This is a genomic window from Streptosporangium sp. H16 (assembly GCF_051918855.1).
Taxonomy (GTDB): Bacteria; Actinomycetota; Actinomycetes; order Streptosporangiales; family Streptosporangiaceae; genus Streptosporangium.
Genome location: NZ_JBPXMD010000046.1, coordinates 1 through 44,090 on the forward strand (window position 1 = coordinate 1; position 44,090 = coordinate 44,090).

General features: G+C 71.7%; 42 protein-coding genes, 1 tRNA gene and 3 pseudogenes. 32 read left to right on the forward strand and 14 right to left on the reverse strand.

Going from position 1 to position 44,090, the window contains the following annotated elements:
- On the forward strand, window positions 1-1,443 hold a 1,443-nt coding region (locus ACTOQ2_RS39565), incomplete at its 5' end, for an ISL3 family transposase (protein ID WP_440106481.1).
- A gap of 314 nt (window positions 1,444-1,757) precedes the next feature.
- On the opposite strand, the gene ACTOQ2_RS39570 is transcribed toward ACTOQ2_RS39565, so the two are convergent.
- On the reverse strand, window positions 1,758-2,600 hold the full coding sequence (locus ACTOQ2_RS39570) for a helix-turn-helix transcriptional regulator (RefSeq protein ID WP_440106483.1): 843 nt from the start codon (window positions 2,598-2,600) through the stop codon (window positions 1,758-1,760).
- Window positions 2,601-2,745: 145 nt separating this feature from the next.
- Here ACTOQ2_RS39570 and ACTOQ2_RS39575 point away from each other — a divergent pair, with 145 nt between their 5' ends.
- Window positions 2,746-3,525: an NAD(P)H-dependent oxidoreductase gene (locus tag ACTOQ2_RS39575; protein WP_435295370.1), complete on the forward strand. Its 780-nt coding sequence runs from the start codon at window positions 2,746-2,748 to the stop codon at window positions 3,523-3,525.
- A gap of 82 nt (window positions 3,526-3,607) precedes the next feature.
- Here the strand turns inward: ACTOQ2_RS39575 and ACTOQ2_RS39580 are convergent, their stop codons facing one another.
- Window positions 3,608-4,324, reverse strand: coding sequence for a DUF998 domain-containing protein (locus ACTOQ2_RS39580; protein ID WP_440106485.1), 717 nt, complete (start codon window positions 4,322-4,324; stop codon window positions 3,608-3,610).
- 78 nt (window positions 4,325-4,402) lie between these two features.
- Between ACTOQ2_RS39580 and ACTOQ2_RS39585 the strand changes: the two genes are divergently transcribed.
- Window positions 4,403-5,338 (forward strand): DUF4158 domain-containing protein, encoded by a 936-nt coding sequence (locus ACTOQ2_RS39585; protein ID WP_440106487.1) that lies wholly within the window; start codon window positions 4,403-4,405, stop codon window positions 5,336-5,338.
- Window positions 5,339-5,632: 294 nt separating this feature from the next.
- Window positions 5,633-6,157 carry a hypothetical protein gene (locus ACTOQ2_RS39590; protein WP_440106489.1) on the forward strand — a complete coding sequence of 175 codons (525 nt, stop codon included), beginning with the start codon at window positions 5,633-5,635 and terminating at the stop codon, window positions 6,155-6,157.
- A 134-nt stretch (window positions 6,158-6,291) separates the two neighbouring features.
- Here ACTOQ2_RS39590 and ACTOQ2_RS39595 read toward each other — a convergent pair whose 3' ends face one another.
- The 3 genes from ACTOQ2_RS39595 to ACTOQ2_RS39605 all read right to left on the reverse strand — a co-directional run bounded on the left by ACTOQ2_RS39595 (window position 6,292) and on the right by ACTOQ2_RS39605 (window position 8,367).
- On the reverse strand, window positions 6,292-6,675 hold the full coding sequence (locus tag ACTOQ2_RS39595) for a hypothetical protein (RefSeq protein ID WP_440106490.1): 384 nt from the start codon (window positions 6,673-6,675) through the stop codon (window positions 6,292-6,294).
- Window positions 6,669-7,244, reverse strand: a complete 576-nt coding sequence (locus ACTOQ2_RS39600) for an IS1634 family transposase (RefSeq protein ID WP_440106492.1) — start codon at window positions 7,242-7,244, stop codon at window positions 6,669-6,671. Before ACTOQ2_RS39600 ends, ACTOQ2_RS39595 begins: the two co-directional genes overlap by 7 nt.
- A 136-nt stretch (window positions 7,245-7,380) precedes the next feature.
- Entirely contained in the window at window positions 7,381-8,367 is a 987-nt protein-coding gene (locus ACTOQ2_RS39605) for a sigma-70 family RNA polymerase sigma factor (RefSeq protein WP_440106494.1), read from the reverse strand.
- A 136-nt stretch (window positions 8,368-8,503) separates the two neighbouring features.
- Between ACTOQ2_RS39605 and ACTOQ2_RS39610 the strand changes: the two genes are divergently transcribed.
- The 4 genes from ACTOQ2_RS39610 (at window position 8,504) to ACTOQ2_RS39625 (ending at window position 11,465) form a co-directional block, all read left to right on the forward strand.
- On the forward strand, window positions 8,504-9,316 hold the full coding sequence (locus tag ACTOQ2_RS39610; protein ID WP_435290568.1) for an SDR family NAD(P)-dependent oxidoreductase: 813 nt from the start codon (window positions 8,504-8,506) through the stop codon (window positions 9,314-9,316).
- 18 nt (window positions 9,317-9,334) lie between these two features.
- Complete coding sequence (locus tag ACTOQ2_RS39615) at window positions 9,335-9,754, forward strand: organic hydroperoxide resistance protein (protein ID WP_440106496.1); 420 nt, start codon at window positions 9,335-9,337, stop codon at window positions 9,752-9,754.
- 292 nt (window positions 9,755-10,046) lie between these two features.
- A complete protein-coding gene (locus ACTOQ2_RS39620) occupies window positions 10,047-10,847 on the forward strand; it encodes an SDR family oxidoreductase (protein ID WP_440106498.1) in 801 nt (266 codons plus the stop codon).
- Window positions 10,848-10,871: 24 nt separating this feature from the next.
- Complete coding sequence (locus tag ACTOQ2_RS39625) at window positions 10,872-11,465, forward strand: dihydrofolate reductase family protein (protein ID WP_435290565.1); 594 nt, start codon at window positions 10,872-10,874, stop codon at window positions 11,463-11,465.
- A gap of 196 nt (window positions 11,466-11,661) precedes the next feature.
- Here ACTOQ2_RS39625 and ACTOQ2_RS39630 read toward each other — a convergent pair.
- Window positions 11,662-11,793: pseudogene (locus ACTOQ2_RS39630) on the reverse strand (transposase); the annotation flags it as partial.
- 590 nt (window positions 11,794-12,383) lie between these two features.
- Between ACTOQ2_RS39630 and ACTOQ2_RS39635 the strand changes: the two are divergent.
- From ACTOQ2_RS39635 to ACTOQ2_RS39645, 3 genes and pseudogenes are all read left to right on the forward strand, one after another.
- A pseudogene (locus ACTOQ2_RS39635) lies at window positions 12,384-12,712 on the forward strand (transposase); the annotation flags it as partial.
- 68 nt (window positions 12,713-12,780) lie between these two features.
- Window positions 12,781-13,188, forward strand: a pseudogene (locus tag ACTOQ2_RS39640) (ISAzo13-like element transposase-related protein); the annotation flags it as partial.
- A gap of 356 nt (window positions 13,189-13,544) precedes the next feature.
- A complete protein-coding gene (locus ACTOQ2_RS39645; RefSeq protein WP_440106500.1) occupies window positions 13,545-13,889 on the forward strand; it encodes a tetratricopeptide repeat protein in 345 nt (114 codons plus the stop codon).
- Window positions 13,890-13,933: 44 nt separating this feature from the next.
- On the opposite strand, the gene ACTOQ2_RS39650 is transcribed toward ACTOQ2_RS39645, so the two are convergent.
- Window positions 13,934-14,533, reverse strand: coding sequence for a hypothetical protein (locus tag ACTOQ2_RS39650; RefSeq protein WP_440106502.1), 600 nt, complete (start codon window positions 14,531-14,533; stop codon window positions 13,934-13,936).
- 634 nt (window positions 14,534-15,167) lie between these two features.
- On the opposite strand from ACTOQ2_RS39650, the gene ACTOQ2_RS39655 reads away from it, so the two are divergent.
- The 9 genes from ACTOQ2_RS39655 to ACTOQ2_RS39695 all read left to right on the forward strand — a co-directional run bounded on the left by ACTOQ2_RS39655 (window position 15,168) and on the right by ACTOQ2_RS39695 (window position 25,210).
- Window positions 15,168-15,347 (forward strand): hypothetical protein, encoded by a 180-nt coding sequence (locus ACTOQ2_RS39655; protein ID WP_440106504.1) that lies wholly within the window; start codon window positions 15,168-15,170, stop codon window positions 15,345-15,347.
- Window positions 15,348-15,803: 456 nt separating this feature from the next.
- Window positions 15,804-17,027: a styrene monooxygenase/indole monooxygenase family protein gene (locus ACTOQ2_RS39660; protein ID WP_440106506.1), complete on the forward strand. Its 1,224-nt coding sequence runs from the start codon at window positions 15,804-15,806 to the stop codon at window positions 17,025-17,027.
- Between the two features lie 9 nt (window positions 17,028-17,036).
- Complete coding sequence (locus ACTOQ2_RS39665) at window positions 17,037-17,537, forward strand: flavin reductase family protein (protein ID WP_440106508.1); 501 nt, start codon at window positions 17,037-17,039, stop codon at window positions 17,535-17,537.
- Window positions 17,538-17,618: 81 nt separating this feature from the next.
- Window positions 17,619-20,786: a formate dehydrogenase gene (gene fdh, locus ACTOQ2_RS39670; RefSeq protein WP_440106554.1), complete on the forward strand. Its 3,168-nt coding sequence runs from the start codon at window positions 17,619-17,621 to the stop codon at window positions 20,784-20,786.
- The gene (locus ACTOQ2_RS39675; protein WP_440106510.1) at window positions 20,779-21,570 is read left to right on the forward strand and encodes a 4Fe-4S dicluster domain-containing protein; all 792 of its coding nucleotides are present in this window, start codon (window positions 20,779-20,781) and stop codon (window positions 21,568-21,570) included. The genes fdh and ACTOQ2_RS39675 overlap by 8 nt, the downstream gene beginning before the upstream one ends.
- 118 nt (window positions 21,571-21,688) lie before the next feature.
- Window positions 21,689-22,690, forward strand: coding sequence for an NrfD/PsrC family molybdoenzyme membrane anchor subunit (gene nrfD / locus ACTOQ2_RS39680; protein ID WP_440106512.1), 1,002 nt, complete (start codon window positions 21,689-21,691; stop codon window positions 22,688-22,690).
- A 101-nt stretch (window positions 22,691-22,791) separates the two neighbouring features.
- Window positions 22,792-23,106: a YciI family protein gene (locus ACTOQ2_RS39685; protein ID WP_440106556.1), complete on the forward strand. Its 315-nt coding sequence runs from the start codon at window positions 22,792-22,794 to the stop codon at window positions 23,104-23,106.
- Window positions 23,107-23,162: 56 nt separating this feature from the next.
- Window positions 23,163-24,401 (forward strand): RNA polymerase sigma factor, encoded by a 1,239-nt coding sequence (locus ACTOQ2_RS39690; protein ID WP_440106514.1) that lies wholly within the window; start codon window positions 23,163-23,165, stop codon window positions 24,399-24,401.
- A 173-nt stretch (window positions 24,402-24,574) separates the two neighbouring features.
- A complete protein-coding gene (locus tag ACTOQ2_RS39695; RefSeq protein ID WP_440106516.1) occupies window positions 24,575-25,210 on the forward strand; it encodes a maleylpyruvate isomerase family mycothiol-dependent enzyme in 636 nt (211 codons plus the stop codon).
- Window positions 25,211-25,371: 161 nt separating this feature from the next.
- Here the strand turns inward: ACTOQ2_RS39695 and selD are convergent, their stop codons facing one another.
- Window positions 25,372-26,385, reverse strand: a complete 1,014-nt coding sequence (selD, locus tag ACTOQ2_RS39700) for a selenide, water dikinase SelD (RefSeq protein WP_440106518.1) — start codon at window positions 26,383-26,385, stop codon at window positions 25,372-25,374.
- Window positions 26,386-26,470: 85 nt separating this feature from the next.
- On the opposite strand from selD, the gene ACTOQ2_RS39705 reads away from it, so the two are divergent.
- From ACTOQ2_RS39705 to fdhA, 5 genes are all read left to right on the forward strand, one after another.
- Window positions 26,471-26,564: transfer RNA gene (locus ACTOQ2_RS39705), tRNA-Sec, on the forward strand.
- A gap of 13 nt (window positions 26,565-26,577) precedes the next feature.
- A complete protein-coding gene (locus ACTOQ2_RS39710) occupies window positions 26,578-27,024 on the forward strand; it encodes a hypothetical protein (RefSeq protein WP_440106520.1) in 447 nt (148 codons plus the stop codon).
- A complete protein-coding gene (locus ACTOQ2_RS39715) occupies window positions 27,017-27,145 on the forward strand; it encodes a hypothetical protein (protein ID WP_440106522.1) in 129 nt (42 codons plus the stop codon). Before ACTOQ2_RS39710 ends, ACTOQ2_RS39715 begins: the two co-directional genes overlap by 8 nt.
- The gene (locus ACTOQ2_RS39720) at window positions 27,145-29,058 is read left to right on the forward strand and encodes a SelB domain-containing protein (RefSeq protein WP_440106524.1); all 1,914 of its coding nucleotides are present in this window, start codon (window positions 27,145-27,147) and stop codon (window positions 29,056-29,058) included. The genes ACTOQ2_RS39715 and ACTOQ2_RS39720 overlap by 1 nt, the downstream gene beginning before the upstream one ends.
- Before the next feature lie 223 nt (window positions 29,059-29,281).
- The gene (gene fdhA, locus ACTOQ2_RS39725) at window positions 29,282-30,499 is read left to right on the forward strand and encodes a formaldehyde dehydrogenase, glutathione-independent (RefSeq protein WP_440106526.1); all 1,218 of its coding nucleotides are present in this window, start codon (window positions 29,282-29,284) and stop codon (window positions 30,497-30,499) included.
- A 104-nt stretch (window positions 30,500-30,603) separates the two neighbouring features.
- On the opposite strand, the gene ACTOQ2_RS39730 is transcribed toward fdhA, so the two are convergent.
- Window positions 30,604-31,116: a ribosomal protein L7/L12 gene (locus tag ACTOQ2_RS39730; RefSeq protein WP_440106528.1), complete on the reverse strand. Its 513-nt coding sequence runs from the start codon at window positions 31,114-31,116 to the stop codon at window positions 30,604-30,606.
- A 268-nt stretch (window positions 31,117-31,384) separates the two neighbouring features.
- On the opposite strand from ACTOQ2_RS39730, the gene ACTOQ2_RS39735 reads away from it, so the two are divergent.
- The 5 genes from ACTOQ2_RS39735 to ACTOQ2_RS39755 all read left to right on the forward strand — a co-directional run bounded on the left by ACTOQ2_RS39735 (window position 31,385) and on the right by ACTOQ2_RS39755 (window position 36,803).
- A complete protein-coding gene (locus ACTOQ2_RS39735) occupies window positions 31,385-32,494 on the forward strand; it encodes a BMP family ABC transporter substrate-binding protein (RefSeq protein ID WP_440071947.1) in 1,110 nt (369 codons plus the stop codon).
- Window position 32,495: 1 nt separating this feature from the next.
- Window positions 32,496-34,169 (forward strand): ABC transporter ATP-binding protein, encoded by a 1,674-nt coding sequence (locus ACTOQ2_RS39740; RefSeq protein WP_440106530.1) that lies wholly within the window; start codon window positions 32,496-32,498, stop codon window positions 34,167-34,169.
- Window positions 34,166-35,365 carry an ABC transporter permease gene (locus ACTOQ2_RS39745; protein ID WP_440106532.1) on the forward strand — a complete coding sequence of 400 codons (1,200 nt, stop codon included), beginning with the start codon at window positions 34,166-34,168 and terminating at the stop codon, window positions 35,363-35,365. The genes ACTOQ2_RS39740 and ACTOQ2_RS39745 overlap by 4 nt, the downstream gene beginning before the upstream one ends.
- Complete coding sequence (locus tag ACTOQ2_RS39750; protein ID WP_440106534.1) at window positions 35,362-36,276, forward strand: ABC transporter permease; 915 nt, start codon at window positions 35,362-35,364, stop codon at window positions 36,274-36,276. Before ACTOQ2_RS39745 ends, ACTOQ2_RS39750 begins: the two co-directional genes overlap by 4 nt.
- 74 nt (window positions 36,277-36,350) lie before the next feature.
- Window positions 36,351-36,803: a VOC family protein gene (locus ACTOQ2_RS39755; RefSeq protein WP_440106537.1), complete on the forward strand. Its 453-nt coding sequence runs from the start codon at window positions 36,351-36,353 to the stop codon at window positions 36,801-36,803.
- 142 nt (window positions 36,804-36,945) lie between these two features.
- Here the strand turns inward: ACTOQ2_RS39755 and ACTOQ2_RS39760 are convergent, their stop codons facing one another.
- Window positions 36,946-37,329, reverse strand: a complete 384-nt coding sequence (locus ACTOQ2_RS39760; RefSeq protein ID WP_440106540.1) for an ArsR/SmtB family transcription factor — start codon at window positions 37,327-37,329, stop codon at window positions 36,946-36,948.
- 111 nt (window positions 37,330-37,440) lie between these two features.
- Here ACTOQ2_RS39760 and ACTOQ2_RS39765 point away from each other — a divergent pair, with 111 nt between their 5' ends.
- The gene (locus ACTOQ2_RS39765; RefSeq protein WP_440106542.1) at window positions 37,441-37,698 is read left to right on the forward strand and encodes a DUF1918 domain-containing protein; all 258 of its coding nucleotides are present in this window, start codon (window positions 37,441-37,443) and stop codon (window positions 37,696-37,698) included.
- Window positions 37,699-37,785: 87 nt separating this feature from the next.
- Window positions 37,786-38,763 (forward strand): aldo/keto reductase, encoded by a 978-nt coding sequence (locus ACTOQ2_RS39770; protein ID WP_440106544.1) that lies wholly within the window; start codon window positions 37,786-37,788, stop codon window positions 38,761-38,763.
- Between the two features lie 115 nt (window positions 38,764-38,878).
- On the opposite strand, the gene ACTOQ2_RS39775 is transcribed toward ACTOQ2_RS39770, so the two are convergent.
- The 4 genes from ACTOQ2_RS39775 to ACTOQ2_RS39790 form a co-directional block, all read right to left on the reverse strand.
- Window positions 38,879-42,253, reverse strand: coding sequence for a BTAD domain-containing putative transcriptional regulator (locus ACTOQ2_RS39775; RefSeq protein ID WP_440106546.1), 3,375 nt, complete (start codon window positions 42,251-42,253; stop codon window positions 38,879-38,881).
- A 164-nt stretch (window positions 42,254-42,417) separates the two neighbouring features.
- Window positions 42,418-42,699 (reverse strand): hypothetical protein, encoded by a 282-nt coding sequence (locus ACTOQ2_RS39780; RefSeq protein ID WP_440106548.1) that lies wholly within the window; start codon window positions 42,697-42,699, stop codon window positions 42,418-42,420.
- A 163-nt stretch (window positions 42,700-42,862) separates the two neighbouring features.
- Window positions 42,863-43,384 (reverse strand): hypothetical protein, encoded by a 522-nt coding sequence (locus ACTOQ2_RS39785; protein ID WP_440106550.1) that lies wholly within the window; start codon window positions 43,382-43,384, stop codon window positions 42,863-42,865.
- Entirely contained in the window at window positions 43,381-43,746 is a 366-nt protein-coding gene (locus ACTOQ2_RS39790) for a hypothetical protein (RefSeq protein WP_440106552.1), read from the reverse strand. The genes ACTOQ2_RS39785 and ACTOQ2_RS39790 overlap by 4 nt, the downstream gene beginning before the upstream one ends.
- Window positions 43,747-44,090 lie beyond the last annotated feature (344 nt).

A 44,090-nucleotide genomic window follows, 5' to 3' on the forward strand; every position in this document is an offset into this window, starting at 1 on the left:
CGGGTGCGGGCGCGGACCCCGGACCGATCAGTCGCGTGCCCGCGCTGTGGAGCCGAGACCGCCCGGGTGCATGGCTACCACGAGCGGAGCGTTGCCGATGTCCCGGTCGATGCACGCCACGTGCTCGTGGCGGTGCGGATCCGCCGCCTGGTATGCCCGACGCGCGGCTGCCATCAGACGTTTCGCGAACAGTTGCCCGGCGTGCTGAAACGCTACCAGCGGCGCACTCCCCGCCTTGTCGGCCAGATCGGCGCGGTGGTCCGTGAGTTGGCCGGACGTGCCGGCGCGCGTACCTTATCCGCCCTGGCCGTGCACGTGTCGCGGCATACCGCCTTGCGCATCTTGCTCCGCCTGCCTCTGCCACGGCTTCAGGTGCCCCGCGTCCTGGGGGTGGACGACTTCGCCCTGCGCCGACGTCACCGCTACGCCACCGTGCTCATCAACGCCGAGACCCGCCAGCGCATCGACGTCTTGCCCGACCGCACCGCCGACACCCTCGAAGCCTGGCTGCGCACCCATCCCCAAGTGCAGGTCGTGTGCCGAGACGGCTCCGGCACCTACGCCGAGGCGATCCGCCGCGCCCTCCCGCAAGCGATCCAGGCCGGCGATCGGTGGCACCTGTGGCACGGCCTCGGCCAGGCCGTCATGAAAGAGGTCACCGCGCACAGCGCCTGCTGGGCCAAAGCCGGCCCGCCCCCACAGGACGGCCCCCGAGCACAAAGCACCCTGCAGCGCTGGCACCAGGTCCACGACCTGCTCGGCAAGGGCATCGGCCTGCTGGAGTGCGCGCGCCGCTTGAACCTGTCGCTCAATACCGTCAAGCGCTACGCACGCGTGTCCGAACCCGGACGGCTGCGACGCGCCCCGCAGTACCGGCCCACCCTGGTCGACCCCTACCGTGACCACCTGCGGCGCCGCCGCGCCGACGACCCCGCCGTCCCCGTCCTGCACCTGTTCAACGAAATCAAGACCCTCGGCTACCCGGGCAGCTTCAACCTCCTGTATCGCTACATCACCCAGGGCCGCGCCGAAGGCGACCGCCCGCCCATCTCACCGCGCCACCTGGCCCGGCTCCTGCTCACCCGGCCCGGTAACCTCACCGCCAAGCAGCAGAGGTTGCGTGACGAGCTCACCGCCGCCTGCCCCGAGATGATCGACCTGGCCGGGCTCGTGCGCGCCTTCGCCGACCTGCTCCGGCCGCACGAGGGCAACGCCGACCGTCTCGACACGTGGATCACCGCCGCCCGCGCCGCCGACCTCCCCCACCTGCACGCCTTCACCCGCGGCCTCGACCAGGACCGCGATGCCGTCCGCGCGGCCGTCACCTTGCCCCACCACAACGGCGGCACCGAAGGCGTGAACACCAAGACCAAGCGCATCATGCGCCAGATGCACGGCCGAGCCGGCTTCGCTCTGCTTCGCCACCGCATTCTCTTAGGCTGACGCTCCGTCACCACCGAAAGAGAGACAGAGCCGTTTGATTGACAGTCCCTGTCTAGGAAGCGGTTGTTCGAGCGGGAGGTGGCAAGTCGTTCTTCCAAGCTCCGATTAGTCTGGATGAGGTCACAGATCTTGCGGTTGAGAACGCTGTTTTGTGCGGCGATTCGTTGTGCGGCGTCTTCGGCGTAGTCGGTTTCGAGGTCGCGGATCTGGCCAAGAAGCAAGCCGACCTCGGCCACTACGCCTCGGCGCAGACACAGCCGAACGCATCACTCGCGAAGACGACCCGCCGACCGCCGCTGCTGACCGCAACGGGCTTATTTCGTTACCGGCAGGTCTTTCACTGTGGGATGTCCATCACCACTGAGCGCGCCCAGCAGGCGCAGCCCGTCCTCGGTGGGGCTCCCGGGTGCCGCGGACAGCACCAGCAGCTCCATGCCCGATTCATCCGGCAGCGCGAAGTTCTCCTGGTGCAGTTCCAGCAGTCCGACCAGCGGGTGCCGGTACGCCTTGCGTCCATGTGTGCGGGCGCGTACGTCCGCGCGGGCCCAGAGGCGGCGGAAGCGCTTGCTGCCCATCGCCAGCTCGCCGATAAGCGAGGCCAGGCCCGGGTCGTCGGGGTACTTCCCGGCCGCCAGGCGCAGGTGCCCGACCACGTCGAGGGTGCATTTCTCCCAGTCGGCATACAGGCCGCGCTCGTCCTCATCGAGGAAGATGTGCCGGGCGGTGTTCAAGCCCGGCATCTCCCGACCGTAGAGGAGCCCGGCGAGGCGGTTCCCGGCGGCCACGTCCAGCCGGTGGTCCATGATCAGGGCGGGCGCGTCGGTGACCAGGTCGAGTACGCGAAGCAGCTCCGGCCGCAGGCGCCCGCTGGGCGACTTGGCGCGGCGGCGGCGCTGCCGGGCGAGCCGGTACAGGTGCCCGCGTTCGGTCTCGTCGAGGCCGAGGACGCGGGCGAGCGCGTCGAGGACCTGTTCGGAGGGCTGGGTGGCGCGGCCCTGCTCCAGGCGTACGTAGTAGTCGACGCTGACTCCGGACAGGTGCGCGACCTCTTCGCGGCGCAGCCCTTCGACGCGGCGGCGGCTGTCGGTGGGGATGCCGACGGCCGCTGGGTCGACCCGGGAGCGCCGGGTGCGCAGGAAGCCCGCGAGATCGTCCATGCCCCCCAGTATGGCTCCGGTAACGCACGTGAAGGTGGTCCTGCTGTTACCAGGAAGTCCCGTCCGATGGAAGAGGCGCCCCTGAATGACGAGGCCTCGGCGGCCCGAGCATCTATGGCGACACACCTCTTTGAAGGGAACAGCCATGAAGACGCTCATTGTCTACGCCCACCCCGAGCCGCGTTCGCTGAACGGCTCTCTGAAGGACCTCGCCGTGTCCACTCTCGAAGCCGCCGGGCACGAGGTGCGGGTGAGCGACCTGTACGCGATGAACTGGAAGGCCGTGGTGGACGCGGCGGACTTCGGCGAGCACGCCACGAGCCCGCTGCAGGTGATACCGAGTTCGGCCGGGGCGTACGACGCCGGCGCGCTCACGCCCGACGTGGCGGCCGAGCAGGAGAAGCTCCTGTGGGCCGACACGGTGGTCTTCCAGTTCCCGATGTGGTGGTACACGATGCCGGCGATCCTCAAAGGCTGGGTGGACCGGGTGTTCTCCTTCCACTTCGCGTACGGCGTCGGAGTGCACGACGAGACCCGGTACGGCGAGCGTTTCGGTGAGGGGACGCTGCAGGGGCGGCGGGCGATCCTGTCGGTGACCGTCGGGGGCCCGGAGTCCCACTACACCGATCGCGGGATCAACGGCCCGATCGAGGACCTGCTGTTCCCGATCCACCACGGGATCCTGTACTACCCGGGCGTGGAGGTGCTGCCGCCGTTCGTGCTGTACGGCACCGATCGGATGACCGACGAGGACTACCCGGACGTCGCCAAGGCCTGGGAGCAGCGCCTGCTCACCCTGGAGTCGACCGAGCCGATCGCGTTCCGGCGCCAGAACTTCGGTGACTACGAGATCCCGTCACTGCGGTTGAAGGAGGGCCTGGAAGTGCCGGGCCGCAAGGGTTTCGGTCTGCACGTGCGGGGTTAGCCGCCGGCGAGGGACAGGACGAGCGACCACCCGCATCAGAACGGTCAGTGACGATAACCCGAGCTCCGACGGCTCGCTAACGTCACTGGCCGTTCGGTTGCTGCTCAGCCCCCGAGACGATCCGCGCCACGATGATCTGCCACGCCGCGTACGCGAGAACGAGCAGTCGCTCCGGCCATCCGATCGGGACGTCGGGGCCGAAGCGGCCGTCGGCCCCGAGCAGGACAGTCTGGGCGACCATGAACATGACCAGCGCCGCGGGCGGCAGCACCGCGGTCCACCACAGCCCGCGCTTGACGGTAGAGAATGCGCTGTCGCGGGTGAGCCCGGCGGTGATCAGCAGTACCGCGATCGGAAGGAACATGAGCGCGAGTCCGGCGCCAAGCCCGTGCAGAGTGCCGCTGGCGGACAGCTGATCCTGCGGAGTGTCGATGGGGTCGGTGACAAAGACGCCGCCGATGACCGTGCCGACGGCCGCGACCGCCAGGATGACCGCACCGATCCGGGTAGGGAGCCGCTGGTGCCGGACGAGGAGCGCGATCGCCAGGGCTCCGTAGCCGACTGCGGACAGCAGGAACGCAACCACCATGAGCCAGCCGAACTCGCCGAGCGCATATTCGCTCGTGGTCTGCCAACTCGTCGAGACGTCGGGCCGGATCAGGTGGAGCAGGACCAGCAAGAGCAAGAACGCGACGCCCGCGATCGACGAGATGCCGGCGGCGCGGGCCGGGAACGCTCGCCCCGTCGGCGCGGCCGTGAGCCGGTCGTCCTGGTGGGGCGAGGGAGGTGTGAGAGTCACGATGCACTTCTTCCTGGAGCCGGACGGTCTCCTCAGAAGGTGGTAGAAGCTGCGTCGCGATTCTCGACATCCGGGCCGGTGGCGGTAGCCAGGCTGGCCGAGCAGTTCGGCGTCGACCCGGCCGGGCTGCGCTCGTACGGGCGGCGGGCGAAGACGCGGACCGAGCATTTGCGGCTGGTGGCGAAATATCTGGGGTGGCGGCTGCCGACCACGCTGGAGCTCAAGGAACTAGACGAGTTCCTGCTCGCCAGGGCGATGGAACACGACTCGCCGACCCTGCTGTTCCGGCTCGGGTGCGAGTACCTGATCTCGGCACGCGTGATCCGTCCGGGACTGGGGACTGTGGTCGAGCGGGTCGCCCACGCCCGCGCCGAGGCGCAGCGGGAGACGTTCGACCGGCTGGCGCACGAGTTCACCGAGGCACGGTGCGCCGCGCTGGACGGGCTGCTGATCACCGATCCGGAGATCCGCATGACCCGTCTGCGGTGGCTGGCCACCGGCCCGGTGGAGGCGTCCCCGGCCGCGGTGAAGGCCCGGGGTCGAATCGACCCGCTCGCTGCCGCGGATGAGCGAGCCGCACTCGCCGCCCAGGTGCTGGCCGATGTGGCCCAGATGCGCGAGCGGGGCGAGCTGGCCGACACCGTCGACGCGCTCCTCACCCACGCGGTGCGGGTGGAGATGACCTTCCGCAGCTGGGACGTGGACTGGCCATCACCTCCGCTGGGGGCGCCGCGGGCTGGCCGATGGCCGGGATCGCGCGACGGCGGCTGGCCAGAGAAGATCGTCGCCCGGCTTCCGGTGGACCTGGTGGCACAGGTGCATGCCGCGTGCTGGAACACCAGCAAGGACGCGATTGAGGTATTGCGGCGCTGGCGTGATGCGCACCCGGCGGTGGTGCTCTCCCGTGAGGACCTGACCGGCTATGAGGAGCTGGCCGCACAGGTGAGTACCCCAGGCCAGGTGTGGCGCGCGGCCATCGCCCGCGCCCTGCCGGTAGCCGATCACCCGGCCTGACCCAGACCACTTGCTCACCTGAGAGCCGGTCCAAAAGCTTGCAAGCTTGAAAATAGCCATGTGAGGTCGCGGGCCGGGCGTTCCGCTCGCCGTCGGATCACCTGTCAGGCGGCGTGTACGCCTGTACGGGAGAGCCCGTCGAACAGGCTGACAACACGATCTCCTTGTGGATGGTGTGAGCGATCCGAAACCGTGGAGCCCGCCACAAGAACAACTCCCGGTATCCGAAACAGAGAAACGATGAAACCACCTTCACCACAGAGATGGCGCCGGACGTTTCACGAAGGGATCCGCATGAGGAAGCTCGCCGTTCGACTCACCTGCCTGCTCGCCATGGGCGCCGGCATCATGCCCGCATCCGGCACGGCGCTGGCGGCCACGCCGGCTTCGATACCCTCCGCCACCGCGTCGGCCAGCCACTGCGTGGCCGACAGACACGGGAAAGGGCTGGGCTGCTACAGCAGCCTGTCGCGGGCGATCCGGGTCGCCAACGCGGCCGGCTACGCCGTGGCCGTGCTCTACGACTGGATCAACTACAACTCCCGCGGCGACACCGTGACCATCTCCGTCCCCCGCGACTGCAGCAGGAGTACGTCCGGCAAGGCGGACTACGAGTTCAAAAGGCTGGATCACATGGGCTGGGGCGACCGAGTCAGCTCGGTGAACACCAGGCTGGGCAACGGCACGCACTGCGACGTGTTCTTCCACACCGACATAGACCTCGTAGGAGACTGCGCCGGCAAGCGGTGGATCGACAGGTACGGACATCTCGGCCACTACGGCTGCTACAAACGTGCGAGCTCGTTCAGGCTGAGCTGACCACTCCCGAACCCGCCGACCGGGAAGACGGGGACATCGCCAGCGGGACTGTACGGCATCCGGCGACGTGAGCACTGATCGACCTGCCCAAGTGAATCACGGACAGACAGAAAGATCATCGGTTCACTGTTGTGTCAATGCCCCGTTGACGCGGGTGGTGAGTCGTTCGGCGCGTTGGGCGGCGCCTTGGCGGGTGGTGCCCAGTGCTCGGCCGATCTGGGCCCAGGCCGTGCCCTCAGCTCGCAGCTCGGTAACGCCAGGATGGGGTCTTTCTTGCGTGACCCGGCCAGCGTCATGCCGTCCTCGGCCACGTGCCAGGTGCCGCGCCGCCAGGCGTCCTTGCCGGCGTCGCGGGCGGCGACGTAGTCCACCGCCTGGGCCTGGTCAAGTCGCTGCCGGGCCAACACCTCGGCCGGCACGTAAATCTTGGAGGCCGACGCGATAAAGGCCACGCCCTCGGCGGTCATCGCGGCCAGGTTCGCATACGAGATCAGCTTCGAATCACCGATCATCAACATCGGTTGCGGGCGGCCAGCCGTTGCAGCGCCTGCATCGCCGGTATGACCTGGCCGACCTCGCCGGCCCCGCCGTCATAGGAGCGGTGGAAGAGCGGGATCGCCCCGTCGGAGCTGACGGCGAGCCCGGCCTGGATTTGCTTAAGATCCGGCCGGCGGTCTTTGGGATGGCCGAACTTCGGCGCGGCGAAGCCGGGTTCAGCCTGCTTGTAGTCGCCCTGCAATGAGATCGAGGTCAGGTCCCAATGCAGGCGCGTCACCTCCACGCCGAACGCCTCGATCATGGCCAGCCCGACCGAGCCGGCCAGGTGATCCAGGTGCGGGGCGATCGCGTCCAAGGCGCGGCCGATCCGGTCATCGTTGAGCAGGCCAGGCTCCACCCCGAACGCCTCACCCACCGCCCAGGCGTGCGCCCACTCCCGCACGTGCACCAACGGAGCCGGCGAGGTCAGCCGGTTGGCCACCAGCACCTCGATCACCTGCCCGTGCGTCAACTCAGCCACATCACGCACCGGGCAGGCCGCATCCACCAACTCCCGGATCCGAAGCCGCGAGCAGAACCCGGCCACCACCGGTAACGCCGAGCATCTTCTCGACACTGGCCCGGCCCCACTGCGCACGCTGTCTCACCCGCCAGGTCATACCGCGCAAACGATCAGAACAGCAAACCCAACGATCTTCAGTTACCTCGACGTTCGGAAAACACGGTTAGCCGGGAAGTGATCGCGGCAACCCGAACGACGGGAGCACATCGTTGTCGAAGCGGGTGAAGGCGCAGATCCGGTCGCCGGCGAGGGTGAGGACGAACAAACCGCTTCCATGGCGGATGCCGGTGGAGCCGTGGAGATAGGCGCCGAAGGCCGGCTGGCCGTTGGCTCGCGTTGGCACCAGGTCGACCCGCCTGCCGGAGCCGAAGATGCCGGCAAACAGGCGCGCCGCGGCGTCCCGGCCCTGGTATTCGAGGGGAATCGGCGGCATGGAGACGGTGATGTCGTCGGTGAACATGGCGATCAAAGCGTCGACGTCACCGGCTTCGTAGGCGCGGACGAAGCTCGCCACGAGCGCCTGCTCGGAGGGTGAGCCGGAGGCGGGAGGCGGTTCGGCGGCCTGAGGCCATCCGCGCTGGAGACGAGCGCGTGCCCGTTTCAGAGCGCTCTTGACCGAGTCAACGCTCGAGTCGAGCATCTCAGCCACCTCGGCCGCGTGAAAGCCCATGACGTCACGCAGGACGAGGACGGCGAGCTGGCGAGGCGGCAGGACCTGCAGTGCGGTCACGAAAGCCAGGGAGATGGCTTCGGCATGTTCATAGCGAGCCTCCGGGCCCGGCACACCCTCCAGGAGGGCTTCGGGGTACGGCTCGAGCCACACGACTTCGCCGGGCCGGGTCGGTGCGGGCGGGTCGACCTCGGGCATGTCCCACTCCTTGGCCGGGCGCCGGCCGGCCGACCGGCGCGCATCGAGGCACCGGTTCGTGGCGATCCGGTAGAGCCAGGTGCGTATCGAAGCGCGTCCCTCGAACCCATGCAGGCCCTGCCAGGCGGCCAGCAGCGCATCCTGGAGGGCGTCCTCGGCGTCCTGGAACGACCCGAGCATCCGGTAGCAGTGCACCTGCAGCTCATGGCGGTAGGGCTCGGTCAGTTCCCGGAACGCCTCGCCGTCCCCGGCCCGAGCCCTGGTGATCAGGTCGGCTGTCACTGGCTCCACTCTCCCGCGCCTCGGCGACCTTTCCATCCTGTACAGACGCCAGCCGAGGGGCGAAAGGGGCGGCGCCCCCTTTCTTGATATCGCGGCGTCTACACGGTCGACAGCTCGGGCCCAGAAAGGAACCCAGATGATCCTGAAGGACAAGGTTGCGGTGATCTACGGAGCCGGAGGCGGGATCGGCGGCGCCATCGCTCGCGCTTTCGCCTCCGAGGGGGCCGCCGTCTTCCTCACCGGGCGCCGCCTGGCTCCGGTCGAGGTGGTGGCGAAAGACATTGTCTCCGCCGGCGGATCCGCGGAAGCAGCAGAAGTGGACGCCATCGACGAGCAGGCCGTGGACAGGCATCTGCAGTCGGTGATCGCCAGCGCGGGCCACGTCGACATCTCGTTCAACGCGGTCGGCACCCCGTACGCCTACGGCGATGAGCACAATGCGCCCATTCTGGGAGTCCCGCTGACCGACTTGGCGGCTGGGCAGTTCTCCCTGCCGGTCGCCACCCTGCTCACCTCGTACTTTCTGACCGCGCGCCTGGCCGCGCGGCACATGATCGTGAACCGGTCGGGAGTGATCATGACCGCCACGGCTGTCCACTCCCGCGTCGGCTTCCCTCTGGTGGGAGGGTACGGTCCGGCGCAGGCCGCCAAGGAGGCGCTCACCCGGGACCTGTCCGCCGAACTCGCACCCCACGGCATTCGTGTGGTCGGTCTGCGACCTTACGCCATACCGGAGACGCCCCTGATCAAGGACGCCTTCCACCAGCGCGCCCACGAACTGGGCGTGACGTGGGAGCAGTGGCAGGAGGTGCTCGCGAGCACGACCCATCCTCAGCGCCTCATGACGCTCGAGGAGACGACGAGCATGGCGGTCTTCCTGGCTTCAGATAGAGCGAGCGGGATGACCGGAACCACCGTCAACTTGACCATGGGCAGAGTCGACGACTAGAAGCGGAAGGAGGTTGACATGCACGTTCTGTACACCGCCGAGGCGCTCGCGACGGGCGACGGCCGAGACGGACACGTCCGGACGACCGACGGCAAGATCGACCTACGGTTGTCCGTGCCCAAGGAACTGGGCGGCATGGGCCAGGGCGCCAATCCCGAGCAAATGTTCGCGGCCGGATACGCCGCATGCTTCCATTCGGCGCTTCGCCTGGTCGGCAAGCAGGCCAAGGCCGATGTCGACGATTCCGCCGTGAGCGCGAAGGTCGGCCTCGGCCGGAAGAAGGATGGCGCCTTTCAGCTCGTGGTCAGCCTCGAGGTGTCGCTGCCCCACCTGTCGCGACAGGAGGCGCAGGTACTGGTGGACCAGGCACATCAGGTCTGCCCGTCCCTGAATGCGGTGCGCGGCAACATCGACGTCGATGTCGTCGTCAGGAACTGACCGCTGCATGCCGTTGTCTCGGATCGCCGTTCGCCTCGATGTCTCCCAGAAGCAGTCCTTCGCCCTCGATGTCGTCGAGGGCGTCGGGCGCGGGCCTACGACCGCGTTGGCTCGCGCTGGCATGCTGCCGCTCATCCTCACAGGTGACCGGTGCGGGAGGGCTCCCCCGGACGGCACACCCGTGGCGCCCAGGGGCCTGGACCAGACGCAACGCCCCCTGCCGTATCACCTGGCATGTCCTCGAGCACGCCTGGGAGATGCAGGACCGAACGGAGAGCCAGGAGGGAGACCTATGAAGATCGCTGTGACGGGAGCCACGGGAAGGGTGGGAAGCCGTGTCGTCGAACTGCTCGAGGCGAGCGACCACAACGTCGTGCCGATGGTCCGGTCCACCGGGGTGGATGTGGTGACCGGCGAGGGGTTGACGACGGCGTTGGCCGGAGTGGAGTGCGTCATCGACGCCTCCAGCGGGAGTGCCCGGGGACATCAACGGCCGACGCCGGAAGCGGCCGCCGAATTCTTCACCGCCTCGGCCCGCAACCTGCACGAGATCGGCCAGAAAGCGGGCGTGCACCGCATAGTCGGGGTATCCGTCCTCGGCATCGACCGCTTCACCACCGGGCACGGCGCGGCGAAACACACCCACGAGAAGGCCGTGCTCTCCGGGCCCATCCCCGTGCGGGTGCTGCGGGCAGCGCTGTTCCATGAGATGGTTCCCCAGCTCATCGACTGGGGCACCCAGGGCGAGGTGGCCCACCTGCGCAGGATGCGCATCCAGCCGGTGGCCTCCCGCGCCGTCGCCCGAGCGCTCGTCGACCTGGCCACCGACCCGGCATGGGCAGCATCACCGAAACGCTCCGAGCGACCGTTACCCGAGATCGCAGGTCCCCGGGAGGAGAACCTGATCGACCTGGCCATGCTGTTCGTGGCCCGCAGCGGCCTCCCCCTGCGGGTCCAGGATGTCAGCGATCCCAACGACCCCGACGACAAGATCTGGGAAGACGGCAGCCTGCTGCCCCAACCGCACGCCATGCTCGCCGGTCCGACATTCGAGGCATGGCTCGACTCCGACGACGCCAACCCGGCCGCCTAGCTAGTCCGACGAAGGAGAACCGCCATGGGAAAGATCGTCATCAGCACTAACGTCACGCTCGACGGAGTCGTCCAGGACCCGGACGGGCAGGAGGGCTCCAGGGTGGGCGGCTGGTTCAATCAATTCGGCGGCAAAGATCGCGAGGCGTGGGCCAAGCTCGAGACCGACGAGGCTCTGGGCGCGGAGGCCCTGCTCCTGGGCCGACGGAGCGACGAGTGGTTCGCCGCGCGATGGCTGACTCGAAGCGGCGAGTGGGCGGACAAGCTCAACAGCATGCCCAAGTACGTCGCGTCCTCGACCCTCGAACACCCACGCTGGAGTAACGCGACGCTACTGAAGGGGGACGTGGTGGCCGAGATCGCGAAGCTGAAGCAGGAGCTCGACGGGGAGATCCTCGTCTATGCCAGCTACCGGCTCGCGCGCACACTGATCGACAGCGACCTGGCCGATGAGCTGCGGCTGATCGTCTTCCCGGTCGTGCTCGGGACCGGTGAGCGTCTCTTCGGCAAGACCAGTGACCACACGCCCCTGCGTCTGCTCGGCACGCGGACCGTCGGTGACGGCCTCGCCTATCTCACCTACGAGATCGTCCACGCGGCAGACCGCGAAGCATCCTAGACATGCGCAAATGTGAGGACCTATAGGGCGAACACTGCCGATCATCCTGACGGGATTCCTGGTACTGGCCGGGTGCAGCAGTGCGTCGCAGGAGCCGGCCACGAAGCGCACGACTGTAACGGAGCGCGGACAATCGAAGTTCCTCCTTGGTCAAACTCCTGGCCTAGGGCGCCGGGAGCAAGTGCATAAACCAGATGACCAGTTGCACCCCGGACAGGCCGCGCACGAAAGCCAGCCAGCCGGCGCCGTCCTCGGCCGAGGTGACGTCCAGGCCGAGGATCTCGCGCCGGCCGTCGGCATTGACGGCGGTGGCCACCAGGCAGTGCACTGCCAGACTCGGTAATCGGCCGAGCCCGGCGAGTGGCCCCTGTCTGATCGCCGACGCAGGCACCGGTTTTCAAAGGCCCACTGGCCGTCACCGACCCGCACCTGATGGACAACCGACCAAGGTCAACGGCTTGTACGCCGGCCGCCCCGCCGTCTGCACCGGCAAGCTCGGGCCGGCATCCGGCTGATCCCGGGCACGGGCCAGTCACCTCCGGCCATCCCGCAACCCACCCACCTCCAACTCCATCTCCTGGATCCTCTCGATATCGATCCACGAGACCTCCGCTGAAGATCACTCACGTGCGGAAAACGGGGCTAGCGGGACTTTTCGTTCCTGCCAGCACCATGCCCCGCGTCCAGAGTGTGGCCATATGCCGGGAGACGGCCTGGACCGGTTACCGGCTGCCGTCGCTGGGAGGCGGCGGCCCCAGACGAACAACCCAGTCCGGAACGATCCCGTCGGGGCCTGCGTGCCATAGGACGTCTTTGGTCTGCGAGGCCGCGGGAAGTCCCCAGGCAGAGGGGCATTTCCCCATGAACGAGGACACCTCGGAGACTGGATCTTGAGGTCCAGGGGAAGAGATATCACTGATGGTGATGAAGAACTACCCGCCCGAGTTCAAGGCCGGCGCGGTGGCGTTGGTGTTATCGAGGCCGGACCGGACGATCACGTCGATAGCGCGGGATCTGGGGGTCAGCCGCGAGACGTTGCGAGTCTGGGTGCGTTCTGCGCAGGCCCGCGGTGAAGGCGGAGCCGGCGCGGCCACGGCGGGTAAGACCGCGTCGGGCGGGCACGTACCCTCGGACGACGTGCTGGAAGAGGAAAACAAGCAGCTCAAGGCGCGGATCCGGGAGTTGGAGCAAGAGCGGGACATCCTGCGCAAGGCGGCCAAGCTTTTCGCGGGCGAGACGAACTAGTGAGGACCCGTAAGACAATTACTGCTGGTTTCAGTGCGACTTCATTGAGTGGTGTGCTAACTGGCTTTCCATGGCGATGTCGGAGACGGGCTTGGCGGTCCTAGATGTGAAGTTCGCGGCTGTGCTTCCGCATCTGGACGAGCGGCAGCGCCGTTTGTATCTGGCTGCTGAGGCGGATGCGCTCGGGCATGGCGGGATCGCGGTGGTGGCCAGGCTGGCAGAAGTATCGGAGTCGACCATCACGCGGGGACGTCTCGAGCTCGCGGGCGGTGCGCCGGTTTCTCCGCTGCGCTGGACCACTGCCTCACTGCGGGACCTGGCCGGAGAGTTGACCGAGGCGGGCCATCCGATCAGCGCCCCGGCGGTAGGCGATCTGCTGCGCTCGATGGGATTCAGTCTCCAGGGCATGGCCAAGAAGCGTGCCGGCAGCCAAGTCCCTGACCGCGACGCCCAGTTCCAGCACATCAACACCAAGGTGGCGGGTGGAGCAGGACTCGGCGGAAGTCGGGCAGGATGCGCAGGCCCTGGCCCTTGCTGGCGACAGCAGCGGTACGAACAGCACAAGCGCCAGCAGCAGCATCGTCTGCACCTTGACGCCCGGCGAGGTGAGCACGGATAGGACATCCGGACGGCTGTGCCCTGCTCTGGATGTTCGGCGGGGCCCTGTTTTCGGAGTCGGCCGTGCACGCCAACCACTTTGCCTCGCGGTTCGCGGCGGCCGGGCCGTCGGATGTCGGCGAGCGCCACGTGCGCGCCGCAGCTGCCGCAGGCCGCCCAGGGCCTTCGATGGCCCCTGGCCAACCCCGGACGCCAGCCAAACCTGCCCTGCTCACGTTGCGATCCCGGTGCGGCACCTACCTGTACCGCCTGGCTGACCTGCCCCGCGCCATCGAGGTACTCACCCACGCCCTCACCGACTACGAGCGACTGCTGGGCGCCGACCACCCCGACACCCTGCTCAGCCGCAACAACCTCGCCAACGCTTATATGGCGGCGGGTCGGGTGGCGGAGGCGATCACCGTGCATGAGGCGACGCTGGCCGACTGCGAGCGGGTGCTGGGCGCCGACCACCCGGGGACCCGGACAGTACGAGACAACTATGCAGTGGCTCGTACGGCCGAGAGCTCGCGCTCCTCATGGTGGCGGCGCTTGTTCAATATCCGGCGGCGTGAGCACTGATCGATCTGATCGAGTGAAGCACGGACAGCAGAAAGATCATCCATTCACTGTTCTGTCAACGCCCCATTGACGCGGGTGGTGAGCCGGTCAGCGCGCTGGGCGGCGCCCTGGCGAGTGGTGCCCAAGGCGCGGCCGATCTGAGCCCAGGCCATGCCATCGGCCCGTAGCCCGGTAACCAGTGCCAGTTCGGCATGGTCGTGACGGACGAGCAGCGCCTCCAGCTCGGCCCGCACCTGGGAGGCCAGGGTGAGGGCGGCGATTCGTACGCCCGGCCCAGCCTCGGGGTCGGCAGCCGCGGCGGCCAGCAGCGCATGAGCTGGTGCGGTCTGCAGGTGCCGCTGCCAGGCGCGGACCTGCTCGGTCGTGCCGAGCCCGCCACCGAACCCATCGAGCTGGCTGTCGTCGTGGTCGTCGCGCCGGCTGCTGTGCTGGTTGTCGTGTTGGTGTTCGGGGGTGCTGTAGCGGGCGGTCAGATACTCGGCCGCCCACAGCCGATCCCCCCGGCCGCGCCTGCTGCAGGTCGTCATCCAGCAGGACCGCGAGCCCGCCGCCGGGCCGCAACAGCCGCTCGGCCAGGCGCTGCGGGCTGGTGTAGTTGCCCTCGGCGGCCAGCAGCCGCCCAGCCAGGACGGCCTCGCGCTCATCGAGCGGCCGATCGGGGTGGTCGCTGTCGCGGGCGACCCGCTCGATCTCCCAGGCCAGCGTCGACTCATAGGCGTAAGCGTCGGGGCCGGTTCGGGTGGTGCGCAGGTAGCGCACCGCCTGCAGTGCCAGGGCGTCGTCTTGGACGATGCGCGACAGCTTGAACAACTCCACCGCCAGGCCGGCCTGCTTGGCGAGGCCGGTCAGGTGGGTGCGCATCGCGGCGAGGGTGGGGCCGTTGTCCCAGTGCAGCAGCCACTGCTGGCCCTGGCCACCGTAGGAGGCCTCAATGGCAACCCCGGCGGCCTGTTCCAGATCGGCGACCAACCGGCGAACCTGCGCCGAACGACTCACCCGCCCTCCCCTTCGTCGAGCGGCCGGCTTCACTCGCCCGGCGCAACCACCCCAGTATGTCAACACCCCGTTGACACGACGAACTCCTCGGGCAGGATCGCACCACCGCCACCCGTATGTCGACGGCCTGTTGACGCGCACCTCCGCCTCGCCGTTTTGCAACTCCCTGGATAAGTAGTGTTATCCGGGGAGACTGGATACGATCTCCCCGGATAACCTTCGGGCGGGGCAGGGTTAACGCCGGAAAAACTCCCCGAATAAGAAGCAGCGGGAGCCCGGAGGGTGACCTCGAGCGCCAACGACAAGATCAATGGTGGCGGCGGCGAGACCGGCAATCGAGATGGTCGCCCAGTCGACAACCGCATTGCCGATTGGGGCGGCGCCGTCACCGCCTGGCGCCGGCACCTGATCGCTGCCGGGGACGGCGAAACAGGCGCTGGTCGCAGTGACGCCGCTGTATGAACACGGACCCGCGCTACGTCTGGCCGTCAAACGCGCCCGGGTCTCGAACCCGGCGCCCCCGACGCGCTGACCCGGGCGCAGGAGAACGCGGTCCGTCGCGCCGCCGACCACCGCCGACCGCCGTGGCCCCGCCCTCATCGCCCTGCTCCTCGGCGCCGGCGCCCGCGCCGAAGAATGCCGACGCCTGAGTGTTTTCTCATCCTTCGTTTCGCGGCGTCCCCGTGACGACCTTGTGGGCGGGCTTGTGGCGACTTCGGGGCGACTTCACGGCGACTCCAGGAAGGGGCCCGGGGAGATCCGCGTCAGATGGATGGAACCCGCGCTGAGCGGATGGCACGGGCGGCGGCGGTCGTCGTACCTTTTCACCAGGCGCCGCTCGATCGTTCCCCCGCTTCCTCGAAGCCTCCTCAAGGCTTCCCCGAAGCCCTCGGACCCTCTTTGAAAGGACACCTCACCATGCGCAGAATCCTCGTCGTCGGCGCCGGTCAGGCGGGCCTGCACCTCGCCCTCGGCCTGCTGCGGAACGGCTACGACGTCACCGTCGTCTCCAACCGGACCCCGGAGGACATCCGAGGCGGCCGGGTCATGTCCAGCCAGGCCATGTTCGGCACCGCCCTCGGCCACGAGCGGGACCTCGGCCTGGACCTGTGGGCGGACGGCTGCCCGCCGATTGACGGCATCCAGTTCGCGGTGGCCGGGCCCGGCGGCGACCCGGCGATCCGCTGGGCCGCGCGGCTCGACGCCCCCGCCCGCTCGGTCGACCAGCGGCTGAAGATGCCCGCCTGGATGGCCGAGGTGGAGCGGCTCGGCGGGAAGATCGTCATCCACGACGCCACCGTGGAGGACCTGGAGGACTACGCCGCCCAGTACGACCTGGTCCTGGTCGCGGCGGGCAAGGGGTCGATCGCCTCCCTCTTCGAGCGGGACGCGCCGCGCTCGCCGTACCGTGCCCCGCAGCGGGCCCTCGCCCTCACCTACGTCAACGGCCTCGCGCCGCGGCCCGACTACTCCGCGGTGTGCTTCAACGTGATCCCCGGGGTCGGCGAGTACTTCGTGTTCCCCGCGCTCACCGTCACCGGCCCCTGCGAGATCATGGTGTTCGAGGGCGTGCCCGGCGGGCCGATGGACTGCTGGGCGGACGCCGGCACGCCCGCCGAGCACCTGGCGATGAGCAGGCGGATCCTGGAGACGTTCCTGCCGTGGGAGGCCGAGCGCGCCGCGGGCGTCGAGCTCACCGACGAGGGCGGCGTCCTGTCCGGCCGCTTCACCCCGGTCGTGCGCAGGCCGGTGGCGACGCTGCCGTCGGGCGCCCAGGTCCTGGGCGTGGCGGACGTGGTCGTGCTCAACGACCCGATCACCGGGCAGGGTTCCAACAACGCCGCCAAGTGCGCGGCCTCCTACCTGTCCGACATCCTCGAGCGCGGCGAGCGGCTGTACGACGCGGCGTGGATGGAGCGGGTCTTCGAGCGCTACTGGCTGGCCGCCCGGCACGTCACCACCTGGACGAACGCGCTCCTCGCGCCCCCGCCGCCGCACGTGCTGGAGATCCTCGGCGCCGCGGGCGGGCTGCCCGAGGTGGCCTCCCGCTTCGTCAACGGCTTCGACGACCCGTCCGACTACGCCGGCTGGTTCCTGGACCCGGCCGGCGCGGCCGAGTACCTGGCCCGGGCCGGGAAGTGAGGGGACGTCATGAGATCCCTGCGCGACGCCCTCGGGCAGTTCGCCACCGGGGTGGCGGTGGTCACCGCCGCCACCTCGCGGGGTGACCGGCTGGGCGTGACCGTCAACTCCTTCACCTCCGTCTCGCTCGACCCGCCGCTGGTCCTGTGGTGCCTGTCCCGGCGCGCTCCCAGCGCGCCGGCCTTCGCCGAGGCCGGGCGGTTCGCGGTCAACGTCCTGGCCGCCGGCCAGGAGCACCTGTCGCGGCGGTTCGCCACGCCGCTGGCCGACAAGTTCGCCGGGGTGGAGACCCGTCTCGCCCCGGGCGGGGTGCCGGTGCTCGCCGGGACCGTCGCCCACTTCGCCTGCCGCGCGGTGGCCACCTACGACGGGGGCGACCATCTGATCTTCGTCGGGGAGGTCGAGCACTTCCGGCGGGAGGAGGGCGAGCCGCTGATCTTCCACTCGGGGAACTACCGGGCCTTCTCCGCGCCGGACCGCGAGATGGCGCTCTGCGAACCCGCCAGGTGATTAGGGCAGGTGAGCCGGGGTAAGGCCCCGAAGGTGACACGGGGGAGAGGGATCTCCCGCTGGCCGGTGATCCGGCAGCTCATGGGAGAGGACGCCAGGGGCGACGCCGCGCGCTCGGCGCGCACCGACGCGCTGCGGCCCCGCACCGAGGAGGCCGACAGCGTCGCGCGGTCGATCTGCCCGTACTGCGCGGTCGGCTGCGGCCAGCTGGTCTACGTCAAGGACGGCCGGGTCACCCAGATCGAGGGCGACCCGGACTCGCCCATCTCGCGCGGGCGCCTGTGCCCCAAGGGTTCGGCGAGCAAGCAGCTGGTCACCCATCCCGGCCGGCAGACGCGCGTTCTCTACCGGCGGCCGCACGGCGCCGACTGGGAGCCGCTCGACCTCGAGACGGCGATGGACATGATCGCCGACCGGGTGGTGCGGACCCGCAGGGAGACCTGGCAGCAGGAGTTCGAGGGCAGGACGGTCCGGCGCACCATGGGCATCGCGAGCCTGGGCGGGGCGACGCTGGACAACGAAGAAAACTACCTGATGAAGAAGCTCTACACTGCCCTCGGCGCGATCCAGGTGGAGAACCAGGCCCGTATTTGACACTCCTCCACCGTCCCCGGTCTGGGGGCCAGCTTCGGGCGTGGCGGTGCCACGGACTTCCAGCAGGATCTGGCCGAGTCCGACTGCATCGTCATCCAGGGCTCCAACATGGCCGAATGCCATCCGGTGGGGTTCCAGTGGGTGGTCGAGGCGAGGGCGCGCGGGGCGAAGGTGTTCCACATCGACCCGCGCTTCACCCGCACCAGCGCGATCGCCGACCGCCACCTGCCGATCCGCGCGGGAAGCGACATCGTGCTGCTCGGCGCGCTGATCAACCACGTGCTCGCCAACGAGCTGGACTTCCGCGAGTACGTGCTGGCCTACACCAACGCCTCGGCGATCATCTCCGAGGACTTCAGGGACACCGAGGACCTGGACGGGCTGTTCTCCGGCTTTGACCCCGAGACGCGCGCGTACGACCCGTCGAGCTGGGCGTACGAGGGCGGCGAGGGCAGGGTGGAGGAGGCGGCCGGTGCCGGCGGCGAGCACGGCGAGCACCTGGAGGGCGGAGCACGGCACGCCGAGGTGGCGGGCCCGGAGCAGTACGGCTCCGGCGGCGCCGCCGCGCCGTCGAGGCCGCCCACGGACCCGACGCTGCGCCACCCGCGCTGCGTCTACCAGATCCTGCGGCGGCACTTCGCCCGCTACACCCCGGAGACGGTGGCGGAGCTGTGCGGCATCTCCCGGGAGAGCTTCGCCGAGCTGGCCGAGGCGATCACCGCGAACTCGGGCAGGGAACGCACCACCGCCTGGGCGTACGCGGTCGGCTGGACCCAGCACACCGTGGGCGCGCAGTACATCCGCACGGCCTCGATCCTGCAGCTGCTGCTGGGCAACATCGGCCGCCCCGGCGGCGGCATCATGGCGCTGCGCGGCCACGCCGGCATCCAGGGCTCCACTGACATCCCCACCCTGTTCAACCTGCTGCCGGGATACCTGCCGATGCCGCACGCCCACCGGCACGAGGGGCTCGACGACTACCTCGCCAAGACCGGGGCCGACACCGGCTTCTGGGGCAGGAAGCGCTGCTACATGGTGAGCCTGCTCAAGGCGTGGTGGGGCGACGCCGCCACCGAGGAGAACGACTTCCGCTTCGACCACCTGCCGCGCCTGACCGGCGACCACGGCCACTTCACCACCGTGATGGGACAGATCGACGGCACCGTGAAGGGCTACTTCGTGGTGGGGGAGAACCCGGCGGTCGGCTCCTCGGGCGGCCGGGCCCAGCGCCTGGGCCTGGCCAACCTCGACTGGCTGGTGGTGCGGGACCTGACCCTGGTGGAGACGGCCACGTTCTGGAAGGACGGCCCCGAGCTGGAGACCGGGGAGACGCGCACCGAGGACATCGCCACCGAGGTGTTCTTCCTGCCCGCCGCGAGCCACGTGGAGAAGGACGGCACCTTCACCAACACCCAGCGGCTGCTGCAGTGGCGGGAGAAGGCGCTGGAGCCGCCGGGCGACTGCCGCAGCGACCTGTCGTTCTACTACCACCTCGGCAAGCGGATCAGGCGGCTGATGACCGGCGACGAGATCGACCGGCCGGTCCGCGAGCTGACCTGGGACTACCCTGAGGAGGGCGAGCACGCCGAGCCGTCGGCGCGGGCCGTGCTGCGCGAGATCAACGGCACCGGCCCCGACGGGCGGGCCCTGTCGGCCTACACCGAGCTCAGGCCCGACGGCTCCACCCGGTGCGGCTGCTGGATCTACTGCGGGGTGCACGCCGAGGAGGTCAACCAGGCGGCCCGGCGCAGGCCCGCCGGCGAGCAGAGCAGGGTCGCGCCCGAATGGGGCTGGGCCTGGCCCGCCAACCGGCGCCTTCTGTACAACCGGGCCTCAGCCGATCCCGAGGGCCGCCCGTGGAGCGAGCGCAAGGCCTACGTGTGGTGGGACCCCGACAAGGGAGAGAGGGGGCAGTGGACCGGTCTCGACGTGCCGGACTTCGAGAGGGACAAGCCGCCCGGCTACCTGCCGCCCGAGGGTGCCCTGGCCGAGGCCGCGCTGGCCGGGACCGACCCGTTCATCATGCAGCCCGACGGCAAGGGCTGGCTGTTCGCTCCTGCGGGCCTGGCGGACGGGCCGCTGCCCGCCCACTACGAGCCGCACGAGTCGCCGGTGCGCAACACGCTGTACGGGCAGCGGGCCAACCCGGCGCGCCGGACCTACCTGCGTCCCGAGAGTCCCTACAACCCGCCGGGCTCGCCGCGCTTCCCGTACGTGCTCACGACCTATCGGCTCACCGAGCACCACACTGCGGGGAGCATGAGCCGGCCGCTGGCCTACCTCGCCGAACTGCAGCCGGCGCTGTTCTGCGAGGTGTCGACGGCGCTCGCCGCCGAGCTGGGGCTGGTCAACGGGGGCTGGGCGACGATCGTGACGTCCCGTTCGGCGATCGAGGCCCGCGTCCTGGTGACCGGGCGCGTCCGCCCGCTGCGCCTGCAGGGCAGGACGGTCCACCAGATCGGCCTCCCCTACCACTGGGGCTGGGGCAGCGGCGGCCTGGTGACCGGCGACGCCGTCAACGACCTGACGCCCCTCGTGCTCGACCCGAACGTCTACATCCAGGAGAGCAAGGCCATGACCTGCGACCTGCGGCCCGGCAGGCGTCCCGTGGGCGGGGCGCTGCTCGACCTGATCGAGGAGTACCGCGATGGCTGAGCGGATGGGGTTCTTCACCGACACGAGCATCTGCATCGGGTGCAAGGCCTGCGAGGTCGCCTGCAAGGAGTGGAACGACGTCCCCGACGACGGGTTCGTCTTCCGCGCCACCTCATACGACAACACCGGCGGCCTGGGGGCCGAGACCTGGCGCCACGTGGCCTTCATCGAGCAGCCGGGCGGCGGGAACGGCGGAGACGGGGGCGAGGGCATCGAGGGATGGCTGATGTCGTCGGACGTGTGCAAGCACTGCACGCACGCCGCCTGCCTGGACGTCTGCCCGACCGGGGCGCTGTTTCGCACCGAGTTCGGCACGGTGGTGGTGCAGGCCGACGTCTGCAACGGCTGCGGCTACTGCGTGCCCGCCTGCCCGTACGGCGTGATCGACCGCAGGGAGCGCGACGGCCGGGCGTTCAAGTGCACGATGTGCTACGACCGCCAGCTCGGCGGGCTGGAACCGGCCTGCGCCAAGGCCTGTCCCACCGACTCCATCCAGTTCGGGCCGCTGGACGAGCTGCGGGCCCGCGCCGGGGAACGGGTGGAACGGCTGCACGGCGAGGGCAGGCCGCAGGCCCGCCTGTACGGGGCGAGCCCCGACGACGGCGTGGGCGGGGACGGGGCCTTCTTCCTGCTGCTCGACGAGCCCGAGGTGTACGGCCTGCCGCCCGACCCGGTGGTCACCACCAGGGATCTGCCCGCCATGTGGCGCTGGGCGGCCGGGGCGGCGCTCTCCATGGCCGCAGTGGTGGCGGTGTCCTTCCTGGGCGCGGGAAAGGACCGGTGATGGGCGGGGACGGGATCCCTCCCGGCCGGGCTCTTCTCGCCGGGGGCGGGGAGAGATCGGTGACGCGTCCGTTCGACGGCCGCGCAGGGGGACAGGGACAGGGGCGGGGGTGGTCGCGGTGAGGCGCGGCGAGGAGGCGATGGTGCCCGAGGCCGAGTTCCGCTCCTACTACGGGCAGCCGATCATCAAGGCCCCGATCTGGCACGAACCTCACATGCCGCTCTACCTCTACCTGGGCGGAACGTCCGGTGCCGCGTCGGTGATCTCCGCCGTGGCGACGCTCACCGGGCATGACCGGCTCGCGCTCACCGCCAGGGTGACCGCGGCCGCCGGTGCCGCGGCCGGTGCCGGTTTCCTGGTCGCCGAGCTCGGCAGGCCGGAGCGGTTCCTCAACATGCTGCGCGTGTTCAAGCCCACCTCGCCGATGAGCGTCGGCTCCTGGCTCCTGGCCGCCCACAGCGGCCTGACGGCCCTCGCGGCCGCCTCCGCGCTCGTCGCCGGCCGGTCCTTCCCGCGGATCCCCGTCCTTCCGGTGAGGGGCGCCCGTGCCCTGGCCGCCCTCGGTGACGCGGCCGCCCTGGCGGCGGTGGTGACCGGGCCGCTGATGTCGACGTACACCGCCGTGCTCGTCGCCGACACCGCGGTGCCCGCCTGGCACGAGGCCCACCGCGAGCTGCCTTTCCTGTTCGCCGGGAGCGCGCTGGCCGGGGCGGGCGCCGCGGGCATGCTGACCACCCCGCGCCGCGAGGCGGGCCCGGCCCGCGTCACCGCGGTGCTGGGCGCCGCCGTCGAGACGGTCGCGGGCGCGGTGATGGAGCACCGGCTCGGCCTGGTCGGCGAGCCGTACCGGCGGGGCGGGCCGGGCCGCCTGATGCGGACGGCCCGCGCCCTCACGGTGGGCGGCGCCCTGCTCGCCACGGTCGCCGGGCGCGGCAGCGCCCTCGGCGCCCTCACCGCGCTGTCCGGCCTCGCCCTCACCGCCGGTGCCGTCTGCACCCGCTTCGGTGTCCTGGCCGCGGGCAAGGCCTCGGCCGCCGACCCCAAGTACACGGTGGTGCCCCAGCGGGAACGCCTGGAGGCGGGCAGGACCGCCCGGGCCCAGGCGGGCGAGAAATCCTGAGCGACGGCGTCCTTTCCCGGTGCTCCTGTTCGTCGGGTCGGTGAAAAGGCACCATGGGGGCGGCCCGCGAAGGGCCCCGAGAAGGAGGACGCGTGAAGTACATGCTGTTGATCTGCGGTGACGAGTCCGCGGCGGCCCACGCCATGGACGGTTGCGGCGGATGGTCGGAGGAGATGGAACGCCGCGGGGTGCTGCGGGGCGCCGCCGGGCTGCGGCCACCGGCCGACGCCACGACCGTGCGGGTGCGCGACGACGCGGTCCTGCTCTCCGACGGCCCGTTCGCCGAGACCAGGGAGCAGATGGGCGGGTTCTGCATGATCGAGTGTGCCGATCTCGACGAGGCCATCGAGATCGCCTCGAAGCACCCGGCCTCCGGCTACGGCTCGATCGAGATCCGGCCGCTCCTGCCGTCGTGACCGGGCGCGGAGTGACGGGGGCCGGTGCGACGGGGACCGGAGTGACGGGGGCCGGTGTGACGACGGAGGTCGAGGCGGCGGTCGCCCAGGCGTTCCGGGACGAGTGGGGGCAGGTCGTGGCGACCCTGATCCGGGTCACCGGCGACTGGGACCTCGCCGAGGAGTGCGCGCAGGACGCCTTCGCGCTGGCCCTGCGGCGCTGGCCCGAGGACGGGGTTCCGCGCAGGCCCGGCGCGTGGCTCACCACGGTCGCGCGCAACCGGGCCGTCGACAGGTTGCGCCGTGAGGCGGTCGGCGCCGCCAAACTGCGAGAGGTGGCCGCGATGTCGTACGAACCCGGACCGGCGTGGGAGGACGACGGCGTGCCGGACGACCGGCTGCGGCTGATCTTCACCTGCTGCCACCCGGCGCTGGCCCTGGAGGCCCGGGTCGCGCTCACCCTGCGCACCCTGGCCGGGCTGACCACCGCGGAGATCGCCAGGGCGTTCCTGGTCGGTGAGCAGACGATGTCCAAGCGCCTGCTGCGGGCCAAGCAGAAGATCCGGCACGCAGGGATCCCCTACCGGGTGCCGCCCGCGCACCTGCTGCCCGAGCGCGTGCCCGCCGTGCTGGCCGTGCTGTACCTGCTGTTCAGCGAGGGGTACTCGGCCACGGCGGGTACCGACCTGCTGCGGCGCGACCTCAGCGCCGAGGCGATCCGGCTGGCCCGCGTCCTGGCGGGGCTGATGCCCGACGAACCGGAGGCGGTGGGGCTGCTGGCGCTGATGCTGCTGCACGACGCCCGCAGCGCCACCCGGCTCGACGCGGCCGGTGACCTGGTCACCCTGGAGGAGCAGGACCGCGCCCTGTGGGACACCGCCGCGATCACCGAGGGCGAGGAGCTGCTCGGCCGCGCCCTGCGCCGCGGCCACCCGGGCCCGTACCAGGTGCAGGCCGCCATCGCCGCCTGCCACGCCACCGCGACCGACGCGGCCGGCACCGACTGGGCCCAGATCGCCGCGCTGTACGGGCAGCTCGCGCGGTTCACGCCGTCCGCGGTGGTGGAGCTGAACCGGGCGGTGGCGGTGGGGATGGCCGCGGGACCGGCCGCGGGGCTGGAGCTGGTGGAGGCGCTGCGGGAGTCGGGGGCGCTGGCCGGATACCACCTGCTGCCGGCGACCCGGGCCGACCTGCTGCGCCGCCTGGGCCGCGCCGCGGAGGCCGCGGACGCCTACCGCGAGGCGCTGGAGCTGGCGGCGACCGACACCGAACGCCGCTATCTCGGCCGCCGGCTCGCCGAGGTCGCCGGTTCGTAGCCCCGGTGTGTTCGTAGCTCAGGGGTGTCCGTTGGTGCCGGGCTCGTTCGTCGGTAGGGCGAGCACCTTCCTGGAATTCCCGGGAATCTGGAGAAGAGGACACCAATGGACATACCAATGGATGCGGCGATCTTGTGCGACGCGGCCGGGGGCACACGACCGGGGGAGCGGCGATGACGGGGACCACGGAGAGCGAGGTCAGGAAGGCCATCGCCGCCGAACGCCGCGACCTGGCGGACGTGCTCGCCGGCCTGCCGGAGCGCAGGTGGGACGAGCCGACCCTGTGCGCCGGGTGGCGGGTACGGGAGGTCGTGGCCCACATGACGATGCCGTTCCACTACTCGGCCGCGCGCTTCGTGATCGAGATGCTCAGGTCACGGGGCAACTTCGCCAGGATGGCCGATCGGTGCGCCCGGCGCGACGCGGTCGCCCTGTCGTCCGGCGAGCTCACCGCACTCCTCAGGGACAACGCGGACTTCGCGTGGAAGCCGCCGGGGGGCGGATTCGAGGGCGCGCTGACCCACGAGGTGATCCACGGCCTGGACTTCACCCTGCCCCTGGGCCTGGACCGGCACGTCCCCGAGGATCGGCTGCGCATCGTGCTGGGGGGCTTCGAGGCGGGGAAGAGCCTGAAGTTCTTCGGGGTCGACATCCGGGGAATCGAGCTGCGCGCCGATGACGTCGACTGGTCCATCGGGGAGGGGACGCCGATGTACGGGGCCGCGCAGGATCTCATCCTGGTCCTGTGCGGCCGGAAGCTGCCGCGGGGGCGGTTGCGCGGCGAGCCGAGCCACCGGTTCGTCGCGTAGCGGCCGAGCGCCACCCGCTCCGGTCGGCCCCAGGCCCGGTTCGCCCCGCTCCGGCCTGCCCCGCCCCGCTTCGGCCTGCCCCGGTCGACTCCGGCCCGCTTCGGCCTGGACCGGGCCGGGCGGGGCCGGCCCCGGGCCGGCCCGGGGCCGAGCCGGGCGGGTCAGCGCAGCCGCAGGGCCCGGCCCTCGCGGGGAACGAGCTCGCCGACGACCGGTGCGCCGGGGATCTCGCCCGCCACGAGCAGGCCGCCGGAGGTCTGGGCGTCGGCGAGCAGCAGCAGGTCATCCTCGCCGAGGCGGCCCGGGTCCAGGTGCGGCGCCACCCACGCCAGGTTGCGGCGGGTGCCGCCGCTGACGTAGCCGTCCCGCACGGCCTCGCGGGCCCCGGCCAGGTACGGCACGGCCGCCACGTCGACCACCGCCGTGACGCCGCTCGCCCTGGCCAGCTTGTAGAGGTGGCCGAGCAGGCCGAACCCGGTCACGTCCGTGGCGCACCCGGCGCCCGCGGCCAGCGCCGCCCGGGAGGCGTCGCGGTTCAGCGTGGTCATCGCGGCCACCGCCTGCGGGAAGACCTCGCCGGTCGCCTTGTGCCGGGTGTTGAGCACGCCGACGCCGAGGGGTTTGGTCAGGGAGATCGGCAGGCCCGCCCGGCCGCCGTCGATGCGCAGCAGCCGTTCGGGATCGGCGAGCCCGGTGACGGCCATCCCGTACTTCGGCTCGGGATCGTCGACGCTGTGGCCGCCCGCCACGTGGCAGCCCGCCGCCCGCGCCACCTCCAGGCCGCCGCGCAGCACCTGTCCGGCCAGCTCCATCGGCAGTACGTCCCGGGGCCAGCCGAGCAGGTTGACCGCCACCAGCGGCTCACCGCCCACCGCGTACACGTCCGACAGGGCGTTGGCCGCCGCGATCCGCCCCCAGTCGTAGGCGTCGTCCACCACGGGGGTGAAGAAGTCGGCGGTGGCCACGATCGCCCGGCCGCCCTCGACGCGGACCACGGCGGCGTCGTCGCCGTCGTCCAGCCCGACGATCAGCTGGCCGTTGAAGCGCGGGGGAGACCCGTCCGCCTCCTCCAGCAGCCCCGCGACGACGGCCTCCAGCTCGCCGGGCGGGATCTTGCAGGCGCAGCCGCCCCCGTGCGCGTACCGGGTCAGCCGCTCCGCGATGGTCTCCGTCATGCCGCGTCCTCCCTGGTGGATCGGCGCGCCGCCGTCCGGCACGCCGTCCCGGTGCACGTACCCGCTCGCGGGTATGTTCTCCCCCGGAGGTGTACGGGCGCCTGGTGGCCCCCGCGGTCTTCAAAATCGTCGAGGCCGAGGTCCTCGGCCTGGCGGGTTCGATTCCCGTCCGCCTCCGCTTATGTTCGAAGAGTGGATCCACGCAGGCTCGTGCCGCGCACCGACGCCGTCCTCGCCGACCCGCGGCTGGTCGCGGCGGCCGGGCGGCTCGGGCGGGCGGTCGTCAAGGACGCCGTGGTACGGGCACAGCGGTGCGCACGCCAGGGCGGGCTCGATCCCGGCCAGGTCGCGGACGCGGCCGTGGCGGAGCTTCCTGCGTACCCGGCGAGCCTGCGGCCGGTGATCAACATGACCGGGGTGCTGGTCCACACCAACCTGGGCCGCGCGCCCCTGTCGGACGCGGCGGTGCGGGCCACGGCCGCCGCGGCGGGTCACACCGACGGGGAGTTCGACCTGGCCACCGGAGCCCGCGCCCGCCGGGGGCGGGGCGCGATGGACGCGCTCGCCCGGGCCGTGCCCGCCGAGCGGGACGGCGACGTGCTGCGGGCCGTTCTCGGGGTGGGTGACCGGCGTGGGTGACCGCCGGTCCGGGATGGTGCCCGGTCTCACGCAGAGCGTCGACGCCGTGCCCTGGATCGACAGGGCCACCGGCCGGCTGCTGACCGGCCGGTCGGCGCGTGCGGCGTGGGCGGGCGGCTGATGCACGTCGTGGCCACGGCGGGCCATGTCGATCACGGCAAGTCCACCCTGGTGCGGGCGCTCACCGGGATGGAGCCCGACCGGCTGGCCGAGGAGCGGCGCCGGGGGCTGACGATCGAGCTCGGTTACGCCTGGACGGAGCTGCCGTCGGGGGAGCGGCTGGCCTTCGTCGACGTGCCCGGTCACGAGCGCTTTCTCGCCACCATGTTGGCCGGGGTCGGTCCCGCGCCCGCCGTCATGTTCGTGGTGGCGGCCGACGGGGGGTGGATGCCGCAGTCGGAGGAGCACCTGGTGGCGCTGGAGGCCCTCGGGGTGCGGCACGGCCTGCTGGTGGTGACCCGCGCCGATCTCGCCGACCCCGCCCCGGCCGTCGAGCGGGCCCGGGCCCGCCTGGCGGCGGCCGGCCTGGGCGGGGCCGAGGCGCTGGCGGTGAGCGGGCGCACCGGGCAGGGCCTCGACGAGCTGCGGCGGGCGCTGGACCGGCTGGTGGCCGCGCTGCCCGTACCCGATCCCGGGGCGCCGGTGCGGCTGTGGATCGACCGGGCGTTCACCGTACGCGGCAGCGGGACGGTGGTGACCGGGACCCTGCCCGCGGGCACGGTCAGCGCCGGGGACGAGCTGGACCTCGACGGCGTGCCCGCGCGGGTACGGGCGCTGGAGTGCCTGAAGGAGCCGGTGACCTCGGTGACCGGCGTGGCCAGGGTCGCGCTCAACCTGCGCGGCCAGCGCGCCGCCGGGCGTGGCCTGGCCCTGGTCACCCCGGGCGGGTGGACGTACACCGACCTGGTCGACGTGCGCCTGAGCCCGGCCGGATCCGCGGGCGGGGGGCCGTGGGGACCGTGGGGGCCTGGCGGCCCCGGGGCGGGCGGCTTTGGGGGCGGGGACCCGTGGCGGCCGGGGGGATCCCGGGAACGGGGCCTTCCACCGCCCGCCGGGGGCTGGGACGCCGGTGACCTGCCGGGACGGCTGACCGCGCACATCGGTTCCGCGGCGGTGGTGTGCGCCGTACGGCCGCTCGGCGGGCGGATCGCCCGGCTGCGCCTGGCCGGACGGCTCCCCCTGCACGCGGGCGACGTGCTGCTGCTGCGCGACCCCGGGCGCGGCCGGGGCGAGGTGCGGGTCCTCGCGCGGGCGAGCGTGCTCGACCCGCGCCCGCCGGGGCTGCGCCGCCGGGGCGCGGCACGGGAGCGGGCGGCCGAGCTGGCGGAGGCCCCGCCGGACGCCGCCTCCCTGCTGCGGACCCACCTCCTGCTGCGCACCGGCGACCTGGCGGCCATGGGGTGTGCCCGGGGAAGACCTGTGTGCGGCGACTGGCACGCCGATCCGGCGCACTGGTCGAGGCTGGCGGAGCGTCTTGCCGAGGTGGTGCGGCGCCACGCCTCGGCGTATCCGCTGGAGCCGGGCATGCCGGTGGAGGCGGCCCGTCACGAGCTCGCCCTGCCCGAGCGGCGGCTGGTCGAGGCGCTCGTCCGCCCGCCGCTCGCCCTCGGCGCCGGGCGGATCGTGAGCGGCCCCGCCGGCCGCGCGGCGCTGCCCGCGCCGGTCGTCCGGGCCGTCGAGCGGCTCGGCGCCGAGCTGTCCGCGCGCCCCTTCCTGGCGCCGGAGGCGGGCCGGCTGGCCGAGCTGGGGCTGGGGCCCCGCGAGCTGGCGGCGGCCGTACGGGCGGGGGCGCTGCTGCGGGTGGCCGAGGGGATCGTGCTGCTGCCCGGTACGGACGTCCTGGCGGGACGGCTGCTCGCCCGGCTGCCGCAGCCGTTCACGGTCAGCCAGGCCAGGCAGGCCCTCGGCACCAGCCGCAGGGTCGCGGTGCCGCTTTTGGAACACCTCGACCGCAGGGGGCTCACCGAGCGGGCCGACGAGGTCCACCGCTACTGCCCGGCCCGTGCCGGGCGGCGGTCCCCGGTACCACGCTGATCATCAGGTTCGCCGGGGGCGTCCCGGAGAGGCGTGGCTCCCCGATGCCGCCATGACCAGCAGGTATATGGTGAAAAAAGGTGAGAAATCGTCTTTGTTCGGACTCGGTGGTCACAGTCCTTCCCCTTACGCCCCTCACGCCCCTCACGTCCCCTCGCGAACGATGACCGCCCGCTCCGTCGGCGTCGCGCGGAAGGGCACCACGAGGAGACAGGAGGACGTCATGCCGAGCAACAAGGTCGTCACGTACCAGGGGCCGGGCAAGGTGGAGGTCCAGGAGACCGACTATCCCGGGTTCGAGCTCAAGGAGGGGCCGGGGGTGCCCCCGGCCAACGTGGGCCGCAAGGTGGCGCACGGTGCGATCGTCAAGACCGTCGCGACGAACATCTGCGGCAGTGACCAGCACATGGTCCGTGGCCGCACCACCGCGCCCCTCGGGCTCGTCCTCGGCCACGAGATCACCGGCGAGGTCGTCGAGACCGGCCCGGACGTGGAGTTCACGAAGGTGGGCGACCTCGTCTCGGTACCCTTCAACATCGCCTGCGGCCGCTGCCGCAACTGCAAGGAGGGCAAGACCGGGATCTGCGAGAACGTCAACCCCGAGCGGCCGGGCGGGGCGTACGGCTACGTCGACATGGGCGGCTGGGTCGGCGGGCAGGCGCAGTACGTCCTGGTGCCCTACGCCGACTGGAACCTGCTGAAGTTCCCCGACAGGGACCAGGCGATGGAGAAGATCCTCGACCTGGCCATGCTCACCGACATCTTCCCGACCGGCTTCCACGGCTGCGTCACCGCCGGGGTGAGGCCCGGATCGACCGTCTACATCGCCGGCGCGGGACCGGTCGGGCTCGCCGCGGGCGTCTCGGCGTTCCTCCTCGGGGCGGCCGTGGTCATCGTCGGCGACCTGAACAAGGAGCGCCTGGAGCAGGCCCGCAGCTTCGGCTGCGAGACCGTCGACGTGTCGCGGGGCGAGCCGAGGGACCAGATCGAGCAGATCCTCGGCGAGCCCGAGGTCGACTGCGGCGTCGACGCCGTGGGCTTCGAGGCCCGCGGCCACGGCGGCGACTCCGCCAGGGAGCAGCCCGCCACCGTGCTCAACTCGCTCATGGAGGTCACCCGCGCGGGCGGCGCGCTCGGCATCCCCGGCCTGTACGTGACCGGCGACCCGGGCGCCCACGACGAGGCGGCGCAGCGGGGGGCGCTGTCCATCCGGCTCGGCCTCGGCTGGGCCAAGTCGCTGGCCTTCGGCACGGGCCAGTGCCCCGTGATGCGCTACAACCGCTACCTGATGCAGGCGATCCTGAACGACAGGGTGCAGATCGCCAAGGCGGTCAACGCCGTGACGATCCCGCTGGAGCGGGCGCCCCAGGGGTACGCGGACTTCGACCAAGGCGCCGCGTCCAAGTTCGTGCTCGACCCTAACGGCATGCTCGGCGCGTAGGCGAGACGGATCATGCCCGGGCCGAGCCAGATCAGGCCGAGGGTGACGGCGTGCGCGTCGAGACGGCCGGGCAACCACAGGAGGGGGAGGGCACTCGGGAGGGCTCAGAGGGCGTCGACGAACAGCTCGGCCTCGTGCTCGCCCATGCCGGTCTCGCCGCGCACCAGGTAGATCGCCTGCTCGGCGCGGCCGGCGGCCTTGAGCTCGCGCACGCGAGTGGCCAGGTCGGGGCCGGTGACAGCGGCGGCACCCGCGGCACCGGCACCCGGCGTGACCATGGGACGGGCGGGGCGGAAACCGCCCATGAGGGGATGGCTCCACATGTCGTGCCCCGCGGCCACGGCGTCGACGATCGCCTTGGACTCCTTCAGGCCGAGCCCGGTGTACTGGCGCAGCTCCTTGATCGCCTGAATCTTGCGGCCCTGGCGCGTCAGGCCGGTGACGGTCTCGTACAGCCCCTGGGGCATCGACGGCGTCGGCGGCGCGATGGGCGCCCGGCCTCCGGAGGCCGCACGGCCGCCCTTCCCGGCCGCCTTGACGGCACCGACGACGATCGCCAGGACCACCGCGAGCAGGGCGGCGATGATCAGCAGCTCAACGGGCCCGAGGTTCGGCATGCCCGCATCGTACGCCGGATCCACGCGGGTCGTGCGGGGCGGCGGCGAGCCGGAGCGGGAGGTTTTCCGGCCGGGGCCCGCCGCCGGGAGTTCTCCCTCCACCGGCGGGCGGTGAACACGACGGACGGCGACGGCTGTTAAATGGCAGCGTCCACATGGCAGCGTCCCGACCTGCCCGCAGCAAGCCCGTACCCCCATTCCCGCGACCAGGGTTCGTTCCCCACCCGCGCCCCGTGGGCGGCGCGCGCATCAGATCGAGAGGATCGTCATGGCCGCATTCCATCGAACGGGCCGGGTCACGGCCGCGCTGACCGCCTTTCTCGCCTCGGTGGCGCTGGCCGGGTGCGCGAGCGGCGACGCCACGGCACCCCGGGCCGCTACCCCCGCCCCGGCCGGCACCGGAGCGAAGACGGACGGCGGCACCGTGCTCGCGGGCCAGCCGGACGTCAACGGCGACGGCAAGGTCGTCATCGGGGTGCTGAGCCCCGGCGACATCAACGACAAGGGCTACTACCAGAGCTTCGTCGACACGGCGGAGCGGTTCGCCACCTCGAAGGGCTGGACGATCATCAAGCGCGGCGGCGTCAACCCCAGCGAGGCGCTCAACGCCGCGCGGGCGCTGTGCCGGCAGAAGGTCGACATGGTGGCCCTGGGCGCCGCGGACCTCAGGGACGCGATCCCCGCCTCCGAGGAGCCGGCGTGCGCCGGCACCGCCTGGTACGTCCCCTCCTCCGACAACGTCCCGCAGACCCCGAGGATCATGCTCTCCACCGACGAGGCGGACCAGAGCCTGCTGGCCGCCGGGTACGCGGCGGGCCTGCTGATGAAGGAGAAGGGCATGACCAAGGCCGGGTTCGTGACCGGTCCCGAGGTCGACTTCACCACCGCGGCGGCCAGGGCCTTTCGGGCGGGCATCCGGCTGGTGGTCCCCGAGGCCACGCTGACGGTCACCTACAGCGGCGACCTCAACGACTCGGCCAAGGCCAAGGAGGCCACCCAGGCCCAGATCAGCCAGGGCGTCAAGGTCGTCTACCCCTACCTGGGCGGGGCCACCGACGCGTCGGCGGAGCTGGCCGACGCCAACGGCGTGCTCACCCTCACCCCGGGCACCGACCGGTGCGCCTCCACCGCGCCCACGTTCGACATCTCGGTGCTCTTCAGCCCCGGAGACTACTTCGGGGCCGCGCTGGAGGACTTCGCCGAGGCGAAGCTGCGGATGGGCGTGGAGAAGGTCTGGAAGCTCGGCGTCGACCCGTTCCCCACCGTGAGGATCTGCGAGCCCACCCCCGAGCAGGAGGAGAGGCTGAAGACGTTCATCGCCGACGTCGGCAGCGGGAGGATCGACCCCAAGGCGGAAGTGAAGAGGCTCGGTTCCTGACGTGACGGACGACGAAAGGGCGAGGGACCTCACCCCGCCGCCGGTGCCCGCCCTCCGGCTGCGGGGAGTCAGCAAGAGCTACGGTCCAGTCGTCGCCTGCGACGCCGTGGACCTCACCGTCCACCAGGGCGAGATCCACGGCCTGCTCGGCGAGAACGGGGCCGGCAAGTCGACGCTCATGAAGATCCTGACGGGACTCGTCCAGCGGGACGCCGGAACCGTCCTGCGCCATGACGAGCCCGTCGAGATCGGCGGTCCGAGGCAGGCCGCGGCGCTCGGCATCGGCATGGTGCACCAGCACTTCAGCCTGGTCGACCCGCTGACGGTCTGGGAGAACGTCATCCTGGGCGACACCGGGAAGATCGACAAGGCCGTGGCCCGCGACCAGGTACGGGAGATCTCCCGGCGCTACGGCCTGCCGGTCGATCCGATGGCCAGGGTGGCGTGGCTCTCCGCGGGCGAGCGGCAGCGGGTCGAGCTGATCAAGTGCCTGCGCCGGGACCCGGCGGTGCTCATCCTCGACGAGCCGACGTCCGTGCTGACCCGGGCGGAGTCGGCGGAGCTGTTCGGCGTGCTGCGCCGCGCGGTCCGCTCGGAGAACCGCGCGGTCATCCTGATCAGCCACAAACTGGACGAGATCACCACGGCCACCGACCGGGTGACCGTGCTGCGCAGGGGAAAGGTCGTCTTCCGGAGCGCCACCGCGGAGACGGACCCGCGGGAGCTGGCCCGGCGGATGGTCGGCAGGGAGGTCTCCCTGGGCGCCGAGGCCGCCGCCCTCGGCCTGCTGCCGACCGGCCCCCTCGGGACACGCGGGTCCGCGACCGGGAAGACCACGGCGAACGAGACGGCGAACCAGACGGCGAACCAGACGGCGACCGGGGAGCACGGAACCGGTGAGGCGGACGCGAGGAGGACGGGGATCCCGGTGCCCACGCCCGCGCTGCGGCTGCGCGACCTGACCCTCACCCTCGACGGCGTGCCCGTCCTGTCCGATCTCAGCCTGGACGTCGCCCCCGGTGAGATCGTCGGCCTGTACGGGGTCGAGGGCAACGGCCAGTCGGCCCTGGGCGACCTGCTGTCCGGGCTCGTCGTACCGGACTCCGGGTCGGTCGAGATCTCCGGGCGGCCGGTCGATCCGCACCGCCCGGGGGCGCTGCACGCCGCCGGGCTCGGCGTCGTGCCGGAGGACCGGCACGACTCCGGGCTGGTGCTGGACATGAGCGTCGCCGAGAACCTGGTCATGAAGTCGCTGGACGCCGTGAGCGGCCGGGTCTTCCTCGACCGGGGAAAGGCACGCGCCGTGGCCCGCCGCCTGGTGGCCGAGTTCGGCATCGTCACCCCGTCGACGGACACCCCGGTGCGCGACCTGTCGGGAGGCAACCGGCAGCGGGTCGTGCTCGCCCGCGAGCTCTCGGCACGCCCGGCCGTCCTGGTCGCGGCACGGCCCTCGCACGGGCTGGACGTGGGCGCCACCGAGGACGTGTACCGGCGGCTGCGCGACGTCGCGGCGGAAGGGGCGGCCGTGCTGCTGATCTCCACCGAGCTGGAGGAGGTCATGACGCTGGCCTCCAGGATCGCGGTGATCTCGTCGGGAAGGATCACCGGCGTCCTGCCCGCGGGGGAGGCCACAGCCGAGCGGCTCGGAATGCTGGTGGGCGGGGTGGCCGCGTGAACGGAACCCCCCGAAGCCCCGGCCGGAACCCCGGCCCGGACCCGTCCGGCCGCCGCCTGCTCGCCCTCCTCGTCCCCGGTCCCGGCGCGCCGGGACGGCAGACCGGCCTGGCGACCGTCGCGGGCGTGGCCGTGGCGCTCGCCCTGTCGTCGCTGCTGATCGCCGTGACCGGCGGCTCCCCCCTCGCGTCGGTGCGGGCCCTCTTCCAGGGCAGCGTGGCCGACCCGGCGGCCTGGACCTCCACCCTGCTGTACGCGGCGCCGCTGCTGCTCGTCGCCGCGGGCGCGTGCGTCAGCGCCAGGTCCGGCGTGTTCAACATCGGCCAGGAGGGTCAGCTGCTCGTCGGCGCCCTCCTCGCCGCCTGGGTGGGCCTGCGCCTGGCGGTCACCGGCCCGGCGCTGCTGGTGGCCGTGCTGGCGGCCGCCGCGCTGGCCGGTGGCGCGTGGGCCGCTCTCAGCTCGCTGATGTACCGGCTGCGCGGCGTCGACGTCGTGGTCAGCACGCTGCTGATGACCTTCGTCGCCCAGCAGCTCGTCGCGTTCGCGGTGAACACGCCGTGGCTGCTGCGGGAGTCGCGGGTCGGTGACGCCGTCGTCGCGCCGCAGTCCAACCCGCTGCCGGACAGCGCCCTGCTCGCCTCGATCGGGGAGTACCCGGACCTGCAGGTCAACGGGGGCCTGCTGATCGCGGTGGCCGGGGCCGCGATCGTCGCGACGGTGATCGCCCGCACCCGGTGGGGGTTCCGGCTGACCATGCTCGGCCTCAACCCGCTCGCCGCCAGGCACGCCGGGGTACGCTCCGGCGCGCTGGGCGGCGCGGCGCTGGCCGTCTCCGGCGCCTTCGCCGGGCTGGCCGGGGCCGTGCTGCTGACCAGCCCGGTGGGCGTCCACCGGCTGCAGCCCGGCATGGCGATGAGCATCGGCTGGGACGGCCTGCTGGTCGCCCTGATCGCCCGCAACCGGCCGTTGCCGGCGATACCCGTCGCCCTGCTGTTCGGCGTGCTGCGCTCCGGCGGCGGCTTCCTCGCCGCGACCGGGGTGCCCCCGTTCGTCGTGGACGTGGTCAAGGCCCTGCTGGTGCTGGCCTTCGTCGCCCCGCCCGCCGTCATCGCCGTGCTCCGGCACCGCGGGAGCGGCGTCCGCGCCGCGCGCGCCGGGCACCGCTCCGCGCCCGTCGCGGAGGGGGCCACCCGATGATCGCCGCGGACGACGTCTCCACCATCCTGTCCAGCGGGGTACGGCTCACCGTGCCCCTGGCCTTCGCGGCGTGCGGGGAGTATCTCGCCGAGCGGGCCGGTGCCATGAACATCTCCGTCGAGGCGATGATGCTGGGCGCCGCGTTCGGCTCGGTCGCCACGGCCAGTGCCACCGGCAGCGCCACCGCCGGGCTGGTCGCGGGCGTGCTGGTCGGGCTCCTGGTCGGTCTCGTCCACGGCAACCTCTCCCACCGCCTGGAGATCAACACCTTCGTGGCCGGCCTGGTGCTCAACGCCCTCGTCCTCGGGCTGACCGGCTACCTGATCACGATCAGTGACTTCGACTCCCACCAGGTGTCGCAGGTCAGCGTCCCCTGGCTGCGCGACATCCCGCTGATCGGCGCCCCGCTGTTCGTCGAGCGCTGGCCGGTCTACCTGCTGATCGTCATCGTCCCGCTGACCTGGTGGCTGGTCGAGCGCAGCAGGTGGGGCCTGGAGCTGCGGGCGGTCGGCGAGCATCCGAGGGCCGCCGACGCCACCGGCATCCGGGTCAACGCGCGCCGCCGCCAGGCACTGCTGTGGTGCGGCGCGCTGGCCGGGCTGGGGGGTGCGTACCTCGCGGTCGGCGAGGTCGGCTCGTTCAACCAGAACATGACGGCCGGTCGTGGGTACATCGTCATCGCGGCGGTGATTTTCGGCGGCTGGCGACTGGGACGCACCCTGCTCGGCTGCGCGCTCTTCGGCCTGGCCGACGCCCTGCGCCTGGCGCTGCCCGCGCTGGGCCTGACGCTGAACTCACAACTGCTGATAGCGGCGCCGTACCTGGTCGCGCTGCTCGCGATGCTGCTCTTCACGAACCGGCGCCGCGAGCCGGGAGCGCTGGGACGGCCCTTCGAACGGGGCTCCACCTGAGGGTCCCGGACACCGGCGGCCGGCCGGGTCGGCGCACACCGCCCGGATCGGCCCCAAGGAAGTGGAGGATCCTCATGAGTGATCTGACCCGGGCGCGGTGGACGCATGTCGCCCTGCCCACGGGCGATCTCGACGAGGCGATCGCGTTCTACACGTCGCTGACGCCGCTGGTGGTCGTCGAGCGCTTCCAGGACGCCGAGGGGGAGAGCGCCTGGCTCTCCAACGAGGGGCAGGCCGAGACCCCGATGGTCCTGGTGCTCGTCTCGTTCGACAAGGACAGGGGCGGGCGGCTGGGGCTGCTGACGCCGTTCGCGCACCTCGGCATCGAGGTGCCCGAGCGCGCCGACGTCGAGGAGATCGCCGAGCGGGCGCGCGAGCTGGGCCGCCTGCACTGGGAGCCCCGCGACATGCCCGGCCCGGTCGGCTACGTCTGCGCCCTGAAGGACCCCGACGGCAACGTCGTCGAGATCTCCCACAACCAGCGGGTCTTCGCCACGGTGCGCAGGTTGTGGGCGGACCCCTCCTGAGCGGGGAGATCCGGATCCCGCTTCCGGGGGAGGGTGCTCGCGGTGGGGAGCCCGACGGGGGCATGGGGGCGAGGGGGAGCTGGACGGGGCAGGAGGAGGCCGAGGGGGAGTCGAGGGGGCCGAGAGGGGAGTTGGGCGGAGGTCAGGGGCCGTGCCCGGCCACGCCCGGGGCCGGGGCCGGTGGGTTCTCCGCCTCCCTGAGGCGACGTTCCCGCCTTCCCCGCGCGATCTCGGTGCCCAGGGCGTCGAGGTGCTGGTTCCAGAAGTGCCGGTAGCGGTCGAGCCACCGGTCCACCTCCCGCAGCGGGGCGGGGTCGACGGCGTACAGCCGCCGGGTCCCCTGGGCGCGTACCGTCGCGAACCCGTTGTCGCGCAGCACGCGCAGGTGCTGGGAGACGCCGGGCTGTGAGATCCCGAACTCCTCCTGCACCACGGCGCTGATCTCACCGGCCGCCAGCTCGCCGTCGGCGAGCAGCTCCAGGATCCGGCGCCGGACCGGATCGCCGAGAACGTCGAGCGCGTGCATGACCTCACTGTCTCAGGATCGGCTTATATAAGTAAAGTCTGAAGCCTGCGAGGCCCTCCAGCTGACCTCGCCGTGCTCCTGACCTGGACGAATGCGCCACGGAGTGATGGCATGGAAGGGGAGGACGGCCGGAGAGCCGGCACCCTGCTGATCCAGCTGATCCAGGAGGCCACAGTGAAGGCAACCGTAGGCGACAAGTTGATCGTGGAAAGCGCCCACGACGGCGCTCCCCGCAAGATCGGATTCATCATCGAGCTACGCCACGAGGACGGGAGCCCGCCCTACGTGGTCCGCTGGGAGGGCGACGAGCACGAAAGCCTCGTCTTCCCCGGTCCCGACGCCCACGTGATGCCGAGCGTGCCGGGGTAGGCCCGGGGCCGTGCCGCGAGTCCCGCCTGCCTGCCGCACCCGGGTGCCGGTGATTCCCGCCGCGTCGTGCGGGCTACGATCGCTGATGTGGAACAGCGCGAATTGGGAAGAACAGGCAGGCGGATCGGTGTCGTCGGGCTCGGCGCGTGGCAGCTGGGGGCCGACTGGGGTGAGGTCGGCGAGGACGAGGCCCTGGCCACCCTCGACGCCGCCGTGGACGCCGGGGTCACCTTCGTCGACACCGCCGACGTGTACGGCGACGGGCGCAGCGAGCAGATCGTCTCGCAGCTGATCAAGGCCAGGCCGGGGCTCACCGTGGCCACCAAGATGGGCCGCCGCGTCGCGCAGGAGCCGTCGGCCTACACCCTGGACAACTTCCGGGCGTGGACCGACCGCTCCCGCGCCAATCTCGGCGTCGACACGCTCGACCTGGTGCAGCTGCACTGCCCGCCCACCCCGGTCTACGCGACCGACAGGGTCTTCGACGACCTCGACATCCTCGTTCAGGAGGGCCGCGTGGCCGCCTACGGGGTGAGCGTGGAGACCTGCGACGAGGCGCTGACCGCGATCGCCCGGCCGGGCGTGGCCACCGTGCAGATCATCCTCAACGCCTTCCGGCTCAAGCCGCTGGAGAGGGTGCTCCCGGCGGCGGCCGAGGCCGGGGTCGGCATCATCGCCCGCGTCCCGCTGGCCAGCGGCCTGCTGTCCGGCAAGTACGACGAGTCCACCGTCTTCGGCGCCGACGACCACCGCACCTACAACCGGCACGGCGAGTCCTTCGACGTCGGCGAGACCTTCTCCGGGGTCGACTTCGCCACCGGCCTGGAGGCGGTCCGCCGCCTGGCCCCGCTGGTGCCGCCGCAGGCCACCATGGCGCAGTTCGCGCTGCGCTGGATCATCGACCAGCCCGGCGTCTCCGTGGTCATCCCCGGTGCCCGCAACCCCGGGCAGGCCCGCGCCAACGCGGCCGCCGCCGCCGTGGACCCGCTGCCCGAGGCCACCCTCGCGGGCGTGCGGGAGATCTACGACGAGCTGATCCGCCCGCAGGTCCACCAGCGCTGGTGACCCGCCGGCCGGTCCGGCGGCCGAGGCGGCCCGGCACAGGCCGGAGCCGCTGGGAGACGACAGGCTGGCGCGGCTGAAGGAGCGGGCTGGAACGGCCGGGAGCCGAGGGGCCGGATCAGCTCAGGCGGGCCAGCAGCCGCAGGCTCCGCTCCTCCAGGTAGGCGAGGCCGAGCCGCCGGTGCGTCTCGGCCGCCTCGCGGGCGTGCTCCCGAGCCCGGCCGGCGCGGCCCAGCCGCGCCGCCAGCTCGGCGAGGACCAGGTGGGTGGAGCCCCACGCCGCGCTGCCCGTCCCGGAGACGATCAGCTGGTCGGCGTACGGGGCGAGCCGGTCGTACAGCTCCTCCGGGTCGGGGACGCCGAGCCGGGCGGCGACCAGGCCCCAGACGGGAACGAGGAAGTCGGCGATCCAGTCGTCCGCGATCTCGGTGCCCCAGCGGGCGACCAGCTCGCGGGCGAGATCCGGACGGCCGGAGTCGAGGGCGGCCAGCACCGCGATCGGGCGCAGCGGCGCCAGTGACGGGTCCTCCGCAGAGGAGAGCAGCCCGTCGAGGGTCTCCGCGACCCGGCCACGCCCCCGGTCGCAGGTGAACGTCGTCAGCCGCAGCCGGAACTCCTGCCCCCAGAGGCTGGAGCCGTACCGCATCTTCCCGAAGCGGGTGACGAGGGACTCCGCGTCCGCCCAGCGGCCCTCCAGGGTGCACCTGGCGGTCTGGGCGATGCGGACCATGGCCTCCAGCTCGGGCCGGCGCACCTCCTCGATCAGCCGCTCGCAGCGGGCCAGGTCGAGATCCCAGCCGGTCAGGTCACCGGCGCGCAGCAGGCAGGCCATCCGGAAGACCCGGGCCACCAGCTCGGTGGCGCGCGGCAGGCGGGGCAGGGCCAGCATCTCCTCCGCGGCCCGCAGCCGCTCCGGGTTGCGGCCGGGCACCCAGCAGGCGAGCAGGTAGTTGTTCAGGGTGCGAGCCAACAGCGCGGGATCGCCAAGGCCGCGGGCGATCTCCACCGCCCGCGCCGCGTGCCGCTCGCCCTCGGCGCGGCGCGGCCCGTAGTGCAGCTCCACGGCCAGGGTGCCCAGCAGCGCGGCCCGGTCGCGGTCGTCGAGCGGCCCGGCCAGCAGGTCCTCCAGCACGGCGACCATCGCGGCGTCGACCACTCCGTACGGGCGCCACAACCACAGGGCGAGCCCGCCGGAGACGGTGATCGCGGAGATCAGGGCATCCCTGTCGCCCAGCCGCAGGGCCAGCTCGATCGCCTCGTCCAGGTCCCGGCGGGCCGCCGCGGCGTCCCCCACCGTGCGGCGGGCCTGCCCCAGCTCGGTCAGCAGCGCGCACCTGGCCCTGCCGCCGCCGCCGCCGCCGCCGTCGTCGTCGCCGCCGTCGGCCGGCAGCGAGCTCAGGGCCAGCTCCCACAGCTCGACGGCCTCGGTGTACGCGAGCTGGGCCGCGGCCCGCCCGGCCGCGCGGGAGGCGTGTTCCACCGCCTTGGCCGCGCCGCCGACCCTGGCGGCCGCGGCGAAGTGGTGGGCCAGCGTGGCGGGCTCGGTGCCCGGCCTGGTCTCCAGGCACTCGCCCGTACGCAGGTGCAGCCGGGCCCGCGCCAGGCGGCCGAGCCCGGACAGCAGCGCGTCGCGCACCAGGGCGTGGGAGAAGCGGTAGTCGGGGCCGCCGGGCGGTTCGGCCAGCAGCCCGCTCGCCACCGCCGGTTCCAGCAGGGACATCACCCGCTCGGCGGGGATGCCGGTGACGGCTTCGAGCACGTCGACCTCCACCTCGCGTCCGGTGACCGCCGCCGCCCGCAGCAGCTCCCGCGTCTCCTCGGGAAGCCTGGCCGCCCGGCGTTCGATGACGTCGCGCGCCCCGGAGGGCAGCCCGGCCGCCAGGCACCGCTCGCTCTCGCGCAGGCGCAGCAGCTCACCCAGGTAGAAGGGGTTGCCGCCGCTCCGCTCCAGCAGCACGTCGACCAGCCCGGGATCCTCGGGGATCCGCCGCAGGCGCAGGTACGACGACACGTCTCCCGCGCCGAACGGGGCCGGTTCCACGCGTACGGTCCCCGGCTCCCTCGACAGCGCGCCGAGGGTGTCGCGCAGCTGCGCGGGATGGTCGCCGGGCTCGGGCCGCAGCGTCGCCACCACGAGCACCGGGTGGCGGGCCAGCTCGCCCGCGACGAAGGCCAGCAGCCGCAGCGAGGAGGCGTCGGCCCAGTGCAGGTCTTCCAGGACCACCAGCAGCGGGCCGCCGGTGGAGGTCAGGGTCGTCACCACCCGCTCGTACAGCTCGAACAGCGCGGCGTCGGGGTCGGAGGCCGATGACGCCGCCTCGCCGTGGAACGGGCTCGCCCCGCCGCACTCGCGCAACACCTGGATCCAGGGGCGGAACGCGGGTGCCGCGCCGTCCACGCAGCGCCCCCAGGCGACCCGGAAACCCCGTCCGGCGGCCTCGTCGGCCGCGGCCCGCGCGAGCCGGGTCTTGCCGATCCCGGCCTCCCCGGTCACCAGCAGCACCCCGCCTTCCCCGCGCCGCGCCGAGGCCAGCCGCTCGGCCACCAGGCGCAGCTGCGTCTCCCTGGCGACCAGCGTCTCACCGGCCACGAGGTGCCCGGCCCCGGCCTCGTCTCCCGTCACGGCCGGGACAGAGGCCGGGGCGAGCGGGACGGGCGCGGCGGAAACCGGGAACGGACCCGCATCGGGAAGCGGGCCGGAAGCGACGCCGTGGGTCTCCAGCTCGGCGGCCTGCTCGAACACCGCCCGCTCCAGGCGCCGCAGCTGCGGCCCCGGCTCGATGCCGAGGTCGTCGGCGAGCAGGGCGCGGACCCGGCGCAACGCGGCGAGCGCGTCGGCCTGCCGGCCGGCCCGGTACAGAGCCAGCACCAGCAGCCCCCAGAGCCGCTCCCGGTAGGGGTGGGCCTCGGCCAGGGCCTCCAGATCCGGCACGCAGGCGCCGCCCTCGCCCAGCGCCAGCCGCGCCTCGAACCCGTCCTCCACGGCGGTGGCCCGCAGCTCGCGCAGCCGCGCGACGGCGGGCCGGGCGAACCCCTGACCGGCGAACTCGCCCAGCGGCTCACCCCGCCACAGGCCCAGCGTCTCCTCCAGCACCCGGAGCGCCTCCCCGTGGTCGCCGCGCGCCAGCGCCCTGCGGCCCTCCTGCGCGCCCGCCGCGAAGCGCGCCAGGTCGACCTGGCCGGGAGTGACGGCCAGCAGGTAACCCGGCTCGCGGGTGAGCAGCACTCCCGGCGGCGTGCGCGGCCTGCGGCCGGGCTCCAGCACCCTGCGCAGGTGCGCGATGTAGGCCTGCAGGGTCCTCGTCGCGCCGGAGGGCGGCTCGCCCGCCCACAGCTCGTCGATCAGGCGGTCCAGCGAGACGACCCTGCCCGGCTCCAGCGCCAGCATCGCCACCAGGGCACGCTGCTTCCTGGTGCCGAGGTCGAGCGGGGCACCGGTCTCGCCGGCGACCTCCAGCGGGCCGAACAGCCGGAAGGTCAGGCTCGTCGGCATGCGTCCTCTTTCCTCATGGCAGCCGGAAGCCTACGTTCCCCCACCGTCATTTCCGCTGTCGTCTCCGAAGTGCGCAAGCGAAACAGGAGCCCGCACGTCAAGGACCGAACAGGCGGGACCCACGGGACCCAACTGACGAAAGAACGCGGTGGCCCGGCGAGTGATCACGCCTTGGTGTAGCTGTTCTTGGCGCCGGGCGGGAAGTAGTCGGGGTCGCCCGTCTCGCGGAGGTGGACGACCGGGGGTTGCCTCGCCGGAGGGACGTAGTCGGCGAACTCGCTGTTGAGGCGGCGCAGCTGGGCGAGGATCGAGCGGCCGATCGCCTGGGCCGTCTCGTCGGCGCCGCGCAGGCCCGGCGCCGGCTCGACGGTCACCGTCAGATGCCGGTCGCGCTCGGCGTCCTCGGTCACCTCCAGCGCGAACTTGCCGGTCACCAGGGTGTTCACCTCGGGCTGCTCCAGGCCGATCGCGATGTTCTCCGGTTACAACGTGAGTTAAAGCTGAGATTTTCGGACGTTGGCTTTGCCGTTGATTCCCCGGAATGTTTAGGTCGTCGGTCTGGGTGGCGTTCGCCGAGCGATCGTCTGTGGATGAGATCGACTTTCCGGCTCAGTCGAACAGGTCGGCCAGCACCGCACGCGCTCGCGGGGAAACTTCTTCACCAGGAAAGAACTGCTCACACAGACGGAGCGCGTCCTCCGATGACGCGATGCCAGCGAGACCGGCCAGGTGCCGGAGGTCGTCCACATCACGTGTACGGGCAGCCATCGCCTTCATCGCGAAGATGTGTTCCGGCGAAGCCGCCATCACACGTAGCCCCGGATGGTCGAAGACCCGCCGCTTCCCCGGGTCGTCCTTGCCAGAGATATAGACACTGGCCTGCTCGTTCAACCACCAGGGGGGCAGGTCGAGGTCCTCGGCTACCCGACGGGCCTCCTCCAGCACCACTCCATGCGGCACGAAGAGTGCATCGACGTCGCGGGTGACTCTGACAGCGTCGTAGGCGAGTGCCATTGCGGCCCCATCGACTACAAAGAGATCCGCTACGACACCACGGCGCACCAAACGCTCTCCCAGCACCGTGAACGCATGCTCAAGCTCAGCCCGGCCGAGTAGTCCGTCGTCGCTCACGCGGCCTCTAGATCTTTGCTCGAAAGGTAGACGCCGTGCTTGCGGAATGCCGCCGGCGCCCAGACGAGAGCGTCAGTTCGCTGGCTGGCCAGTTCCGCCGGGAACCAGGGGCGCCGCAACACTCGCAAAGCGGTCCATGGAGGTGGGGCAAGATCATATTTGGCGGCGAGGTGTTCGGCGAGAGCGGCCAGAAGCGCATCCCATCGTTCGTCGCCCACGGGTTCAGGTTCTGTCTGCAGCAACGACGGCTGAAGGCTCGGCGACTCCCAGCGGTATTCCTCAAGGAACTCCCATACAAGCTTCCACCGGATCTTGTCGCTGGTATTCGCCGCCAGGCGCGGGGCAAGGTCGGAAAGTGCCATTGGGTGGTAAACCATCCTCTTCCCCTTCCGCTCGCACTTGGTTCGATGCTATCGCCTTCGACCATGCGATTCAGGCTCACGGACTTGTCAGCCGGTCGGCCACATTTTGCCGTCAGCTGATCTTGAAGGATGCCGTTGAGATAGCCGTCGACGTTCTGGTTGCAGGAGATCGGCCCTGTATTCCGTTGGCTCTCGGCGAGCGGGGTGGGGGAGGGCCAAAGCAGCCCCGCATCCCGTTCACAGACCGGTACTCCCCTGTCTGCTGTACGGGTACACGTTGGCGCCGTAGTAGGAGACCGTGAAGTGGCCGCGGCCGAAGACGTAGGCGAACGGCAGGTCCGGTC

Bases quoted from the DNA above. Each gene is read 5' to 3' on its own strand.
- ACTOQ2_RS39735 (WP_440071947.1), top strand. From the start codon at position 31,385: ATGGCCGCATTCCATCGAACGGGCCGGGTCACGGCCGCGCTGACCGCC.
- ACTOQ2_RS39760 (WP_440106540.1), bottom strand. From the start codon at position 37,329: ATGCACGCGCTCGACGTTCTCGGCGATCCGGTCCGGCGCCGGATCCTG.
- ACTOQ2_RS39650 (WP_440106502.1), bottom strand. From the start codon at position 14,533: ATGAGCGCGAGGCCGTCCTGGCTGGGCGGCTGCTGGCCGCCGAGGGCA.
- ACTOQ2_RS39685 (WP_440106556.1), top strand. From the start codon at position 22,792: ATGCTGTTGATCTGCGGTGACGAGTCCGCGGCGGCCCACGCCATGGAC.
- ACTOQ2_RS39570 (WP_440106483.1), bottom strand. From the start codon at position 2,600: ATGGACGATCTCGCGGGCTTCCTGCGCACCCGGCGCTCCCGGGTCGAC.
- ACTOQ2_RS39720 (WP_440106524.1), top strand. From the start codon at position 27,145: ATGCACGTCGTGGCCACGGCGGGCCATGTCGATCACGGCAAGTCCACC.
- ACTOQ2_RS39755 (WP_440106537.1), top strand. From the start codon at position 36,351: ATGAGTGATCTGACCCGGGCGCGGTGGACGCATGTCGCCCTGCCCACG.
- ACTOQ2_RS39665 (WP_440106508.1), top strand. From the start codon at position 17,037: ATGAGATCCCTGCGCGACGCCCTCGGGCAGTTCGCCACCGGGGTGGCG.
- ACTOQ2_RS39625 (WP_435290565.1), top strand. From the start codon at position 10,872: ATGGGAAAGATCGTCATCAGCACTAACGTCACGCTCGACGGAGTCGTC.
- ACTOQ2_RS39660 (WP_440106506.1), top strand. From the start codon at position 15,804: ATGCGCAGAATCCTCGTCGTCGGCGCCGGTCAGGCGGGCCTGCACCTC.
- ACTOQ2_RS39575 (WP_435295370.1), top strand. From the start codon at position 2,746: ATGAAGACGCTCATTGTCTACGCCCACCCCGAGCCGCGTTCGCTGAAC.
- ACTOQ2_RS39695 (WP_440106516.1), top strand. From the start codon at position 24,575: ATGACGGGGACCACGGAGAGCGAGGTCAGGAAGGCCATCGCCGCCGAA.
- ACTOQ2_RS39790 (WP_440106552.1), bottom strand. From the start codon at position 43,746: ATGGCACTTTCCGACCTTGCCCCGCGCCTGGCGGCGAATACCAGCGAC.
- selD (WP_440106518.1), bottom strand. From the start codon at position 26,385: ATGACGGAGACCATCGCGGAGCGGCTGACCCGGTACGCGCACGGGGGC.
- ACTOQ2_RS39620 (WP_440106498.1), top strand. From the start codon at position 10,047: ATGAAGATCGCTGTGACGGGAGCCACGGGAAGGGTGGGAAGCCGTGTC.
- ACTOQ2_RS39730 (WP_440106528.1), bottom strand. From the start codon at position 31,116: ATGCCGAACCTCGGGCCCGTTGAGCTGCTGATCATCGCCGCCCTGCTC.
- ACTOQ2_RS39775 (WP_440106546.1), bottom strand. From the start codon at position 42,253: ATGCCGACGAGCCTGACCTTCCGGCTGTTCGGCCCGCTGGAGGTCGCC.
- ACTOQ2_RS39750 (WP_440106534.1), top strand. From the start codon at position 35,362: ATGATCGCCGCGGACGACGTCTCCACCATCCTGTCCAGCGGGGTACGG.
- fdhA (WP_440106526.1), top strand. From the start codon at position 29,282: ATGCCGAGCAACAAGGTCGTCACGTACCAGGGGCCGGGCAAGGTGGAG.
- ACTOQ2_RS39675 (WP_440106510.1), top strand. From the start codon at position 20,779: ATGGCTGAGCGGATGGGGTTCTTCACCGACACGAGCATCTGCATCGGG.
- ACTOQ2_RS39610 (WP_435290568.1), top strand. From the start codon at position 8,504: ATGATCCTGAAGGACAAGGTTGCGGTGATCTACGGAGCCGGAGGCGGG.
- ACTOQ2_RS39765 (WP_440106542.1), top strand. From the start codon at position 37,441: ATGGAAGGGGAGGACGGCCGGAGAGCCGGCACCCTGCTGATCCAGCTG.
- ACTOQ2_RS39590 (WP_440106489.1), top strand. From the start codon at position 5,633: ATGAGGAAGCTCGCCGTTCGACTCACCTGCCTGCTCGCCATGGGCGCC.
- ACTOQ2_RS39615 (WP_440106496.1), top strand. From the start codon at position 9,335: ATGCACGTTCTGTACACCGCCGAGGCGCTCGCGACGGGCGACGGCCGA.
- ACTOQ2_RS39595 (WP_440106490.1), bottom strand. From the start codon at position 6,675: ATGTTGATGATCGGTGATTCGAAGCTGATCTCGTATGCGAACCTGGCC.